This window comes from Streptomyces swartbergensis (assembly GCF_002148965.1).
Classification (GTDB): Bacteria; Actinomycetota; Actinomycetes; order Streptomycetales; family Streptomycetaceae; genus Streptomyces; species Streptomyces swartbergensis.
Genome location: NZ_NGFN01000008.1, coordinates 1 through 51862, shown reverse-complemented (window position 1 = coordinate 51862; position 51862 = coordinate 1). Strand labels below are relative to the sequence as shown.

The following is a 51862-nucleotide window of genomic DNA, read 5'->3' as shown; positions in this document are numbered from 1 at the left end:
CAAGCTGGACAGGGTGCTGACGATGAGGGCCTTCACGGATGTCCGCACCTGTTTCCTCCTCTGCTTGTGTGGAGTGGTGCTGGGCTGGGATCCTGGGGAGCGGGCCCCGGAGTTGGTGTAAGCATCTCCGGGGCCCTTCGTTTCACCCCTTGCGGTGTCGGCCCTTCGGCTTGCGCTTCCGGTCCTTCCACACGATGACCATCGACACGGTGTTGACCACGAAGGTCGCCGCTCCGATCACCAGGGTGATCTCCCCGATATTCAGTTGTTTCACCTCCCTTCTCTCTAGGAGGTGGCTACAGCCTAACACGGTTGTGTAGCGTTCGCAACACGTGTAGCGTAGAGGTCATGAAGAAGCTGCGTATCACCATCGGCGACCCCGACGGCAACACCGACACCGCCACCGGCCTCACCCCCGACCTCGGCAACGCCCTCCTCGACGGCATCCGCGGCGACCGCCACGTCCAGGCACCCCAGCAGGCGACCACCTTCAACGACCTCACCGAGACCCTCGCCCAGACCTCCCACCTCATCCAGCACCTGGAAAACTTCCGCAAGGAGACCATCGCCGCCGCCGACCGAGCCGGGGGTCCACACGCCGACCGCAAAGCCATCGGCATCGCCGCCGGTATGCCCCGCTCCCGCCTCTACCGCATCCTCGACGAATACGGCCGCCCCCGAGACCGCAAGCAGGCCAGCGAATAGACACGGCAGCGCCCGCCGAGACGGGGGATGCTCGGCGGGCGCTACGGCCAGTGTGGCACGGACGTCAGGCGGCGGGAGCCCCTTCCCACGGCCAGCGCGCGTCACGGCCCCGCTCCAACAGCGGGATCATGCGGAACGCCTGGTCCGTGAGACCGCCGAAGGTGTGCCGGTTTCGCCCGCCAGACGGCGCGTGCCCCGCCTGGTAGCCCGCGAGGTTCCAGGTGTACATCGGCACCTCGGCAGGAACCGCGCGAGTCACCTCCCCATAGTCGTGGCCGGCCTGCTCGTCGGTGACGATGACTACTCGGTCGTGGCCGTTGAACTCCTGCAGCAGCGCCAGCGCCGTGTCGGTGCCGCCGCCCAGGAACCAGCCGCCGTCCTTCCACCGGCTCACCGCGCGCAGCAGGGACTCGCCGCGCTGCAGCGGGAACGTCTTCGTGTTCGCACCCGGGTTGTCGCCCCAGTAGCGGCGGGTCGAGGAGAAGGAGACGACGTCCCCGCTCTGGCAGCGCTGCCCGAGCGCGATCCCGAAGAGGGCCGCAGCGTCCCACCGCATGAGCGTGCCATCCCGGGAGAAACCCTCGTTCATCGAGGAGGACGTGTCGACGAGGATCAGCGTCCGCCCCGACAGCGTGGGGATGTTGGCGAGGGACGCGGTGAGCGCCTTCTCAAGGGCGTGGCCCCAGCGCAGCGACGGCGCGGCACGGTAGGCGGAGTAGAAGCGCATGGGCAGCTGACGCGACCGGGCAACCTGCTGCGGGTCGGCAAGCTTCCTGACCAAGGTCTCGGCGACCTCGTCGGAGACGCCGGCCTCGTCGAAGTTCCGCAGGTTCCGTAGCAGAGCCATGTACCCCATGGACGGGATGATGGCCTCCCACGCCTCCTTGTCCATCGGCCCCTGCAGCCAGCCGGCGAGGGCCTCCCAGGTCATGCCGGCGTGCTGCAGGAAGTCCGCGGCGTCCGAACGCTGCAGCAGGTCGCGACGCTTCTGCACATCCCACTTGGAGATCGCGGCGCGGGTGTGGAGCAGTTGCAGCGACTCGGGGATCGGCTTGTCGCGCTTGTGGCGGCGGTCGATGGCGTGCTCGAACAGGTCGCCCTGCCAGAGTGCGGCCGGTGCGGGGTGGACCAGTTCGATGACGTCGCCGAACCGGTAGCCCTTGGAGTCGGTGTCGTACTTGAGCAGGGCCCGCTCGTTGTAGAGGTGGCCGACGGCGTCCTCGATGCCGCGCTTCATCGGCTTGGGGATGGCCCGCCCGTAGCGGGCCGTCCAGTAGGCGAGCAACTCGCCGGGCTCGTCGGCGCGCTGGAGGACGGAGGCGATGATCTGTCGGGAGTGGCCGGGCGCTTGGGCGTCGAGGCGGGCCCGTGTGAACTCGGCGGCGCCGACGATGGCTGCGGTGCGCATGTTGCCGTAGCCTCGCAGCCAGCCGAGCAGGCCGGCGGTCCACTCGGGGTCTTCGACGGCGAGTTGTCGGATGAGCGCGGTGTAGCGGTCGTCGCGCTGGCCGCCGGTCTCGTAGAAGGTGTCCTGGCCGACCATGTTGGTGACGGCGAGGAGGAACAGTTCGGAGCGCTCATCGCGGAGGTGCCCTGCGCCGCCTTCGTGGGTGCGGGTCTGCTCCCCGGTCGACTTCACGGGCGAGGAGACGGACGGGCGGGTGCTGCGGGTGTTGAAACGGCTCACAAAAAAGCCCCTCACATGGAGGGGAGGTCCAGCAGTGGGGTGCCCGAGATCGAGTCGGCTGGGGAAACGTAGCGCTCTGGGCCGCTGAGCTACCGACGCTGCTGCGCCGGACGGGATTCGAACCCGCGTCTCTCTCTTAGCAGGAGAAGTATCCCCGACCTGCGCACCGGGCACCCCCGATGCTGTGCCTCCCGAGATCAAGGACGGCCGCGGCGGCACTTTTCCAAAGAAGTAGCCGAGGCCTGCGCACCGGGAGGTGCATGAAGTTGTGTTGGTACGACTGTAGCCCACGTGGCTGACAACGCCCCATGAATACACGTACCGTGTCGAGGCGGCCTGCCTCGTTCGCAGCGACCCCTTCGGGGGCGTGGGGATTACCCCGCTGGCGGGCCGCACCTACTTGGGGAGGCGCCATGAGCGACGACACGGGCTGGGGCTAGACCCCGGACAGCACAACGCCCCCGCAACCGGATGGCTGCGGGGGCGTCATCGTGATTCGCGGCCGGGTCCCAAGGAGGCGCTGGCCGCGCTCTGGCGAGCATGGGCCGGAGCTCAGCGCTGAGCAAGGAGGCGTGCCGCGCGCTCGCGGCGCTGGAGTTCCTTGCGTTCGGCGCGGGCCTTGGCGGACTGCTGCCGCGCTTTCTCCCGGGCTTCCGGGGAGAGCAGCCGCTGCACGGTGGTCGGGTGCCACTTCCCGCCGCGCTTGGAGGGCATGTCGTCGCGGGAGTTGGCCCGGGCGCAGATGGCCCGGACGCTCAGGCCCTCCTCGTCGCGCCAGCGCTCCATCGTCTCGGCGATCTCGTTCTCGCGCTCGTCGTCGCTGAGTTCACTATCGACGACCCGCTGCCCGAACCGGGGAGCACCGTAGGCGTACCCGCCGCGCTCCCCCTTGGCCGCGCGGCCCTCTGTGAGCCGCTTGATGATGAGCCCGCGGTCGAGCTGGTGGAAGACACCGCGCATCTGCCGCATGGCCGTGCGCATCGGGTCGGACGCGTCGTCCTCCAGGTGCTCTCCGTGGTCGGCGGTGAACGCGCGCGCTCCGAGGGCCCAGACGTAGGACAGCACGGCCTCCTGCACGGTGAGCTCACGGGCGAGCCGGTCCAAGTTCGGCGCCAGGATCCCGTCCGCCTTGCCCTCAGCGATCCACTCCACGGCCTCCATGAGCCCGGGCCGTTCGTCGAGCAGGCTCGTACCAGACTTCCCGCCCTTACCGTCTCCGTCCGTGACCATGTGGACGATCCGGATGCGCGGGCCCGTCTGAGCCTTCGCCCACCTCCGGCAGTCCGCCTCCTGCGCATCGAGCCCGTACCCGTCGGCAGCCTGCCCGGCGGTGGACACACGGCGCACGAGCACCAGACGGAGAGCAGCGGTTCGAGGAGTCGTCGTCATGGCTTCACTGTACACATCTATGGACATAGATGTTACACAGCAGGTCAGGGCGCGATATGGCATGTTATCGAGAGCTGACGCCCCTGCCGGGACGTGACAACAGGGGGTCGAGCCATGGCGATGCCCTGCTAGCGTCCGGGCATGAGGATGACCTACTCCGGGCCGGTGCCGACAGAGCAGATCCGTGAACTCCCCACGCCTGAACTGGCCATGACCCTGCTCCGGTCATTCGGGGCAGGCAACACCATCAATGCCAACAACATGTTTCGAGGCGCTGAGCAGGCCTTCCAGAGCAACGGCGAGCGAGACGTCGACGTGCTGCTCTCACGGCTCTCCGACGCGTGGGCATGGCTAGTCGCCCGCGGGCTGATTGGCCCTCACCCCAAGCAGACCGACTCCAGCTGGAAGCGGGTCACCAGTCTCGGCAGAGAGATCGCTGAAGATCCGAACGGGCAGGCGAAGCTCTGGGCGGCCGACCGCCTCGCAGGCACACTCGATCCCGCGCTTGAGGAGAAGGTGCGCCCGATCTTCAACCTGGGTGACTACGAGACCGCTTGCTTCGCCGCGATGAAGGCCGTCGAAGTAGAGGTTCGTGCGGCAGCGGGCTTGGACTCGTCGGTGCTCGGCGTAGACCTCATGCGTCAGGCGTTGAAGCCGGGCGGCCCGTTGGCCGACCAGGGGGCGCACGGCGGCGAAGTCGTTGCCATCATGGAGCTGTTCGCCGGGGCTATCGGCGCCTTCAAGAACCCGTCCAGCCACCGCACTGTGCACTTCGATGACCCGGTTGAGGCGGCCGAGGTCGTGCAACTTGCGGATCTCCTGCTGCGCCTCCTCCGGCGAGCTCAGCAACGCAACACGCCGTAACTCACAACGCCGAAGCGCCCCCACTCCCCTGCCGCTCATGCGGCAGAGGTGCGGGGGCGTCTCCGTGTCACGACCCGGTGACGGACGGGTATCTGTAGCGCACATGTGGTCTACGGTGTTCCGACGTTCAACCTTGGGGGGATTCATGCGCGCACGCGCTACCGCAGCCACGGCTGCCCTGCTCCTGGCCGCACTCACCGCATGCGGCGGTGGGGGCGACGGCGGCGACAAGACTGCGGCGAGTAAGCCGCCGACCACGGCCACGCCCAGCGAGGAGCCCACGCCCGGGCAGGTGGAGAAGGGGATGAAGCTCGGCGAGTCGGCGCAGACTACCGGCGACGGTGGCACGGGCGTCCTACAGATCACCCCGGACACGGTCGTCTTCACGAAGGAAGGCGGCGGGGAGACGGCGGAGAACGGCATGTTCGTCGTCGTCACGATGAAGGACAAGGCGATGACCGCGGTCGCGGCGGACGAGCCGGCCCCGATCGGCGGCGGGGGCTGGAAGTGGATGGCTCCGGACGGGGAGATGCTCGACACCCAGGGTGGGAACGCGTTCAACGTCACGATGGGCAAGTACAACAACGCCGACCCCGTGCAGCCGGGTGCCTGGCAGTGGCGGTCGCAGGTGTTCGATCTGACGCCGGCGCAGGCGAAGGGCGGCACGCTCATCTATATCGACGGCGAGGAGAAGGCACACCGCTGGGAGATGCCGTCGGCTAACAGCGGCCCGAACGTGGCCGAGGTGAAGAAGCAGCTTGAGTTCTGAGCACGACGAAGCGCCCCGCTCCCCCGGCCGCGATGCGGCAGGGAGGGCGGGGCGCAGTGGTTCACACGGGTTCGTCAGGCGCGTACCCGTCGGGCAGATCAGGGTAGTCGGGTTCGAGGAACGGTTGCTGGGCTGGTGCGGGAACGGGTGGCGGCTCTTCCCGCCCGAGCTGCACCAGCGACCGCACGTCGGCCGCCGTGTCATCGCGGCGCGGCCGGAGGGGAATCGGATCAGGCACGGGGCCTCCTACGGGTATTGGCGGCGGTACGGATCCATGCCCGCGGCGAGCGGTCCGGGCAGGCCGGGGTCGTCGTCTCCGCCGGTCTGTCGGCAGGTGTAGTGGCTGGAGCCGTCGCTGTCGGGTGTGCACTCGTAGGTGGCGCCCCGGTAGGTGAACGTCCAGCCGGATGGTGCGGGACCGGCGGGCCCCTGTTCCCCTGGCTCGCCCTTCTCGCCGCGCTCGCCCTGCGGTCCGGGCTCGCCCTGTGGCCCTGCTGGTCCGGCCGGCCCGGCTGGTCCTGCGGCGCCGGCTTCTCCGTTGGTGCCGGGGCTGCCAGCGGGCCCGGGCTCGCCGGGTTCGCCTGGGGCGCCGGTTGCTGAGGCGCCGTCCTCCCCGTCGCTGCCCGGCTTGCCTGGTGATCCGCTGGGCCCGGGCGCGCCCGATGGGCCTGGACGTCCTGGTTCGCCGGACTCGCCGGGTTGCCCCGGCTGCCCGGGCGGTCCGGTCACCGATGCGCCCGGCTCCCCCCGTGAGCCGGGTGGGCCTGCGACGGGTGTGCCGCCGAGGCGTTCCACTTGGTTGGCGAGGGCGTCGCGGGCGTGGTTGGCGGTGCGCAGGTCGTTCGATAGCAGCACGACTTGGATGGCGAGCCAGCCGAGGAAGGCGACGACGAGGAGGGCGGTGAGGCCGATCAGCCATTCGGCGCGGGGCAGCCGCAGGGGGCGGCGCTTCTTGCGGAGGCCGGTCACTTCGCCACCACCGCCCAGATCGCGACAGCCGCTGCCAGCAACCCCATGAGAACGGGCACGAGCATCTGGTAGAGGCGGGCCTGCCGTTCACGTTCCCGCCGGTCCCGCTCATCACGTTGGTACTGCTCGAACGCGTTCTCGAGCGCTTCGTTGGCGTCTTTGGCCTTCTGAAGCTCCTGGCCGAGCTGGTTGATGCGCTGGTCGGTGTAGGCGGACTGGAGGGCGTACACCTCGGTGGAGACGACCTTGTCCAAGCGCTGGTTGATGCCTTGCCCCATGGCCTGGATCTCTTGGCGCAGGGCTGTGACCGCGCGCCCGAGTTCGCCGACGCTCAGCTCGTCGGGCACGTGTTACTCCGCTTCAGACGCCCCGCGGACCGGCGGGCGGGTTGGTCGGGGATACCTGGCCGCGGGTGAGCAGGCCGAGGCTGGCGAGGACGACGGCGTTCAGCGCGCCGATCTTCTCCGGGCCCAACTCCAGCCCGTAGGCGGCCAGCAGTGCGGCGACCGCGGCGACGAGGCCAGTGAACGCGGACGGCGCGATCGGCCGGGTGACGGCGGCGGTGGCCGCGGCGAACACGGCGGAGATGACGGCGACGATCGCGCCGGCCTGCTCGGCGGAGAGGCCGAACTGAAAGGTGACCAGCAGCGACAGGCCGGCCGAGACGGTTGCGATGATGAGAGCAGGCTCTCTGCCGAACAGCTTCATGGGCTTCTTCTCTCAGACGGGCTGCGCGAGTGAGCGGCAGCCGATGACGGTCCCGCTGGAGTTGCGGACCTCGCGGTAGGGGACGAGCAGGTCGCTGCGCCGGTCGGCGAGCGCGAGGGCGACGACGAGGGAGACGATGTACTGGTAGCCGTCGCGCTTCGGCGGAAGGTTCTGGGCGTGCCCGAACTCGACCAGTTCGAAGGCGATGCCGCCGCCGAGTTCGATCGTGGCCAGCCGCGCGGGTACGGGCTCGGGCTCGATGACCTCGCGCAGGTGCGGCTCCAGGTCGTCGATGCCGTCCTCGCGTTCGGCCCAGTACAGGCGGATCGGGTGCGGAGTGAGGTTGAGGATCACTCGGCGAGCCTTTCGGCGAGCTTGACGGCGACCTTCTCCGCGATCTGCTCGGCGAGCGCCGGGTTCGACGCGACCGCGGACGCGAGGGTGGCGATGTCCGCATCGGACAGGTCGACTGCGCCCACGGCACCTTCGAGGTTCCGGACGCGGGCGAGGGTCTCGCGGACGCCCTCAACGGTGGTCTGGACGGCGTACTTCGCCGTCCACGTGTCGTTATCGATGGTCTTCCCGTCGGCCGCGAAGTAGTCGGGATTGTTGTACGGCGGCCGGGCGGCCGGGATCTCGTCGGCCCACCAGATGCGCCGCAGGTCGCTGTTCTCCAGTACGCCGCCGCCCGCGATGAGCTTCGCCACCACGGCGTCGGCCACCTTGCGGACGTCGCTGTCGGTCAGGGCCATGTCGTCGTCGTTTCCTTCCCACTGTCCCGCCGGGAGTGCCAGGCATGCGGCCAGGTCGCGGCGGAAGTCGGTCATGTCGATGCCGCGGGGGTCGACCTTCCAGTCGGACCACTCCAGGTGGCCGATGCCGGACTTCTCGCCCCAGCCGTGGACGCGGCAGATCGCGGCGGTTGCCTTGACCATGGCCACGTACTGGACGCGGGGCCACGGGTCGCGCCCGTCGCCCTTGTTCTCGCACTCCCAGCCGTAGAAGCGGGCGTTACCGTCGACCGCACCGGGTGAGCCGTCGTGTTTCTGCGTGGCGGGCGGGCGGTCGCCGTAGGACTCGCCGATGACGGCGTCCAGGACGCGGCCGTCGCCCCCGCCGGCGTGGTTGGCCCGGCCGTTGCCGGTGAGGTGGACGACGCCGTCCTTGGTGATGCAGCCGGTGGAGAGCGGGCCGGGCAGGGCGCTGTGGCCGTCGTAGATGAGGTTGACGACATCCGTGCCCGGTCCGGTGACGGTGTGGTGGATCAGCACGCCGTGGACCGGGCCCCACGCACCCCGATGGTTGCGATTGTGGGTGCGCCAGCTGCGGACCTCGTGGACGGTCACGCCCTCGGCGCGGAGAGCCTCCACCAGTTTCGAAGCGGACATGGGTGTGGCCATGAGGCCTCCAGGCGTGAAAGGCCCCGGTCCGGGGCGCGGGCGGGTCTACAGGCTGACGGTGACGCCGTTGAAGCCGATCCACGGCGGCCTGACGGAGGAGGAAAAGCCGAAAACCTCGAGGTAGCCGTCGACCCTGACGTCGAGCTTGAGGGCGATGCGGTCGCTGCTCACGTCGGAGCAGGGAATGAGCACGGTGCGAAGCGTCGCGGGCCTCGCAGCGGACGGCAGGGCGGTGTTGTTGACGACGTAGCTGCCTGCGGGCGAGGTCGGGTACGAAGCGCGGGCGAGCGCCCCCCGGAACTGGAGGCTCTCCTCGCCGGAGATGTTGAGGATCCGGTACTGGAGGCTGCCGTTGTTGTTGCCGTTCTGCGTCCACGGCGACTCGGGCGTGATGGTCTTCCAGGTGGATTGGCCCACCGACACGGCGACCCAGGCGGAACCGTCCCACAGGTCGAGCCGGTTGACGTCCTGCAGCCACGTCAGCATGCCCTCCACTGGGCCCCCCGAGGCGCCGGCGAGGGTCGCGCCTCGTGTGAAGGCGGAGGCGAAGCGCAGGATGCTGCGCTGGGCGATCGCGTTGACGATGTCCTTGGCGAGCTTCTCCGCGTTGGGCGCGTCGGTCTTGGACGCGATCTGTACGCCCTGCCCGTAGTCGTCCTGTGTGGGCACGGGGCCTCCTAGATCGTGTAGCTGATGCCGTCGAGGCACACCCACGTCGGCAGGTTCGTGGACTGGAAGGTGCGCAGCGCCCCAGCCGCGGTGATCTCCAGGCGGCAGACAGACGGCATCGCCCCGGCGTCGCGGGCGACCGCCCATGCCACGGCAACGCCGGGCCGGATTGCTGAGGGGATGGTGGCGAGGGTGTCGCCGTCGGGGATCGTTCCCGACGTGGGCCCGATACGGCCCCGCATCCAAATGCGGCGTCCTGCCCTCAGGTAGCTCGCCGTGTAGCCATGACCGGGGTTGGTGTATCCGGCCGCGAGGGTGAGCGGGGTCCAGTCGGGGTCGGTCGTCGTGGTGCGGCCCCAGGCGAGCCAGTTGCCGCTGCTCGATTGGGTGATGGCGATGAGGTCACCAACGGCCGGCTGACTGTAGGTCTCCATGCAGCGGATGTCTGGGACGCCGTCAGCGTCGACGGTGCCGTCGCCGTTCTCGGCGGTGACCGTGGCGGTCCGCCAGTCCGCGCCGCGCACCGAGGGGGCCCGTTCGCCTGCGCGTTTGGCCTGCTGTTTGAGGGCCGAGGCGAGGTCGCGGTGCATGCTCGGGCCGGGCTTGGTCACGCGTCCTCCTTCGCGGAGATCGTTGAGATCGGAAAGTCGCCGTCCTGGCTGAGGGGCACGGTGAACGCGGCGGCCTGGTGGAGCTCGCGTGTGCCGTCCTCGTGCATCACCCGGAGTACGTCGCCAGATTCGAGCGCGGGGTTCGGCAGGCTGGAGATGTCGCCGGACGCGTTGGGGGCTTTGCTCTTGGCGAGTTCCGCGTTCGCGGCCTGGGCGCAGGCGTTGAGCGTGGTGTAGGCGCTGGAGGAGATGAACTTCGGGCGCCGGCCGTAGGGTCCGCCCCAGTACGTCGGCGAGGTGGGGTCATCGTCTACCGCCAGATAAGAGATGGGCAGCACATTCTCCGACGCGTTCTCACCGCGGGCGAGGACGCCGTTCTTGACGCCGTCGGAGGTCACGGCCCGGTTGCCGGAGATGTAGGCGCCGCCCTCGATGGCTTCGATCGCCCACACCGGTGGTGTGGTCAGCAGGTTGGGCAGTGAGGCGATGACGAACACACCGTCGGCGTTGCAGTACACCTCGGCGCCGGCTGCGGCTGCGATCTCCTGGGCGCCCACCCACGGATCGCCCTCGATGTCGAAGACCCTGCTGCCGATGGGGGTGTCGACGATAAGGCTGATGATGTCGGCGGTGGGGATGCTGCGTTGTATCAGCGCGGTGACCGCGCCGACGACCGTGCCGGACACCTTGAAGGGCGCGGTGAACAGGTCGTCAGCGACGATCGCCGACAGATCCTTGCCCTGCAAGCTGACGGGGCCCTCGTTCACGTCACCGTCGACGTTGTCGAGCCTGAACACGCCAAGCGGCACCAGCTCGGGCTGGCTGCCGTCGCCGTAGTCGATGCCGCGGGAGATGCGCAGCCTGGCCCCGTAGGTGGCGAGCTGGTCCGTAGGGCTGCGCGGGATCAGGGCCGGGTCGGCAACCGTGACGGTGCAGGTGCGGCGGATGGCCTGGCCGCGGTCGACTGTGACGCTGCCACCCGTGTGCTCCAGGTCGATGACGTCGCCGTTCGTGAGGAACAGCTGCACCCGGGTGGCCACCTGATGGGATTCGGCGAGGGTCTTCAGGAACCGGTCTGAGACGGGGTACATCGATCACCCCGTTCGGCGGTCGAGGAACACGTCTTCCCAGGTGGCGTAGGTGTCGAGGACGTCCTGCCAGGTGTCGAACTCGGTGAGCACGTCCTGCCAGGTGCGGCCCGTAGCGCCGTTGACGCCGGTCGTGGTCGGCATGTCCGCCTCGGTGAGCGGCAAAGTCCAGGTCCGCCACTGCTCCTGCGCGAGAGGGCTGACCCGGGCCTCGGTGATCTGGGCGACGTTGACGTACATGTCGGCCACGCCCATGCCGGGTGCGGCCTGCCACAGCAGCGTGGCGCCGGAGTCGAGCAGCAGGTGCAGCGCGGCGCGTTCCTCGTCGGAGCGGGTCCAGATGACGAGGTCCCCTTCGAGGCCCTGACGTCGACCGGAGAGCACCACTTTGTTGCGGCGTCCGCGGATGACAAATGCCGCTTGCTCGATGGGCCGCTGCCAGTCCGGCGCCTTACTGACCAGCACCTTCGTATTCCGCTGCGGGTTGCCAGGGTCCTTCAGCCACGCGATGTTGGCGTCGACGAGGGAGAGCATGACCGTCTCCGACGTCCGCGAGGAGGCCGTGGTGCCGTCGGCGTTGAGGATGGCGATCGAGTAATGGACCGGCACCCCGAAGGGCGCCTCGTGGTCCTCTACGACGAGCAGATCGGAGGTGATGCGCTGCATGTCGATGAGCCCGGATGGGCCGCGGACCAAGGTGCGGGCGCCGTCCGGGGTGACCCGATACAGCGATAGGTAGAAGTCGAGGGGCAGTTCCCGCAGGGTGATCAGGTTGTAGCCGTCGTCGGAGCGCGCGTCGACGTCGGTCTGCGGCAGCACCTCCCACAGGGTGACCAGGTCGACGTTGAGCACGCTGGCGGTGGCGGTCGCGGTGACGACCAGCTCGATCGCGGCCTGCGTCGCCCCGGCGGGGGCCTCGCCGTCCGCTGGCATGGCGTACCAGGATGTGCCTGGAACGACGTAGTTGATTCCCGTGCTGGCGCCGAGATCATTATTGGCTGCGTCGTACCAGCGGATGCGGACCAGCACGTGGGACCAGGTTCCCGCGTCAGGGTGGGCGACGATCTGCGCCCGCCAGTTCACGCCCTCGGTCACGGGGAAGCGCGCTGACCGGACGGTGGAAGCGGTGGCGGTGCTGCTGGCTATGGCCAGCGAGTAGGCGCCCTCGAAGAAGCTGTCGCCCCATGGGCTGGTGCGGGCGAGCGTCGCCACACCAGCAGCCACCGTCCATCCGGCGACGCCCTGCTCGAACGAGCCGTCCGCGTAGGGGATGACAGTGCCGGCCTGCAGCTCCGGCGCGGCGGCGATGACGATGGTCTCCAGCCGCAGCACCTGCCCGGCGCTTGCCCCGTCCAGGCCCGCGGCGAGCGAGCAGGTGGCTGCGTTAGCCGGAGCGATCGCGGAGACCCGCTGCCGGTACATGCCGGTCGCCGGTGTCGGTGGCGCCAGCGTGGACCGTGTGGCCTGGATCTGGTTGCCGTTGCTGTCGTAGTAGCGCAGCTCGATCCACGCCGTCGAGGCAACTGTGGGCGGCTGCATGTAGGCGTAGGCCAGGTACTCCTGGCCCGGGGTGACCGTCGGCCGGTCCACCGCCAGGATGGAGGCGTTGCCAGCGGCGACGGCGGTCATCGCCAGCGTCTGCCCGCCGGCCCAGTAGTTGGTGACGGACCAGTTCATCACCGGCACCTGGCGGGACACGGAGGCGTTGACGACCGGCGCCCAACCGGAGGCGTCGACCTCGCTGCTCTCCGTGTTGAAGGGGAGCAGGTTGCCGAGCACCCGGAGAGGCGCCCCGAGGTAGATGTTCTCCCAGAAGTGGGAGACGCCTGCGCCGGTCTCAGTGCTGCTCAGCAGCACTTGGGCCTGAGTAGCCCCTGCCGGGGCCAGGCCAGCGACGGACACACGATGCCAGCCGGCCGAGGCCGCCATCGTGGTCAGCGACCAGGTGATGGACAGTTCGGTCGCGCCGGCCATCCACCGGATGCCGATCCGCTCTGTCGACGCGCCCGCCGCGTCCGCGAACGCGTAGTACGTCGTCCCAGCGACGACGGGATAGCTGGAGACGGTGCGGGCCTGCATCTCCCCCGCCGCCACCGACCGGACCGACAGGCATCCGCCCCCGCCGGTCCGGCCGCCGATACCCATGAGAATCGAGCAGTTGAGCTTACTGATCCAGCCCGACGTGTTCGGGTCGATGGTCTCCGTCGTGGCCGAGAGGAGGTTCCCGGGGATAGGCAAGGGAGGGCCCCCTCTCAGCTCGCGTTGAGTACCTGGATGAGCTCGCCCTGTGCGGTGCGCACCTCGGCCCGGGCGATGTCGGTGATCTGCTCGTTGCCGACGAACACCGACACCTGCAGGTCGCCGAGCTGCTGCTGCGCCGACCTAGCGGCCAGGGAAGTGAGGGCGTTGGCCTGCGCCGTCGTGAAGACGGGCTCGGGCCGTCCGGTGCCGTTGTAGGCCAGGTTGAGCCCGGGCTGGAGGTATCCGCCGCTGTCGTACTTGCCGGGCATGAACCCGTACCAGCTGTTGAACAGGCGGTCGTTGTAGCCGCGGGCCCGCGAGCCCACGACCACGCCGTCGCCACCGCGGGATTCGACGTCGGTCTTGCCGACGGTGCCCGCGGTGTGGCCGACGCCGGCGTGCGTGATCCCGACCTTGAAGGCGGAGTTACCGTTCTTGACCCAGCCGGGCGGGGTGCCGCCCTTGAAGGCGTGCGTCGACCACCTGCGGTGCGGCTTCTGGCCTCGGATGACGGACTCAATGGCGCTCATGAAGCCGCTGCAGTCCCAGCTCGGGTTGCCGTCGCCGCCCCACTGGTAGGGCTTGCCGTTCTGTGTGCGCGCCCATTTCAACGCGGCGGCGATACGCGGCCCGCCGATGCCTCCGGCGCCCCGCTTGTCGGCTTCCTTGCTGTAGCCGAACAGGGCGTCGATGATCCTGGTCGGAACCCTTCGGATCATCTTGCCGAAGCCGGTGTCGGCGCCGGGGAAGTTCCGCAGCAGCGGATCGACGACGTTCTTCACGCCGGCCCGGGCGGACGCTTCAAGGCTGTCCTTCAGCCACGACGCACCCTCCTTGATCCGGTTCCAGGCTGCGGATCCGGCGCCGAACGCTGCCGACGCCTTGTCCTTGATCCAGCCGAAGATGCCGCCGTCCGCGAACGACTGCACCGGATACGTGCCGCCGGAGGCGTACCGCAGGGACGTGTCGGTCGGTGTGTTCGGGTTGCCGCCGAGTATCGGCGCCAGCGCGGCCTTCACGCCCTGCGCTCCCCTGGACTTCGCGACGCTGTTCATCGCGCCGACGAACCCGGAGCCGACCGCGCGGGTGAACTCCGGCCGCATGATGGCCTCGCCACCCGACAGCTCCAGCCGACCACCCGTCGGGGACACGAACCGGTGCACATCCTTGCCCGGCGTGTAGCCAGGCATGATGCCACCAGATGCGAAGGAATACTTCTCCAGCTTCGGGGCCCCGAACGCGGAGGCGACCTTGTTCCAGACGCCGACGATGCCGCGGTTGTAGACGGTGTCGACGACGAACTGGACGGGCTTCCGCGAAATGGACTTGATCTTGTCCCAGGCCGTTCTGATACCGCCGACCGCGGTATCGAAGGCACCCTTCAGACTCCGCACGATGTCCTTGAAACGGTCGAAGACCGGCTTAATGCCCTTCTCCCACGCGTACTTGCCCGCGGCGACGATGCCGTTCCAGGCAGGCTTGAGGGCGTTCTGCCACAGCCACTTGCCCCAGCGGCCGACCTCCTGCATGCCCTGCCAGATGAGGCGGAAGACCGGCCGGAGAACGTTCTCCCACATCCACTTCGCGCCGGTCTGGATTCCGTTCCACGCGGGCTTGATGGCGTTGTTCCACAGCCACTTCGCCTTGTCGCCGATCCACTGGAACGCGGGTCGGAAGGCGTTCGTCCACAGCCATATGGCGATCGCGCCGATCGCCTCGAACGCCGGCTTGATCGCGGTGGACCAGAGCCACATGGCGATGGCCCCGACCAGCTTGATCACGGCATAGATCGGCAGCAGCACGATCGTGACCAGCGCCGTCAGGAGAATCTTGCCCGCGAGGACGATTCCGTCGAATGCAGGCTTGATAGCGTTCGTCCACAGCCACATCGCCCACCGGCCGACCGTCTGCAGTCCGCCCCAGATCGCGGTGAACACCGGCTTCAGCGCGTTGTTCCACAGCCACATCGCGCCCGTCTGGATCGCCGACCACACAACCTGCACGGCAGTGCGGAACCACTCGAAGCGGCGGTACAGATAGACGACCGCCACCACGACACCGGCGATCGCGAGAGCGATCCAGCCCCACGGGCCCGCCATGCTGATCAGGTTGAACGCGGCCATCGCCTTGCCAGCCAGGAACATGGCTATGGTCCACAGGCGGGTGACGACGAGCAGCCCCCACAGGCCCACCACGACCTCAGGCAGGGTGGTGGCGATGTGGCTCAGGCCGGAAGCGAGAGCGCCGAGCAGTGCCAGCAGCGGCTTCGACACCGGCGCCAAGGCCTGCCCGATGTCCATCAGCGCGGTGCCGATCTTCCCGAAGGTGCCCGCGAGAACCGGGGCCATCTCCGAGCTGTACGACAGGAACCGCTCGAACGCCGGGGAGCCCTTCAGGCTGGTGCCCCAGTCCGCGAATCGCCTAGTGATCCGCTGCATGCGCTCCGAGATGGAGTCCATGTGCGGGAAGAAGGCCTGCATGACGCCGGCCATGCCCTTGAAGACGTTCGCGAAGGACACGCCAAGCCCGGTGATGGCGGGCTTGATGGAGTCCTGAAGGTCGGACTTGAACTCCTTCCACCAGGGCGACTTGAAGCCGCGCGAGGCGCGGTCCTGGAGTCCCTTGATGGCGTCCGCCGCCGCCAAAACGAACGGCGTCAGACCGGGCAGGGCACGACGCATCCCGTTCAGCGCCCGGGTGAAGATCGGCATGACGGCGGGCTGAAGCGACTTCGACCACGCCGAGAATGCGTCCTTCAAACCGACGAACGCACGAAGTGTCTGCCGCGCGCTGGGCGTGAGTTTCGCCAGCTCAGCTTGGTACTTGGCCTGTGCGATGGCAGCCTGATCCACGCCCCCGGCCGCTGAAAGCGACGCGGAGGCAATCTGCCGCTGAGCTGAAGCGATCGAATCCGCAGCCGACTGCTGAGCACTGGCGAGCTGCTCCTGAGCACGGGCCACAGAGCGAGCCCCGTCCTCCTGCGTTCGAGTCACGTTCCGCTGCGATTCAGCGACGCGCTCCTGCGCATCGGCGATGTCCCGCTGCGACTGCACCGCCTGCCGGGCCGCATCCTCACGGGCCTTCGCCAGCTGCTGCTGCCCCTTGGCGACGCCCTCATCCGCCTCACGCAGACGCTCCTGCGCATCCAAAACCAGGTCGGAGCCCTCGACGCCGGCCCTGTCGGCCTTCAACTTCTCCGCCGACAGGCGCTTCGTCTCCGCGCGCTGATCCTCAAGCCGCTGCACGGCCTGGTCGTAGGCGAGCTGGGCACGCTGCTGCTCCAGCAGCGACACCTGGGAGCCAGCCGCCTGCACTCTCTGGAGCCGGTTGCGGGCCTCCTCAACCCCCAGCACGGCGTCCCGCTCCGACAGTGAAGCGTTCGCCAGTCGGGACTCCAGATCCTCCAGCTGGCGGGCCGCGTCCGCCCGTGCCTGAGTGAGATCCTGCTGAGCCTGCCGGGCCGACCTCTGTGCGTCGGCGAGTGACTCCTCCGCGCTACGGATCTGCTCGGCCGCCGACCTCTGCCGGTCCGCGGCCTGCTGCACCGCATCCGCGAGTCCCCGCTTGGCCTGCTTGACCTGGTCGGCCGCACGCTCATTGGCCTCAGCGGCGTTCCGCGCGGCGTCGGCGACACCTTGCTCGGCCTGCCGGATCTGGCGTGCCGCGTTCCGGTGTGCCGTAGCGAGAGACTGCTGCGCCGACGCCATCTGCAGCGCCTTCTGCGCGCCCTGCCCAGACGCCTGCCCGCCGCGCAGCGTCGCGTTCGTCGCCGCATCCTGCGCAGCCTTCTGCGCCTGCAGCACCTTCCCGATCTGCATGAACGCAGGCACCGCCACCGCAGCGATCCCGCCGATACCCACCGCCGCAGCCGTCGCCTCCGCAGCCACCGCACCCAAACCGGCAGCCGCCACAGGCAGCACCGGCAGCAGCGCCGGCCCGAACGCCAACGCGGCCGTGACCAGCATCTGCATGCCGTTCACGCGGACGTTCACGCTCGCCGTCTGGCCGTCCAGCCGGTTCACCATCGCCTGCACTCCGGCAAGCTGAGCTGCTGCCGCGCCAGCGTCCACGCGGACAGCCACATCGGCATCCGACGCAGACAGCGCCTGGAGGCGTGCCTGGATAGCCTGGATCCGGGCCGTCGCCGTCGCGGTGTCCATGTCGACACCGATCCGCACGTCCCGCAGGGCCGTCAGCTGCGCCCGCAGCCGGGCAATCTCCACATCCGCTTGCGACGAGTCCGCCGTGAGGTTGATGTTCGGCAGCGACGCCTCAGCAGCTTGCACCTGCGCCCGCAGTCGCTGCCCGAACGTGCCGTCCGTCTCCACACGGATTCGGGCGGGGTCGCGCGTGACGTCGTCGATCTGCTGCTGCAGCAGCTGCAGTTGTGCGATCGCCGCCGCCGTGTCTGCACGCACCGCCACGTTGGGGTGGGCGGCGCCGATCCGACGCAACCGCTCCTCAATGTCCGCGGCCTCCGCCCGGGCGGTCGCCGCATCAATGTCGATGCCGACCGTCTTGCCGGCCAGGGTCTCCAGCCGGGCCCGCAGCCGGGCCAGGTCCGCGTTGATGCCCGTATCCGACAGCCGCACATCCAGCCGCGGCATGCTACGGAACGCCGCCTCAAGGCGGGCCCGCAGCGACCGGGCGAACGCCCCGCCAGCCTGCTCCCCGCCCCGAGTCGCAGCCGGCCGGGCCGCACGAGCACCGTTCTGGATGCCGTCCCGGACCGCGGGGGTGATGTGCGTGACGATCTGGCGGCCGATGATCCGGCCGACCTCGTCGCCCACCGTCGTCGCCACCGGCACCAGTGCCGCCCGCAGGCGAGACTGGATACCGGTCGCGTTCGGTACGACATCGACTTCGACGGAGCCGACGGAGATTGCAGGCACCGGGAGCCTCCTCCCAGCGCCCTATGCGGCGCCCCCTTGCAGCAGCTTCAGCAGCTTGTCCGCGGACTTCTCGGTGAGTTGCGCCTTCTTCTTGCGTGGGCCCGCCCCCGGGCGGCGCATCGGCTCAGGCGGATCCGGCCGCTTCGACTTCTTCTCGGTGTTGACGCAGATCAGCACCCACTCCAGGCGACGGATCGCATCCACCGCCGTCGCGATCAGCTGCTCCTGCTGCGACCAACGCCCCTTCTCCGGCTCGCCCCGGTCGGCCTGCTCGGCGAGCTGCATCGGGGTGAGCTCGTTCCGCAGCGCGGTCATCGTGTGCGACTCAGAAGGCAAATGCTCGATGAACACCCTCAGCCACCGCCACGACCGTTTGCCGGTCAGTACGTCGGCGATGTCGTAGTGCCGGTCGATGAGATCGGCCTCTACCGCCTCCGGGTGGGCCTGCCAGATCGCGACCGTGCTGCGGACTTTCCCAACGGCTCCCCCGACCGGCTGCTCGCATCCTCAACGAACGTCAGCCATTCCTCGAGCGTCGGGTCGACCTCAAGGAAGAAGTCGTAGTCGTCCGGGTGCAGGATCTTCTCCGCGAAGAAGTCGATCTGCCCCTGGTTAAGGGCGCGCTGCCAGGAAGCGCGCCACGCCGACGGCGGAATGACCTGCACCTCCTCACCGCACAGTTCGGCGGCGACGTAGTGGCCCTCGGCTTCGATCTCCTGCGCGTCGGCCGCCGACACCTCGGCTTCCTCGACCTCGACGTCCGGCTCGGCCGCACGTCGGGTGGTTGCCGGTCGGGATGCGGCGCGTGCCGCGGTGCGCGGCTTCCTGCTGGTGGTGTTCTTGCTCGTCGCTGCCATGGCGCGGGCTCCTCACTCGTCTCGGCGCGGGCAAAGGTGAAGGTGGACGGGCCGGGCCCGCGCCAACGGTGACACCCGCAGGTGCCTGCGGCCCGTCCACCCGTCTCAGGACCCGGTGTACGCCTCGGTCTCCGGCACCCGGTCGAAGTGGTACACGGTGAAGCCGGCGGTGTCCGGGTAGGCAGTGATCGTCCACTCGTAGCCCGCGACCTCGTCCTGCTTGTGGGACACGTCGGACCGCTCGGTGATCTCCCCCTGCGGCACGTAGAAGCCGCGCTGGAACGAATCGCCGTCGAGGACGACGAACCAGAACGCCCTGCGGTCCGGCGCCGGGCTGGCGGTCTCGGCGAACGACGTCAGCCCGGCGGTCGGGACGAGATCCGCCACGTCCAGCCGGTACTGCAGCGACTGCACCGTCGTCCGGCCCGTCTCCCACACCGTCAGCCCGAACGTCCGCAACGAGCTGGTGATGGTGGTGCGGATCGGCGCCGTGAACCCCCACGGCGTGAACGACTCCGAGTCCTCGTCGAAGCCCTGCACCAGACCGTCGTCCGAGATCGCGCCCAGCGGCGCCCACGGGGACAGAGGCTGAACCGCCGGATCGCCCGGCGACGTGGTGCCCAGCGGAGCCGTCCAGCCGGCCCCGTTTGCCCCCACCTCGAGGAGGTCCGCGGCGCGGGTGATGTTGACCATGATGTCTCCAGACATGCGTGTAGCCCGCGCACGGGCGGGTGAGGAAGGGGTCCGGCGCGGGCCCAAAAAGCCGGTCAGGAGACCGGGTGGCAGAAGATCTCGTAGGTGGCCCCGACACGGCGCAGGGCCGTGTTCTCGTAAGGGCGCACAGCGGGCAGTGTGAGGGCGCCCGTGCGGCCGATGACCAGGCTCGTGGTCGACGAGCCCCTCAGTTCGCCAGTAACCCAGCGGTGCACCTCGCGGGCCAGAGTGAATGCCTCAGCGCGTGTTCGGTGGTAGGTGTCGATGTCGACGAGCATCCGCGCGAGCTTGACGCCGTCGTCGTCACCGGCCGGGATCTGGTTGATCTGGATCGTCGGCAGCTCGTTGGCCAGGTTGTTGTCGAGTTCGTCCCGGGCCACAGCGTCCGGCCAGCGGGCCTGAGCGCGCGGAATCAGCTCGCCCTCGATGTCGACTAGCGCGGTCACTGGTTCCGCCCACCGATCTGCGCCGCCCTCAGCAGGACGTGATGGGCAGGCACCTTCTCGGTGCCGTACTCCACCCAGCGGGCGTAATAGCTGGTGTTGCGGACGTAGCCGACCGCGCGGTCACGGCGACGGCCGCCACGACTGGTGCTGTCCGTCTCCCACGACGCCTTGTAGTGGCCCGGGTGAGGACTGTTGGGGTCGACCGGGGACAGGCCGATCGCGACGCCCTTGATGACCTCGGCGCGGCGCAGCATCTCCGCCTGCATGCCCGGCATCCGCAGCATCTGCCCAATGCCCTTACGTTTGACCTTGAACCTGGCAGCCACAGGCCCTCCTCTCGGTCAGCCGGTGACGCGATCAGCGGCGAACTGGACCAGGCCGCGGGTGCCGGTGAACGGGGAGCGGCCCCAATCGCCCGGCTCGCCCGTGATCTCGCAGGTCACTCCACGGATCACGGCCTTGTCCGTCGTCCGCAGCGGCATGCGGGGGTGATCCGGAGGGGCGTACACGGTCCAGCCGACGATCACCGTGTCCCGGTCCTGCTGCTGAGAGCCGCCCACCTGCGGCGACTCCTGCCGCAGTGTCACCACACAGCCAGGCAGATCAAACGACTCATCCGGGCCCGGGAGCGGCTGACCTCGCGGATCCCGACCCGGCGACGGGCCAGTGCGCTTGATCCGCACCGTCTCCCCAAACGGAAACGACGCCGGCATCAGCTATACCCCCAGCCGGGTTCGAAGTCGTCGGTGAACCCGGCATCGTCGATCGGCCACGTCGGCGACGGATCCGCAGTGGCCGGTGTCGGATCCACCGTGAACGCCCCACCACGGCCCGCCAACGACTTGAGGGCGCTCTTGTCGGACTTCGTCAGGTACAAGCCGCCAGAGCCCTGCGGACGCTGCACCGACATGGGGCCGATCGTCTCGTAAGACACCTGCTGCGGATTCACGTAGGCCCGGCCCGCGACCGAGAGGACGACCGCTTCCGCGCCTTCCGGGAGCGGCTTGACGACCGTCTGACACAGGCTCGTCGCCGTCGTGATCAGCAGATCCGCACGGTCCCCGTCGATCGCCTCAAGCCCCAGGTACAGGCCGAGTTGCTCAGCCGTCGGAGGAACGAACGCCATGCTCGCCTCCTCAGGCCACAGACTCCACAGCACTGCACCACGCCGCCAGATCAGCCGCCGGATCCAGCTCGGCAGACCGAGCCTTCGCCCGCTTCGACGCCAGCCGATACTCGGCGGCGGTGAGCAGCTTCCGCAGCACCGCCTCATAGCCCGCGACGTCGTTGCGGTCGACGAAGATCCCGGCTTCGCCGAGCGACTCGCACAACCCTGGGGTGGGGTGCGCAACGACCGGAATGCCGCTGGCGAGCGCCTCGCAGCCGGCCCGGCCCCACGACTCGTAGGAGGACGGCATCAGGAGCACCCGCGTGCGGGCGTACACCTGCTCCCGCATGTCCTCGCCGCGGACGTGGTCGACCACCTCGACGTTCGGCAGGTCGGGGAGGATCTGTTCCCCGTAGGCGCCCTTCACTGCGAGGAACAGCTGGTCCGGCATGCGCTCGGCGAGGGCCTTGAGGACCTTGCCGCCCTTCTCCGGATTGCAGTTGATCAGCGTGATCACCTTGCCGGGCTTCGTCGCGTACTCGTCGGCGAACACCGGAGGTCGCACGATCAGCGATGCTGCGGGGCGGATGGCCTTCGGGTACTCGGCGAAGAACAACTCCGCCTCCCGCTCCATCCACTGGCTGTTGTAGACCGCCAGCGCAGTGCCCCCGGCCGCAGCATCCCTGAAGGTGGGCCGGTGCGTGTTGTGGCAGACCACCACCAGCGGCTTGCCGTAACCACGGGCCAGCGACGCCGTCGACGGCACCGTCTCCAGATGCGCCAGCAGCACATCCGCCCGACGTACCGCCGTCGGGAAGTCGAGACGGGAGGCCAGCGGCACGACCTTGATGCCGCGGTACGCGTACTCCCGGCTCGCCTTCCCATACCGGGATAGCCACACCGACACGTCGTGACCGCGTTCCACCAGCGGCCGGAGCATGCTGATCAGCATGTGCTCCGCGCCTGCATTGTGCTCCGGAGGAGCTGCATGAACGCGGGCCACAATCCGTAGGGGCTTGGCTGCCCCGCCCGGCGCGGAAGCCGGGACAGCCCTCGCCATCAGGAACCGCTCGGGGTGCCGGTGTACCGGACGAACGCATTCTCGTCACCCATGACGAAGCCGTAGTACGCCTCCGCGAGCAGGAGCACGAGGTTCTCCTGGAACGCGGAGTGCACGCCGCCGTCCTCGTCGATGTACGTGGCTTCCTTGGAGATCCGCACGGTGATGTCCATGCCGATTCCATACGCCGCCTGCGACCAGTCGCCACCGATCGCCCGCAGGCCGGAGTCCACCGACGCCGACTGTCGGCGCTGCTTGCCCGAGACACTGCGCGAGTAGGCGAGCGGCTCGCCGATCAGCGTGCCTCCCGAGGCCATGTTCGTGCCCGGAGTTTGCGTGTCGACGAGGATCGGCTGCCCGTTCGCGTCCGTTGCGCGCAGCAGTTTGGGCTTCAGCCGGTGGTCGGCGACGGTGCCGGTGAAGTCCCAGTCCTTGTCGACGACGAGTTCCATACCGTCGACGAAGTCGGCCCAGATGCCGCCCTCGTTCCGCGGTGCCGTACCCAGCACGATCGCGTTGTCCGTGGCCGCCAGGTAGTCGGGAAACGGCCCGGTCGCGCCCTTCATCGTCTTGCCGTGGATCGCCGCGTGGTCGAAGGCCCGCGCGAACGCCGTCGGCAGGTCACGCTGGAGCTGTGTCCACAGGCCGCCCGCGTTGGTCATGACGACCTCTTCGGCGACCGGGATCAGCACGGCGACCTTCTTCGCCTGCATCTGCTTCACGGCGACGCCGCCGCTGGACAGCGGCTTCTTCGCCGCCTGCCCGACCCAGTCTGCGGTCGGCACGTCCATCGGGATCGGAACCGACGTCGTGGCGTCCAGGGCCAGCGGCGCAGGCCGGGCCAGCTGCATGACGGCGCTGGACTCCACCGACTTCTCGAAGATCGGCCCCGCGAGAGTGCGGGGCAGTAGTGCGTCGTTGACGTCGGACAGTTTGAGAGCGGCCGTGGCCATGGTCTACCTCTTTCAGCGGCGCAAGAGCCGCGAGTTCATGAACCCCTCGAACTCGTCCGAGGGGTTGAGGGTCCGTTGCTTGTTGGCGCCGGACGCTTGCGTGCGGTCCGGTGCGGGGCGCCGCGGGCCCTCCTGGGGCTGGGTCTTCGCCCAGTGCGGCTTGCGCTCCAACAGCGCCTGGAGATCCGCCTCAATGGCGGACTCGTCGATATCGCCCGAGTCGTCGATGTACGCGGAGAGGTCGAGCGAGCCGATCGCGTCCTCCGGGTCGGTGAATGCCGCCCGCTCCCCCGCCGGCGAGCCGGCCAGTGCCTGCACCCGAGCCTCCACGAGACGCTTGCGGGTCGTGGCGATCTGCTCCTGCGCGGCGGCGAGCTGGTCGTTGAGGCGCTCCTGCTCGGACTTCTGCGCGTCCTCGAACTCCTTGGCCTTCTTCGCCAGCGGTTCGAGTTCCTTCAGACGCTTGCGGAGGTTCGCGGCCTCGCTGTTCTTCTTGCGAAGCTCGGCCTCGAACTTCTTCCGGTCGAACGGCTGGTCCTCGCGGTCGGGCTCCGCCTCCCGGGCGTCGTCCTGCTGCTCGGTGCCGCCCTGGCCGTCAGTGGCCGTCTCCTCGACGGTCTCCTCCGTGCCGGACTCCTGCTGCTCGACGGTCTCGTTCTCTTCGGGCATGACGAATCGGCCCTCCAGGGGCTGTCGAAATGAAGAAGGCCGCCACCAGGGCGACCAGGGTCAGAAAGAACCCGGGAGCGGGTTCGAGTCGTGCTCCGCCAGCGCCCGCCGGAACCGGCGAAGCTGGCTACCGGAGTGGCCGGCGGCATACTCCTCGTACAGCCGCGCCCACTCACGAGCCTGCGGGGACGGCTCGAACGTCTGCCCCGCAAAGACTGGGATCACGCCGCAGTGGCAGCCGTCATGGGCGCGGAAGTCGACCGTGTCTTGGGCGTACACACTTCCTCTGCTGGCGAGCATCTTGCAGAAGGCGCACGCGCCGAGCGCTGCCGAGCGTGCCCACGCTCGCGCCTGCGGGTCCTGCCGCACCGCCTCCAGGACAGTGCTCCGGCCCGTATCGGCGACCAGCTTCTGAGCGACCAGCTCGGCCTTCTTCTCCGCCTGCACCAACCGGATATCGAGAGGCTCCCGCTGCGCTGCCGTGGCCAGCTCAGGATCGCGTTCCCACACGTCCTTCGCCGCCCAGCGCAACGAGGCCTCCGTCTTCTCAGGCGGAGGAGGTTCCGAGACCGGCACCGTGAAGGCGCCGGGCACCGCGGCCGCATCCCGCTGCACGTCATAGAACTCGGCACCGAGAGCAGCCGACGCCTGCGCGTACTGGTCCACGACCGCCTGCACAGCGGCGAACCAGTCGGGCATCGACTGCCGCAACCGCGACGGAATGATCAGACGACGGAGGCCGCGCACATCCCGCACCAGCAGCCGCGTCAACCCGCGTTGTGCCGACCGGTACCGGTCCGGGCCACGACCACCGTCAGAGACCGTCGTCGCCATCATCGGCCTCCACCACGTCCGGCAGAGATCCGCCCGGCCGGTCGCTCAAAGCGGCCAGCCGCTCCATCAGCGCACCACCAGCCGCAGAAGCAGCCGACCGGCGGCGATCCACAGCGATCCGCTGCCGCTGCGCCTCCGTGAACCCCGCCATCTCCAACGTGACGTCAGAATCGGCCGGCAGAACACCCGCCTGAACCAGCTTCACCGTGGCATCCACCTGAGCCGCCACCGTCGGAGTCGCAGGGTTCCGCCACACCGTCTCGATCCGGCGGGTCTTCTCCGGCGGCTCACCATCCCGCACCCACAGCGCGAGCCGCATCGCCTGCTGCCACGCCGCCCCGAAGCGGCGAATCCGCCGCTCCGAGCGCTTCACCAGCTTCGCCTCGGTGGAGCGGATCGCATCCGCGGAGGCCGGGTTGTCCGTGGTGTAGCCGAGCATGTGCGGCGGCAGACCAAACTGGCTGGACATGATCCGCGCGTACAGGTCGATGATCTTCGTCATGCCCGTCGGGTCATGCGCCGCGAACTGTCCGACGTCCGGGACGTTGCCGTCCTCATCCCGCTCCAAAGCGAGCACACGGCCGATGTACGTCTCCCACGCCGACTTCGCCGTACCGTCCGCGTCCTGAAACGCCGACTCGCTGGCGCCGAGGATGTAACGCTGCGGGGCACCGAAGAACTCAGCCGCCACCTCCATGCCCATCAGGCGCCGACACGCCGCATCCGTGATCGACATGACCTCCGGGGTGATCTCAGACTTACCCACCCGGTCCGCGGTCCGCTGCCTATTCGCCATCCTGACGACCGGCACAACACCGAGGTTGTGGATGTCGCGGTCGATGACCTCCCACCCGCCGCTCTCCGACGGCAGGCACATCACCGTTTGATCCGGCAGATACAGGACCAGCATCCGCTCCTCAGGCCCCGACTCGATGTACGAGTCCGCGGCACACTCCCGCAGAGCCGCCGTGCCCATCCGCAGCCGGGCATCCCACATGAGGGTCATGTCCAGCGGCGACTCGACCGAGATCAGCGGCGGGCACTCGCCGTCACAGTCCCCCGAACCAACGGCGAGGTACTCCCGGCCGTACACCAGGGCATCCAGGTGGGCCAACGACGACTCGTCGAACAGATCGTTCGCCTCGGCGATCTCCGTCAGCTCGCCGGAGTCCGCACCGTCCGCCCAGCGGAACGCCTCCAAATCGAGACGCTCCTCCAACGACTCCACACCCACCCGCGGCCAACCGATCACCGTGTGCAGGCCCTTGAGTTGCGGCGGGATCGAGATGCCGAGGTCGCGCACCAGCTGCTCGCCGTTGAAGTACGCGTCCCGCAGCGTCAGCGCCCACCGGTCACGCAGCATGTCCGCCCGCAGCATGTTCACCAGGGCCAGCTCGTCATCCGACAGATACACCAGCGGCAGCTCGGGGATGGAAACGGTCACTTCAACACCACCACCCGTCCCGACTTGCCGGCCTTCTTACGACCGAGCCCCTTGGCCATCGCATCCACACGGCACTGCCAGGCGAGGACGGCAGCGATCGCCGCGTCGATCTTGTTCGGGCTGTCCGGGTGTTCCTTCATGATCTGGATGCCCGTCCGCGATGAGCGGCGCCGGGCGTTGAGAACGTGCCGCATCAGCACACTCGATGCGTCATGCGACAGCTCCCCGTCGACGACGCTCGACCTGAACTTCTCCAGCGCCCGCACGATCTGAAATGACCGACCGCCCGTCATCCACCACTCGATCGGGTGCTGCGTTGACGCCTTGAGCTTCAGCCGTCGACCGTGGTCCGCTTCCCACTTCGCCACATGGGACTCCCATCTGGCCGGGTCCGCGTACATGCCGACGACCTTGTAGTCCCGGAAGGCATCCTCGACGGTCGCCAGCACCTCGACGATGGGCACTTGCCAGTCCTGGCCGAACGGACCGTCCGGCTGCTCCCAACAGCCCAGCAGGAACAGGTGGCCATCCGAGACACGGCAGCCAACCAAAGCAGTCGCGTCCGTGACACCGCGATTGCGGCGCCGTGATCCGTCGAAGCCAAGGACGATCTCCTCGCCCCTGCCGACCACCTTGTCCGCCGCGGCCACCCCGGCCCACTCTGGCTGCGAGATCCACGAGTCGGAGGCGTGCGTGATCTGATTCAGGAAGTCCGCGCGCGACGTCTGCGGATCCGTGCCCGGGTCCCAGATCGTTGCCACGATCGTGTCCAGGTCGACATGCCCGCCGTTCCGGTCAGCCGAGTCGCCATAGGTGAAAGACAGGCCGGCCAGCAGCGAATCCCGGTCGGTCATGTCCGTCTCTGGAGGCGCCTCACGGTGGTCGTAGTACAGGCCGTCGTCCCGCGCGCGCCCTTCACGGATCTTCGCCCAGAACGCGGCCGACTCCTCTGCTACCGACCCCTCGCCCGGGATGTAGGCGTTCGGAGACTCGATGGTCGTGCCGCCGACCTTGGCCGCGTTGATCCGCATCGTCTCCGCCAGGCGCAGCCCGTTGTTCGAGCGGACCCACTCCTCCGTCTGGTCCAGCACGGCGAACACCGGCTTGTTGCCCTTCACCGTGCGAGCCGACGACGTGATCGGCTCAATACGACCCCGCGGCAGGTTCACGAAGCTGTCCAGCGGCTCCAGGCCCGGATACTCATCCAGCACCGGGCCCTGCAGCATCTCTAGCAGCGGTGCCCACGTGTTCTTCGTCTGCGTCTCCGACACGGCGGCGATCTGCACCAGCGGCGTCCGCACTTCTGACCAGGGCTTCCCGACCGGCTGCCCGTCGGCATCCCAGCCGTCCGGAACAACCGGCCCGAGCGCCTCAACGATGGCCAGGGCAGCTAGGAAGGGGGACTTGCCTCAACCCCAGCCGCGAGGCCGGGAGATCACCCCCCGGCGGAAGCGACGCTTCCCAGTGTGCGGGTTGATCTCGTAGTAGCGGAGGACGAAATCCTCCTGCTCCGGATACAGCACGAACGGCTCGTACTCGCCGCGGTCCGGTGCCGCCAGCATCTCCGAGATCCAATCGATGACCTCGAACCCCAAGGTCGGAACGGCCCCAGGCTCTGGCGGCTTCCACGACATGTCAGCCTCCCGACGCCTCCTCAGGTGGCGGCAGCGCCCGCAGGACGCCTCGCCGCTCCCTCGCCGACCGACCGCCCTCTGGCCGCTTACTATCCGCCTCGTCGGCCTGGGCGAACTGCATGCGCAGACGAGCCCGGTCCTCCGGGGTGGCACCGAACTTCGCCACCCTCAGCCGCAGTTCGGCAGCTGCCGACATTTCCCCTGACCACAACCGCGCATGCACCACGGCCGTGTCGAGGAGGAAGTCCCAGTCCGTCGACGAGAAGTGCTCTGCCTGCGGGGATGCCTTCCACATCTCCCACCAGTCCAGCGTCCGGGCCGGCCATGCGTACTCGACGAGCTCGCCGTCCTTCATCACCGACAGAGTCGGCAGCTCCGGCGGCTCCGCATGCTCGAAGCGCAGGACCGTCTGCGCGATCGGATCCTTGTTGCCCCTGGCTCGACGCGAGGGGTCTTTGGGCTGCGGTCCGCGACCTGCCACCGAGCCCACCTCCTCGACGATCCAAAGTCCCCAGACCCGTCCTCGGTCTTAGCGTGTAGACGGCCCCGATCCGGAAAGATCACGGGAAGGGGATCTTCCCCCGGGTGATCTTGGTGGTGGCGATCACGATGCTTGATCCACTCAGCTCGCATCCAGCCAGACGCCCAGCCGGCCGTCGGCCCACCCAGAACCGCGATCAACTCTCGCCCTGATCGCGTTCGATCGCCGTTCGACTCGATGTCGCTGCGACGCGATGACCATGACCGCATCGGCCTGCCTCGCCCTGGCGTGCCGTGCCATGCCCTACCGCCGCGTGGTGGGTAGGGCGGCACGTAGGGGGCGGCCGGCGCCCGCCCTACCCTGTCGGCCTGCTCCCTGCCGTCGAGGGAGTGGTGTACGAGCAGCCAGCCGATCGACCCATCCTCGTGGGCGGCTGGCTTGACCTCTGGTCCGCACACGCAGTCGGCCTCGGCCGTGCTGGTGTCGTGCTCGACCAGGTCGCCGATCGGGGTGACATGCAGCGTGTGAGTCACCTGCGCCAACCTCTCGGGAATGCAGAGACCCCGACGCGCGAAGCGTCGAGGTCTCCACCTGCCGAGGTCAAGCAGGACGTCTCGCTGGCTGCCGCTTCTCGGTAGGGCGACGAAGCCGCAGTTCCTCGTAGAGAACCCAGTCCTCGGGCCGCACTCGGTCACGCTTGCCGCTGTTGCAAGCGCGGTGTGCGGCGGCCACGTTCTCCCAGACGTGTCCGGGTGAACCCGGCGTGGCAATCGGGATGATGTGGTCGATCGTCGGCTTCCCTGTGATGGGTAGGTAGCACAGATGGCAGAGCATCCCATCGCGGTCGAAGATCTCAGCCCGCGAGATGCGCTCCATCGGGAGGCCGCGACGTCGCATGCGCCGCACGTCCTGGTTATGCATCACCTGGCAGCTGGTGGTGCAGAACCGCTTACAGATCCGCTCGCCGTCGTCGATCGCTGCCCCGCAGCGCTCGCACGTTCGCCCGAACCTCTCAAGGAAGCGGTCAGGGGCGACGTAGTAACGGGTGCCGCACTTCTTCGAGCAGTACTTCTTTCCTGGGCGCGGGGCCGGAATCGGCTCACTGCATGCAACGCAATTCGTGTGCTTCGGTGGCTTCGCCTCCACGCCTCGTCGTTCTCGGCGCAGCCGGTTGAAGGGTTCCCGCTGGCACTCCGTGGAGCAGTATTTGACGCCGGCTCGACTTCCCTCGGCGGGCGCCCCACAGACGACGCACGGTATGACCGTGATCCTCGGCTCGCCCGGGTGGTTTCTCGACCACATCCTGCACGCGATCGAGCAGGTGACCTGTCGCGTGTCGGTGGCCGTGAAGGCGACACCGCAGGCGGCGCACGTCCTGTACATTTTCATTGCCAGCTGCCTCGCTCGGGCTGCGAGACCACTACAGCGCAGGGTGCAGTACTTCTCACGGCCGGTCTTAGCCGTGTAAGTCTGTCCACAGTGCGGGCACGTTGCGCTGCGCGCCCGGTTGGCCTGGTGCTCCTGCTCTCGCGCCCTGTAGCAGTCCTGACAGTATCGGGCGTTGCCGTGGCGCTGAGAGAGGTCCGCAGTGCAGCCACGGCACGTTCGCGGCGTCGGCTGGCTGGCGCCCATGCTGCGCGCCTTACGGAGGCGATACCAGCACTTCCTCGAGCACACGGTGGCATCGGATCGGACGCTGGTGAACGTGTCGCCGCAGGCAGAACACGCTCGCGTATGGTTGGTCATGTCGGTCCTGTCCAGTCAGGGTCGTCCATGACCCCGGGACTGTTGGCGCAGTCGCCGGGGTTCCTTCATTCCATTATCGCAGTTCAACTTCCGGTTTGTGTAAGGACGTTGGTGTTATCCGCGTCGCCCCTTGGTGCCGCGGTTGGCCTTCGAGCCGGGCCAGTGACCGGTCGCTTCCTTGAACCTGAGAGCGCAGTACCCGCGCGCCCGGGGGCCCATGAAGCGCTGCACGCGGGATACGCAGCGGGTGAACGATCCGGAGCGGAGGGCGTAGCCGACGCCGGCTGCCTTGCCTCCGCTGGTGGGGCGGTCGCTCCAGTACCGTCGGCCTTCGCGGACGATGCGCCGGTTGGACTTGCCTCGGCTTGCCACAGGTCTCACTCCTTCTGCGGCGCGGGCTCCGGTTGGTCGGGGGCTTGTGGTTCGTCTACCCGTTCTACGCGCCGGACTTGCGTGGCTGGGACTGCGATGGCGACCGGGTTTTCTGCGAGGGTGTCGCGGTCTTTGAAGAGGATCCATCCGTCTACGAACTCGACGGTGAGGTTGGGGTCTTCGATGAGGGTGTCGTCGCCGTGTCGTTCGGCGTGGATGACGAGGTATGCAGGCACGGCGTCACCTCAGTCCGGGGTGTGGTTCTTCGGGGCGTCGCCGCCCGGGCCGGGGGTTGGCGCGCTGCGCCTCGTTGCCTTCGCGGCTGGACTTGAGGCCGTGGCAGGTGGCGCATACGCCTTGGAGTCGGTCTTCTGCGTGGGCGTCGGTCTTGGCTTCGATGTGGTCGCAGTGGGTTGCTGGCCGGACGTTGCAGATCTGGCAGACCACGTCGCGGGCGAGCACCTTGGCGCGGATCTTCGCCCAGTTGGATGGCAGCCGGCTCTTGCGGTCACTGCCCTGCCAGCCGCCGCTCACGGCTGCGTCTCGGCGTTGGGGTCGTCTTTCTGGCCTGGTCGCCAGTCCTTGATGAGCTCGAGGGTGAGCGTGCAGTTGGCGGGGTCGTAGCCGGTGATGCGGTAGACGACCTGGTCGGCGATGACGATGTCACCGCGTTCGACGCGGAGGTAGAGGCCTGGCTGGGCGAGGAGGTCGACGTCCATCTTGGCCCGCTGCGGGGCCTCGTCGACGGTGACTCCGATGCCGAAATGTCGGGTGAGCTGGATGTCTCCGTACTCGGGGTCGCTCACTGCTCACTCCTCGGGGCTGCGTTCGGTGTCGCTGTTGAGCGCCCATCCGCTGAAGCCGGCCCGCCGGTCGGTTGGGGTTTCGCTGGCGACGCCGTAGAGCCGGACGGCGGCCTCTTCGGCGCGCGCGAGGGGATCGTCGCTACTGCCGTTGATATCGACGGTGATTTCTCGGACGCCGTCGGACAGCTTCACCGTCACGTCAGGCATCGGTCGGCTTGCTGGTGGGCTCGTTGTGCGGGCGGAGATCGGACTTGGCCGCGAGGACTCCGCACTCGTAGCCGTGCATCCAGACGGTCGGGTTCTCCTGCTGGGCGTTCATGATCTCGGGCTTTGTCGGCGTCCGGCGGACGCGTTCGATGGCCGCCGCATGCGTGTCGCGTTCCCGCTTCAGCCCGGCGGCGGCGTTGCGGATGTCGTCCCAGTCGCGGAGCCGGTCGATGCCGAGTGCGTCGGTGATCGCCGCCTTGTGGTTGGCGAGCCGGTCCATGTCGCGGGCGATCTCGGTCCGCTCGCGGGCGAGCCGGGGACCGTCCTTCACCTTCCGTATCGCGGCGTCGATGGCGCCGTCGATGTCCCGTCCAGCCAGCTCGACCACCAACTCCGGTCGGCTGTCACCGGCGTTGAGGTAGGCGGTTGTGTCGTTGGCGGGGATGTCGATGGTGTCTTCGAAGACGAGTACGGCGCGGGCACCGATCTGCTCGGCGATGCCCTCGAACTGGTCGACGGGCTCGGGCTGATCTGCGCCGAGTATGTAGCGCTGCGGCTCGTACTGGTCGACGACGAGGACGAACGGCGGCCGGTCGTCTCCGCTGCCTTCGGGGAGTTCGAGGATTTGCAGGCGGGCCATCAGCCGGTCACCGCCTCGTAGGTGGCGGCGAAGACGTCGTCGCGGCAGGGGTAGTACTCGCCCTGGACGCCCTTGATGATCCAGGCCCCGTACTCGAACTTGACCCACGTGTCGTGGAGTCGGTCGTAGACGTGGAAGTCGCGGTCGACGTCGTTGAGCTTGACGAGCCCGTTCGTGAAGTCGATGAGCTCGCGCATGGACGTGTTTTCGGTCCACTGCACGGCTTCGATCTCGACGGGGCGCTTGCGGTAGCGGGCCATTAGTCGGTCACCGCCTTGGGTGCGTTTTCGTCGGCGAGGCGGACGACGCTGAGGACGTTGGCGATGGGGATGTAGGCGCAGGCGGATCCGTCTTCGGCCCAGCCGATGTACTGGCTGCCGGAGGGTTCGATGCACTTCGCCTCGACGGTCTCGTCGTGGCCGTTGTCGTAGGTGATGAGGTAGCGGGCCATGGCGCGGGCTCCTGTGGTGTGGGGTTACGGCTTCCAGCGGGGTCCGCGTAGTGCGGCGGGCACGTCGCTGGTGGTGATGGGCGGGGTGGCGAGGATGTCGCCGAGCCCGAGACGGCGGCTGGCGCGCGGCTTCGGCTCGGGTGGCTGTGGCCGGTCGAGTCCGGCGAGGATGTCGTTCGTCAGCCCGTGTGCGTGGGCAAGGTCGAGCAGCTCGGGGCAGTCGTTGAGGTTGTCGACCTCGGACATGCCCATGTCGCCGTAGGTGCCGCAGCCTTCGCAGGCGGGCTCGTAGGTGACGTTCGGGTCGAGCCGGTGCCGGGCGAGGATCCGCCGGTCCGCCTCGCAGCGACGCAGGACGGCGGATACCAGATCCACCGGTGCAGGCCGGGGGTCGACTGGTTCGACCCCGTAACGAGCGACTGTGAATCGAAGGCCGTCGCTCGCGTCCCCAACTTCGGTGATCGTTCCTGTGATGACGTCACCGCTGCCGCTCACTGCGAGGTTGACGGGGCGGCCGACGAGCCTCGCACGAGCAGCCGCTTCGACGTGGTCGACTTGCTGGGTGATCCAGGCGTGGAGATCCATGACGCGGGCTCCGGGTCAGACTGCGGTGGTGTGGTGGGCGATACGCCGGAGTGCTCCCCAGCGGGTGAACGTGTAGCCGAACCCGCAGCCGGGACGGTGCTGGGCGCCGTTACGGCCGTCGTAGACGCCGGGGTGCTGGGTGACACGGGGTTCGTAGGTGGTGACGTCCCACCGCCAGCGCAGAAGCCTGTGAAGACGGCGACTGGTAGGGGCGCGGTGGACTCGGATGAGTCGCACCTCGTGAACGAGTTCGGGATAGCGGTCGCTGGCCATCGGCGCGGGCTCCAGGGTGGGTTAGTGCTGTTCGATGAGGTGCCAGACGAGTTGCCCGCCGGGTGCGATGGTGGTGCCCCGGTAGTGGGTGCCGTCGGGGATGAGCTGGCCGGTGCCGAAGACGCGAAGCCGTCGGGCGGGAAGGTCTTCGCGCTGCCACGCCCAGAACTCGACGATCCACGGGTTGCGGCAGTCGACGTGCAGCGGGGTCCCGCATCCGGCGATCTCATGCCACTGGTCATCGACCGGGACCTCATAGCGGAAGATCTGCCCCGTCACGTCAGATCCCCTTCGGCTGCGATGGTGACGCGGCGGGCGAAGAGGGTGAGGGTGACGGTGAGGACTTCGTCCGGGTCGGTCTTGATCTCGTGGACGATGACCGGGGAGTCACGCGGGACGAGGAGGGATTGCCCGTTGATGCGGACGTCGTTGGGGATGATGACGCTGCCGCTCGCGGTTTCGGTGGTGGCCCGGCCGCGCTCGACGATCTCGATGACGGCGGCCTGCGGCTGGTCGGTCTTGATCGGGGTGGGCTTGCGGTTGGCACGCTGCCAGCGACGCTTGCCATCCCAGTAGAGATAGAGGGCGACGGCAGCTGCAGCCCAGGCCAGGACGACAGGGAGGATGTCATTCACGTCCGCGTCCACCACCAGCACCCGAGCGTGGAGCCACGGAACGTCTCGGCCTTCCCACCGAGCCCGGCGAGGACGCCGTCCATGTCGTCGGGGTCCCACTGGTGGAGGTGGGCTTCGTGCGGGTTGCCGTCCACCTCGCCCTGCACGCTCTCGACGATGGGCACGGACACGAGGATGTTCCACGCCCCGGCTTCGACGATCCGCTCCAGCAGGGCGACGGCGTCCTCGCGCGGCATGTGCTCGGCGACGTCCCCCAGAATCACGAGGTCCCGGTGGAAGAGGTGGGCAGCGGACTCACGGACGTCTTCGACGTGGATCTCGTCGTACATGGTCCGCGTCTTCGTCGACTTCAGCCCGTACTTCCGCACGTAGGGCTTGTGGATCTCCACCGCCGTCCACCACACGCCCTCGTGCACGGGCCGGAACAGCTTGGCGTAAGTGCCCTCACCGGGCCCGACGTCGGTGACCGTGTTCGGCAGGTGGTAGCGGAACCGTTCGAGGGACCAGTCCTTGCCCTCGGCATCGCTGGTGGGCATGGCGGTCTCCTCAGAAGCGTCTGATCAGGCGAAGGCTGGTGGCGTAGGTGCCGGTGCCGTCGAGGCGGGAAGCACCACCGAGGTCACCGAACGTGGGCCCGTTCGGGGTTTTCCGCGAGTTGATGAACCGGGGCTGGCCGAGGCTGTCGAGCCCGAGGTAGATGCCGTTGTGGTCGAGCTGCCCGGCCACGGGGTCGCCACTGTCGGCGTCGAAGTGCGGCACGTCCCCGATCTGCAGGTTCGTCAGCGGCGGGGCGGCACCGGTGGCCTGGGCGATGATCACGCCCGGGCCGGACGGTCCGATGTCTTTGGTCATGCGTGGCAAGTTGTTCCCGTCGATGTTCTCGACTCGGACCATGGGGATGCCCATGTGGTAGCCGTAGACCATGCGCACGTAGCCGGAGCAGTCCATGCACCCGGCCTCGCCAGCGCCTGCGGTCTGCGTTTCACCGTTGGGGAAAGTCCAGTCGCGACCCATGTAGTCATGGAAGTCGGCGCCCTCGATCGGCACCCCGCTCGGGTCGAGCGGCCCATAGTTGGACTGGCCGGCGACTTGCGCTCCGGCGAGGGCGGGGCTGGTTACGGCGGGTGCGCCGGTGACGTACATCATCGCGTAGGCGAGCACGTCGGGCGTGGTGTCGACGGCCCAGGCGCGGATCTGATCGGCGAGCGCGGGCGTCCACGTCCCGGTGAACGGCTGACTGAGCACCCTGACCCACGTGTTGTGGGTGACGGTCGGGACGGTTTCCCAGCTGCCGGAGATGACTTGCAGGTCGTCGACCTGGACGAGGCGGGGCAGGCCTGTGGAGCCGGTGGAGGCGAGCGCCCGGAAGCCGACACGGCCGGCCGGGTTGGCGGGGTCGGTGACCGAGTGGAGCCACGTGGACGGTTCGGTGGTGCCGTCGAGCCATGCGCGGCAGCGGATCGTGGTGCCGGTGCGCTGGGCGCGGATCCGCCACCACTGCCCGGCGGTGAAGCCGGTGCCGACCTGGGTGGCGGTGCCGAGTGTGGTGGTGGTGCCGGCGACTTCTTTCTCCAGGGCGAGCTGGACGGTGCCGCTCGTGTTGACGATCAAGCGCGCCCGGTTGGCGTTGTTGGTGTCGGTGTACCCGAACGACAGGCCGATCGAGGTGGCGGCGCCGGCGGGGACGGTGGTGACGGTGACCTTGGCGGTGACGTCGACGTCGGTGAGGGTGTCCACGATGGTGGCGTGGCGGCTGCTGCCCGCGACGTCGCAGGAGATTTGCCCGACGCTGCCGTTCACGGTGTAGAGGGTGGCGGTGCCGGACTGGGACCAGGTGCCACCGCCCGGGCTCGTGCCGAAGCCGCTGCTGGACGTGCGGGTGAAGGCATCGGTGAAGGGTCGCTTGTTCTCGGTGAACGTCCGCTGCGGGCCGCGCATGGCCACCGTGCGGGCGCCGACTGTGAGCGTCGCCAGCACGCCCGTGGAGTCGGAGACTTGCAGCCGGTCCGGCCCGGTGAGGGCCTGCGTGGTCAGCGTCGCGGGCGGCGGCTGGTACAGCATGACGCCCTCGTCGACAGTGAGGACCGCCATCGCTCACACCCCTTGCAGGTCGACCTGGATCGTGATGGCTGTGGGTGTGCCGGAGAGGGAGCGGATCGCGACGGTGAGGCTGTCGCCGGCGGCGAAGGTCGCGTGCTGCACCGATGGGCCGGACAGCCACGTCTCGGCCGTCGACAGCGACAGGTTCGTGGCGAGCAGATCCGAGGTGTTCTTCTGTGCGTTGATCGTCGCCCCGGTGCTGCCGACCCTGTACCCGCGTACCGCCACGACGGTGCACGCCTTGGGTGCGCGCCACACCACATAGGAGGCGGCACCGGTCGGGGCGGTGATGACGAGCGACTTGCTGACCGTGGTCGCCGTGGCCGGCAGGGTGAGGCTGGGTGCGGTGACCCCGCCGTCGGAGCCGACCGCGAACGTGCCGGGACCGTTGATCGGGCCGGTGAGAGTGCCGCCCGCCTTCGCCAGGAACTTCCCGTCGGCGTAGGCACGATCGCCGTGCGGATCGGTGGCCGCGGTGTGTGCGGCGACCTTCGCTGTGGCGTCCGCAGCCGCAGCAGCCCGGTCGCCGTGCGGGTCGATGGCTTCGACGTGGGCGGTGACCGCATCCGCCGCCGCCTCATCGGCGACGGGGCCCGCTACGGCTGCGGCGATCGTGGACACCTCCGCCGTCGCCGCGAGGCCGGTCACATCGCCGGTCTGCCCGTTGACGGAGGAGACGAGCCCTGCGGACACCATGACGGTGCGCGCCTGCTGCCCGGTGGACACTTCGATCTCGTCGGTGAGCGCTTCGCCGGTGACTTGGATCCTCACCGCGTCACCTCCAGGGAGACGACGGCCCGGCCTTGCAGGAGGCGGACGACCGTGCCCCCGGACACCATTTCCAGGTCCCAGAGTCCGTTGCGGGTGAGGGTTTCGGTGACTGTGGCGGGGATGGCGAGCCGGATTGTGTCGCCGATGATCGTCAGGTAGTCGCCAAGGTCGAGGAGCAGTTCGCCGTTGTCGGAGGCTGCCGCGGACCGAATCTGCGAGCGCGCGACCCAGCCATCCCACGTGAAGCCGGGCACGTCCTTGACGGTGAACGATTGCACGTAGGTGGCGCCCTGCTCGATGTGCAGGTCGAAGATGCCCGCGGCCAACCCTGCCACCTCCGGGATTTCACTGGCCGCCGCATCGGCGGTGAGGGTCGCATCGGCGGACAGCACCGCGGTGGCGTGCGCGGATAGCACGGGCGCTGCTGTGAGACTGCCGTCGGCGCTCAGCGCGGCCGTGGCGCGGGCAGCGACGAGGGCGGTCGCGCCGAGCGTTGTCTGACCGGACAGATTCGACGACGCAGTCCACACAGCCCCGTTGGATAGCGTGTTGACGAGGTCGAACTCGGCATAGTCGGCGGGGCCGGCGTCGCGGTGGGCGCTCATGTCGAGCGCGCACGCTTCGGCGTCGGCGGTGATCCACGCGGGGGTGGTGAGCGTCCTGCGGTTGGTCCACGCCGATCCGTCAGGCGACGTGTCCCAGTACAGGTTGGTGCCGTCCTCACGCAGCCGGAGGAACAAGTGGGCGACCGGATCGTAGGCGAGCTCGACCGCGTTGTCGTCCCAGTAGTCGACCTCTGACACGCATCGCAGTAGGCCGGTGACGGCGTTCATGCCGAACCCGACGCGGGTGCCTGCGGTGGCGCCTTGGACGGTGACCGCGAAGTAGGCCTCGGCGGTGGCCCCGGTCGCCGACGGCACGGTGGGCACCTGCACGAAGAAGCTGGCCCCGGCCAGGGTCCAGGCGTAGGCGGTCTGGCAGCCCGCATAGTCGGTGGTGCACGGCACGCGGGCCCGGCCGCCGACGACCGCGGTGCCGCCGTAGCTGTTGCCCCACTCGGGGCCGAGCGCGCCTGAGTTGAAGTTGTCGACGAGGCTGCTGAGGGACGGCACGAGCGCCTCCCTACGCGAGCGACAGCTGCAAGGACCCTGCGGTGAGCCGGAGTTCGTCCCCGGCAGCCACGGTGCGGGAGGCGGACAGCGGCCCGTACCAAAGCCGCACTGGGGTGCCCGACGAGTCCCAGATCTCCACGCCGACGACCGTGGCGGCCGGCATGCCGGTCCACACGAGGTCGGCCGAGTTGCTGGTGGCCCCGGCGACCGCGGCACCGACGCTGAGGTTCTGCCGCGCGTAGGACCCGCCGGTGACCTCGGTGCCCGCTGTGGTGTCGTCGCCGAGCGCGGTGACGAGCGCCACCTTCAGCGGCGTGGTGGGAGCCGTGGCGGGCAGGCCCAGGATGAAGTCCAGGCACCGGTTTTCGGCAGTGTTGCTCAGGTTGTCGGCCACGCGGCCTCCTCGGTTGGGCGCCGCGTGGCGCGTCAGGCTGTGGTCTGGTCGTCGATGAGGCCGAGGGCGTCGAGCGCGGCCAGTAGGGACGCGAGGGCACTGCCGTCGGCGCGGGATCCGGTTACGGCCTGTCGGGAGACGGGCGTGTTGCCGTGGAAGCCGAGCTGGTTGCCGTCTGGGTCGATGGTGTGGACGACGGCACCGTAGAGGGCGGCGACGAATTCGCGTTTCCCGGCGTGCTGCACGTTCAGCGCGTCGGCCGAATACCGGTCGTAGGCCCTTTGTGTTCCGTTGAAGCCGGTGCCGGACCAGTTCGACAGGATCAGGTCGGCGCCTGTGGCTTCAAGGTCGAGTGCGGATCCGCCGCGCCGGAAGCGGTAGCCCTTGGTGACGTCGGAGATGGTGAGGTCTCCGTTGGAGATTGTCGCGTTGCCTGCGACGTTGAGTGCGGCAAGCCAGGCGCTGCCGTTTTCGACGGCGGCGATGCGGGCTGCGGTGTCGTCGACGTACCCGTTGAGCGCGGTCACGGTGACTTTGGTTGCGAAGGTGGTGTCGCTGTAGGCGCGGTCGCCGTGCGGGTCGGTGCCGGTGGCGTGGGCGGTGACTTTGCTGGTGGCGTCTGTGGCCGCCGTGGCGGTGGCGATGGCTTGTGCGTCGTTGGCTTTCGCTTGGGCGCCGCTCACCGTCTCTAGCAGGGCAGTGTTCGGGATGCCGTGCACATCGGTCGTGTCGGCCGCGTGTGCGGCTACAGCGGATGCGGCGGTCCCGGCCGGCTCGGCGCCGATCGCTGTGGGAGTGACCGGGTCGCTTCCGCCGGTGCCGTGGCTTGCCGCGTGCGCAGTGGGTGTGCGCGCGTTGCTGGTGCTGGGATCGTCGCTCCGCAGCGCGATCGTCGGCCCGGCGCCGGCCGCGCCGAGTGGAGGCTGCGGCCCGGTCTCGCCCTGCTGCCCCTGCTCGCCTTCCCTGCCGACGAGTGAGGCCAGCCATTCGGTGACCGTTCCGGTGAAGCCTTCGTCGACGGCAATCTCGTAGGCCGACTTGCCGGGGGTTCCTACGGTGCCGCCGCCGGGGGCTTGGGTGGGGACCAGGCCGTCGAGGTGGATCGTGGCCCCGTTCGCGCCGTGGATGTCGGCCCAGAAGCTGAGGCGCTGCCCACGCGAGGGCTGAAGGTCGACGTACCAGCGCCACCCGTCGGGGCCGATACCTGCGGCATCGTTGGGGATCAGCTGGGTGCTGAACGTGCCGTTGACGATGTCGGCCTTGCCGCCGCCGGGGTAGACGGCGTGCCGAGACGTGTCCGTCAGCACGGCAGACGGGGTGAGCACCACCTGGCCGCCGTAGCCGGTGCCTGCGACGGCGGAGGGGAGGGTGCCGGTGAGGGTGACGACGGGGGTGCCGCTCGGGAATGGCATGGCCACCTCCCGTCTGCGTCGTGTGTCCCGCCRCCCGATCGCTGCTAGCACACCGGGGTCTCAGCCCGGGGAGGCGTCTCCTGCCCCATCGCCGGGCGGCGGGGTGTCTCGTGTCTTGCGGCTTTCCTCGGGCGCTACCCGAGGGTGTCCGGGTCCCGAGACGGAGGCCCGGCCTGTGGTGTCCCGCCGTCCGGACGGGGGGATGTTCGGACGGCGGGACTCGGGGCGGGGACCGCCGCCCCGGCTGGGGGTTTGTTGTCCGCCCGGTCCCCCACYAGGACCGGGCGGACGTGGGGCCGAGCGCGTGGCGCTTCAAGGCCCAGCCTGCGCGCCACCCCGGGCGCAGGAGATCAGGCGGCGTGGGCGGCCTGAGGCTTCGTCTTGACCTTGGGTGGCGGGGTCGGGGTGATGACCTCTTGGGTCTCCTTGTCCCGCACAGCGGGGTCGATCTCCATGAGGTCGTACCGGGCGTTCCTGCCCTTGCCGTAAACGGAGATGCGTCCCTCTGATGCCCATCGCCAGATGGTGCCGACTGGGCGCCCGGTCCAGTACGCGACGTCTGCGGCGGTAGCGAGTGCGACGGAGGGCATGGTCACCTCCGGAAACGACGGAGGCCACCCGGTTCCGGGCGGCCTCAGCGCGAAGTTCTGCTATCTGAGCAGATGATCGCTTCGGTGATCGCCGTTTGTCAACCCCTGCTGTGTCAACAGGCCCTCACGCCACATTGCGACGGCCTTCCGCCAACGACTTCAGATCTGACAGCAGGTAGAGCTGGATGCCGCCATCGTCCACGACGAAAGGCTTCAGCTTGCCTCGATGCTGCCAAACCTGCGCGGTGTTGTAGCGGATGCCGAACAGGCGGGTTGCCGCTTTGAGGGTGGCCAGCTCGGGCTGAAGGGGCGGCCCGGGCAGAACGGCGGCGGTGAACGGCTTGGCTTCGAGCCCTTCGAGCGTGGGCCAGGTCGGGTCGGGCGGCCCGAACTGCTCAGCGATGGCGGTGATGTGTGCGTTGAGCGAGTCGTCGCGCCGGAAGTACTCGCCCTTGCTGGTCAGTCGCAGGTGGCGGAACTGCTGGTGCCGCGCGGCTTCGCCTTGGCGCCCACCGGGCTCCCAGGCCAGCACTTCGTCTGGGAGGAGGGCAGCGAATCTGCGGTGCGGGGCTTTCGTCGTTCCGATCTTCACGAGATCCGCGCGGCGCGCGTAGTAGACGATGGACGCGGGGATGCGTCCTGGCGCGCTCGCCGCTACGTGTGCTTCGTGTTCCGTGAACCGCCTGCGTCCTGCGTCGACGGCCTCGCGGACGCCTTCCATGGTTAGCGTCCCTTGCTCCTCGCGCGCTCGCTGCAGTTCGGCACTGATGAACATGAACGCCGGGTCGGCTGGGTCTATCAGATCCATGAGGGTCTGGACGCTGCGGCGGACGCCAGTCGGTCCGCCTCCGTCCCACTTCTTCTCCCGCCAGTCCGAGGAGAGAGAAGGGCGTCTAAGCTGTGGCATGTCGATCTCCATCACAGGTCGGCCATGCCCCGGGAGATCTAGCCACCTCGCCGGGGTCTCAACTACCCCAATTCTACCGGGAATCGCACACGCTCGACGGGATATGCGCAGGTCAGCGGGAACCCGAGCCTTGCTCGCGATAGATCCGTTCAGCTTGGTCGTCGAGCCAGTCGGTGTCGTGGTCGAGGCACTCCCCGTACTCCGCGCACGCTTCGCAGGCCTCTGCGTCAACGGCGAGTTCCTCGCGGATCTCGGCCAGCGTCTTCCGCTCGCTCATGGTGTCTCCGTGGTGTGTCCGATGGCGCGGGCTTCGAGTGCGTCGGCTTCGACATCGATGGCGGCTCCAGCGGTGCGGAGGTCGCAGTCGGGGTCGTCGGCGAGGGTCCGACAAGAGTCGGCGATGGCGCGGAGCAGGGCGAGGACCGCGTCGCAGGGCATGAACGGCTGCCCGTTGCTGGCCGTCACGATGGGGATCTTGTCGGCCGCGTGGGGCAGGGGCGCAGAGGTCACGTTGCCCTCACCTGCGGTGGATGGGTACGCCGTGGCGGCGGATGTCGCGAATGGCCTCGGCGACGTGCGGCGGATCGGGGAGGACCATCATGGAGTCGAACTTCCAGACGCGTCGTTCCTCGATCCACGCCCAGGCCACCGGTTCGAGGTCGTCATCGTCGTCGGCGTTGTCGAACCAGGCATCCAGGCAGGACTGGCAGAGCAGGAACGTGTAGCCGTTGCGGACAGTCCAGCGGGCCACGGCCGGACCGCAGCTGGCGAGACGGCCGGTGCAGGTCACGCTGTCGCCTCGCTGCTCGGGATGCACGCCTCTGCCCAGGTGTAGTCGCAGCGTGCGCAGACGCGGTCGAGTCGCTCGGGAGGGCCGCCACCGAACGCGATCTCGCCGGGGATCGGCTCCCCCTGCTTGCGGTAGTTCGTGTAAGCGCCGACGTTGCCGCATTTCACGCACTCAGTGTCGTCGCCGGAGAACGGCGGTAGGGGCTGCTTGTTCATGCTGCGACTCCTTCGGCTTCTTGCCGCGTGGCGAGTACGGCTTCCTGCGCGGCCCGCAACCCCCGCCACTCCCCGAGCGTCTCCCACCGGGCTCCGCAGCCGCCGCAGTGGATGCGGTGGCTGCCGGTGGATGCGGTGAGCTGCGTCCCGCACCAGCCGTCGTCGACGGGCATGGGGCAGACGCCTATCTGCACCCGCCCGGGCCGCTTCTCCCCCGACACGAGCACCGCGCATTCGGCGTGCAACCTGCGCAGGTCGTCGATGTCCTGCCCCACCTCCTCATAGCTGGAGCACGCCCAGAGGAGGTTGTTGGTCAGGAAGCTGACCAGGCGCGGCATYGCCTGCCCGGGATTGCCGCGCCACGGGGCGATGGTCCAGCCAAGCGCGGCCCGCCACGCATCCTCAATCGCCGACAGCCTGGCTGCTGCACCGCCCGGGCCGACGAGGGCGAGGACTTCCAGGCGGGGCGGGATCGGCGGGGTCTTGCTGCCGGACGTTGCCCCGCCGGGGCGTCGAGAGCCGCGCATCAAGGACGCGGTGGTGTCCAGCTGCCGGAAGAGGCCGGGCAGTTCACGGATCCGCTGAGCGGTGGTCTCCTCACACGGCCGGCACGCGTACCGGCCGGCCTCCGCGACCCACATCTGCCTTCCGCAGCGGGGGGTGACGCAGACGGGCCACTCGTACTGGTCGACATCGGCGGGGTTGTGGTGCACGGCGGGCTCCTCGTGTGGTGCGGGAAGCGGGGGGCGCGTTAGGCCAATGGTGCACCACAGGCTTGACAACGCCGGACCAATGGCCCTGTCGACGCGCGTGAGAGCCGCCACCGGATAGCGAAGAGCCCGAATTGTGGGGCACTCCCCCGATTCCCGCCCCGACCACCACCCGGGCGGGGCACACTGCCGTCATGGCGTTGCGGTTCACGGTGCAGGGCGATGACGAACGCGAGTGCGCGGAGGGCCTGGCCCTGCTGCAATCCCTCGGACTCCGGCCGGCGATGCTGCCCCGGCTCCTCACCGACAACCGCTGGATGGCCCGCGCCGTACCCACAACGAAGGCCCCGACCGTCACCGATGACGGCCGGGGCCCTGTCGTTGCCGGCTAGCTACTTACTGCCGCACATCCCAAGCAAGCTGGCTTGCCGTCGACGATGCAACCCGGATCAGAGGCGGCCTCGCAAACGCCCTGCTGGCTGGGATGGTTGACCCAGCAGTGGCAGGTGCACGTGTCGGTGACGGCCTCCAACTCGCCGATCTCGGGCTCGCTCGCCTGGAATTCGATGCCGCCGCCAGTGCGGGCGCTGTGGCAGTTGCGGCACATCCTCACGAAGGTGCGCCCCACGGTGGGCGAGTCGAATGTCATCCCGAGGCCCGGTTCTGCCTCCCCAGTGCACACGCCGGGCTGCTCCGGGTGGCCGCCGCACAAGCAGTGGCAGTGTTCGACCTGACGCCCCAGTTGCTGGAACAGCTCGGGCCGCTGCTGGTGCAATTCGATGAGCGGCTGCAGAGCGGTGCGCATCGTCTGGAGCTGCTCCGCCATCCGCTGRAAGGCGGGGACCATCGCGGTCTTGAACTGCTCGGCGAACTGGTTGAGCTGCTCAATGCTCGGCTGTCCGGGCTTCGTCATGGGGTCATTCTCCTACGGTCGGCAGCCGGTCGGCGACCTCGATCGGCATGGCCCATCCGAGGTGGGCGAGGGCTCCTTCGAGTGCGTCTTCGGCCCGGCTGTCGTGCCACGCCACGGCAAGCGCCGGGTCGGCGAACGTCAGCCGCAGCGTGCCTCGCTCGACGGTGGGGGTGGCGTGGGCGAGGAGCAGGCCGGTGACGTGGCGGCGTCGATCCGCCGCCTTCACCACCTCCGGCCACCACACGGGCTGGGTCATCGGTTCCCTCTCAGGTCAGGCGGTAGTGGTGATTGCGAGGGCGGCTACTGTCAGGGCGGCAATGTGGGCGGTCTGATCGACGTGGGCGGCGCCACCGTGCTTCAGGAATTCGGGCTGCCCGGTGTTCTTCATCCACCACTGGACACCGCGGCGGCGGTCGATCAGGGAGTGGCTAGCGCCGATCCAGAGAAGCCCGGCCGCCGCCGGGACCGGGGCGACACTGAGGTTGAGGAGGAGGGCGCCGAGGCCGAGCAGGAGTGCGGAAACGGCGACGTGGATCGCTGCGTGCGCCAGGTTGGCCCGCCAGCCGGCCGCACTCTGCTCGGCCTTGTGGTCGGCTTGATGGTCGGTCTGCAGCGGGTAGTCGGCGAGGAGATGTGCGACGTAGAGGAGAATGAACACCGGCGCGAAGATCACTTCTTGCCCTTCTTCCCGTTCTTGTTGCCGGGGATGTAGTCGCCGCTGATGACGACGTTGTTGACGTGCTGGCCGCCGTGGAGAACGCCGGTGTTGATGTTGACGGGGGTGCGATCCTTCTTGGGCTTCTCCTCGGCGACGGCCTTCGCGACCTGGTCGACGATGGCCTGGATGTCCTTGAGCTCCTGGGCGCGCTTGTTCTTCATGCTGGCTCCTTCTGCTGGTGTGGTTTCTACTGTCGTGGGCGGGCTGGTTGGCGTTGGTGCCGGAGGCACGGGAAACGTGTGACGGCGGTCACTGGAGAGCTACTGCTGGTTGTTGGTCTTGGCCCACACGCCGCGGGTGCTGCTGTGCGCGGTGCACTGGCCCTGGCGGACGGGCGTGGTCACCGATCGAGGCGGCGGGTCATGACGAAGCCACCGCCGATAGCGATCGCGAGGTAGATGGCCAGCCCGATGAGCATGCGCCCAGTGCTCGGCTCGCCGGGCAGAAGGATCAGCACGAGAGCGATCAGGCCCAGAATGAGCGGGGCGAGGATCGTGTACATCCAGTACAGCGAGTGGTAGCGCTCCATCGGGTCCTCCTACTGCTGGTTGGTGTTCTTGACGAAGGCGCCGATGTTCTTGTTCTGGACATTGCGCTGGTCCTGATAAATGTCGCCGGTGTAGGTCTGGTGGATCTCGGTGGGGGCGGCCTGGCCGGCGCGGTGCAGGAGCCGGGCGACCGCGAGGGCCAGGACGGCGAGGCCGCCGAAGAACGTGCCGATAGCAGTCGGGTCGGCAACCTCGGATGTGACCATCACCAGGGCGACTCCGCCGCAGGTGAGGAACGTTGTCCCGCCGAAGGCGATGATGCGGACGGTGTCGTCGACGGCTTTCCCGGACATCGCTGCCCGGCCCGGCTGCTCGACGGGCGGCGTGTTGCCAATGACGGCCTTCGGGCTGGTGCCTTGGCGCTTGGCTTTCTCGATCGCGTTGTCGACAGCCGCGGCGATGACGGAGTCGGTGAGCGGGTTGGTGGCCTGCCCGGCCGCGGTGGCGGTGGGCGTCGGCTCGGGCAGGGTGGGCATGGCGGGTGGTCTCCTTCAGGTGAGGGTGATGTGGGTGGCGGTCCAGGTGCGCTTCTTGCGGGCTCCGTCTTCACGGACCCAGTCGGCGATCAGGCGCCGGGCTTCGGCTTCGCTGCTGGCGCGGACCGTCCCGGCGGATTCGCCGTCGCGATGCTTGCCGTCGCTGACGGTCGCGGTCCAGCTGTAGGTGCGGCTCATTCGGCGTCCTCCACGCAGTGGCCGAGGATCCGCATCACCGTCTCCTGCTGGCGGTCGCCGGAGTGGGCGGTGAGGTCGTAGGCGGCGTGGTGGCTGCCGGCATTGAGCCGGGCAGCGGCGTCAGCGACTTCGCGATCGGTGGGCCGGTAGCCCTGGGGCTTGGGGGTGCGGCGGAAGAGGGGCATGCGGGTCTCCTAGTCGATTTCGCCGGTGCCGTGGCAGACGGCGCAGTGGACGCGGGTGGTGTCGTGCAGGCGGGACTGGATCTTGTGGCCGCCCTTGCCCTCGCAGGCGGGGCACGGGTTGACCGGCTCGGGCGTGTAGTCGGGGTCGGGCTCGTAGCCGCCGGCCTGCGCGGTCCACGCGGCTTCAAGAGCACCGGCCTGAGCCGCGGCGACGGTGTTGCGGGCGGCCCGCGTGATCGGCCGGGTGATGGCGCGCTTGGCCTTGTTCTTCTGCTTGCGGATGGCGGGCTTGAGCAGGCGGCCCCAGTAGACGCGCTTCCACGCCTGCTTGAGGTCGTCGAGCGTGACGTCGGGGTGGAGCACGCCAGCGAGGACCGCTCCCCCGATGACGATCTCGAACGTGTCGTCGTCCTCGGCGCGCTCCCGGCCGGTGCGCACCTCGTTGATCCGCTTCAGGGCGCCGAGGGTGATGAGAGGCTCTTCCCAGCTGTGGGACTGCCAGCAGTTGCCTCGGACGGGGAGAGCGTCGATGAAGCCGGTGCCGTCGAGGGTGAACGCCTCCGACAGGCACTCCGGGCACGTGTAGGGGTGCCCGTCGATCGTCATCTGCTGGATCTTCAGGGTGAGCATCTCGCCTCCTTTCGGTCTGTCAGAGGTGTGCCATCGGCGGTAAACATGCAGGTGGGCGGTCTGTCAGCGGTCTGCCGCCCGGCGCGACGAGGCTCGCTGGGTGGCAGACCGCGGTAGACCTGAGTCAGACCGGCGACCTGCGGCTATGCGGGTGCTGGCAGACCTGTGGCAGATCTCATTTGCGGACGTTTCGGGCGGCGAGGATGTCGTCCAGGGCGTAGCCGGGGGTGCGCTCGCCGTCCGGGCCGGCCACCCGCTTCACCTCCAGGGCGACGCCGAGCTGCTCCAGCTCGTCCTTGATCGCCTTGCCGAGCCGGGAGGACCAGGCGCGCCCTGCTTCGCCGTCTCGCTGCCCCCACTTGGCCGGGTCGGCCGCGGCGAGCGCGGAGAACACCTCGGTGTTGGTGGCACAGTCGCGGCCCGTCGCCTTGGCGACCGTCTCCAGCTGGTCTAGGAGGCTGACGCGCAGGATGCGGCCGTTGCCCTTCGGCCCGCCGGCCGCGGACGAAACACCCGTCCACGCGGTGAGCCGGGTCTCGATCGGGTCGCGCCACTGGCCGGGCAGCCGCTTCGCGGCCTTCCGCAGCTCCAGCCCCTCGGCGATGATCGGCGGCCGGTCGTCGTCCTCCACTAGCCCCGAACGGGCCGGAACGGTGCCCGTGTCCGGGGTGTCGAGCCAGCAGCGGCCCCGCTGACTGAGCGGGATCAGGGAAGCATCGAAGCCCTGGCCGGCCATGCCGTCACCCAGGATCGTGTTCGAGGCCTGCGGGGACTCGGTGTTCATCGCCGCCCGGGCCACGAGGTTCTGCCGCAGCCGGCCGCGCACCACATCGACCTCCGGGACCTGCGTGGCGAGCACCAACAGGACGCCGAGGCCAGCGCCGACGGCGGCAATCTGGCACAGGTTCTCGACGATCTCCTCGACGAACGGGCTGGTGCCCTTGGCCGTATAGGTGGCGAGCTCGTCGATCTCGATGACCTCGATGCCGCCGATCTCGTCGATGAGGTCCTCAGTGAGCTTGGACTTGCCGCGCTCGTCGAGGAAGTCGGCCCGCCGGTCCAGTTCTTCAAGGACGGCGCGCGTGAACAGGGCCAGCCGCTCCGGGTTCTTCTTCACGAACGTGGCCAGAAGCGGGGCGAGCGCGTTGTGCTCGCCGGACGCCTTGCCGTCGAAGAGCCGGATGTTGATGCGGACGTCCTTGGCCATGGCCAGGTTGAGGTTGGCTAGCAGCATGCCCTTGCCGCTGCGAGTCCGGCCACCGATCAGCATCATCAGGTCGCGCAGCGTCATGCGGACGATGTTGCTGCGCTTCCCGAAGAGGATCGGCGCGCCGTCGTTCCACAGGTCGAGCGCGCCCTTGTGGCCGACGAGCGGTGAGCGGCGTACCACGCCGAACGGGTCCTCGCTGGCCACCCAGATCTGCAGCAGCGTCTCGACGCTGCCGACGGACAGGTCGAGCCAGTCGGAGTGCACGCCCAGCGCCGCCGCGACCTGCTGCTTCTTGGCAACGGCGACCGAGGCCGGGATCCCGGATGGCGTGTGGACGGCGTAGGCGATTCCGGGGCCCTCGGTGTGCGGAATGCCGACGCCGCGGATTTCCTCGCCGCGCTTCTCCGGAACCGCGCCAGCCTCGACGAGGACGCGCTGCATGGTCTCCTCCCCCAGGTGGGAAGTGCGGGTCGGCGCCTGCACGGGCGCAGCGACGGGCTGCTCCGGCCGGCCGAACCAGGCCCCGGTGAGAATGACGGCGAGTGCCATGAGGATCTGCACCCACAGCCCACCGGCCAGCACACCCGCCGTTCCAGCGCCCGCGAGGATCAGGCCGCTGATGCCGGTGCGGATCCAGTGCCGCTTCTTGTGAGCCTTGAACTCGGCACGCCGTACCTCCAGCAGGGCCCGCGCCTTCGACTCGTCGGCGGCCCGGGCGGCACCGCGCGGCTGCTCCTTCGCCTGGCGCAGCATCAGCTTCGCCGTGGCGATCTGCTGCCGGTAGTCGTCGTGCCGCGCCTCCCACCAGCGAAGGCACAGGCGCCGGTAGCCGCGCACTGACCAACCCAGGTAGTAGGGCGAGTGGGTGGCGTGGAAGCGGACCGCGTCGACCGTGTTGTCCTTCGCGTACACGGCCCACTGACGCAGCTGCTCGCCGGACATCATCCACGCCGGGCGGGGACGCTTTTCGAACTCGAAGACGCGGGCCGCCTCGGGGTCCTTGACGAGGGTGGCGGTGAGCTGTTCCCACTCCGGGTCCGGGGCGCTACTGGGGGTCGTCTCGATGCTCACTGCGAGTCCTTCTCGGTGGTCTGCTCGCGGCGTGCCTGGGCGCGGGCGATGGGGTGGATGGGGGCGCTCTGGCCGGGCCGGCGGACGGGCGGATTGCCGCCGTTGTTGCGGCGCCCGTCGGTCGCGTCCGGGTCCTTCTTGGCGCGGGGACCCTTTTGGGATTCGACCTGCGTGAAGTCACCGATTATCGGAACGTCGGTGGCGACCTTCATGCGGGCCTGCGCGGCACGCGACTGCGCTTCAATCTCCGGAGTGATACCGACCGTCTTGCAGCCCGTCACGCGGTACCAAGCCTCGGCCCAGATCTGCTCGGTCACGTACTGGGAGCCGCGCGCTGAACGCATCGAGTCGGCAACCTTCCACACCTCGTCATGGCTGACCCTGCGGTCCTCATCGCGGCGGCGCTGCTCCTCCTCCGCACGGGCCTGCGCGGCAGCCTTCTCGGCAGCGGCCCGAGCGTCAGCAGCCTGCTTCTCGACTCGCGCCTTCTCCCGCGCGGCCTCCGCCTCACGCCTCGCACGTTCGGCTGCGCGACGCTCCCGGAATGACGGGATACCGTCGGCCTTCTGTGCGATGCCGTGCTCGTAGGCCATGAGCACGATCGGCCCGCCGAGGGAGGCGATGGCGCCGATGATGCCGGCGTTGAAGCCGATCTCCGGCTTGGTCACACCGCCGTGCAGGTTGATCGCGGCGGCGATGGCGGCGGAGATCATGATGCCGATCCGGTACGGGGCAACGTCGCGGCGGTGAGCCACTGCCCACGCGGCGCCGAACGCGAGCACGAGGGCGAGGCCTTCCAGCAGCGCGGGTGCGGCGATGAGGAACGGCCGCTCGCGGTCCCAGAAGTGCATGAACTGCACCGGCGCGGCGATGATCAGGCCGACGGCGTAGATGCCGCGCGCGCCCCACTTCCACCAGCGCTCCGACCGCTCCTGCTCCGCGGCCCGCTGTGCCTCGGCAGCCTCCTCGTCTGCCGCTGCCTGTTCGGCCTTCTCCTTCTCGGCGCGGTGCTTGGCGGCCTCGGCTTCCTTCTTGGCGACGTAGGCCTTGTGGTCGACCTGGTCCTTCTCCAGCCGGATGCGCTTGCGCTCGTTGGCGAGGCGCAGTTCCTCGGCCTGCTCGGCGGCGAGGGTCTCGGCGGCCTTCGCCTCGCCCTCGGCTTTGATGCGGGCGGCGTCGGCCTTGGCGGCGGCTTCGGTCCGGATCGCCTCCGCCTTGGCCAGCGCGACCGGGTCGAAGCCCGGCGCGTGGCCGTTGACCTGCTCGATCGACGTGGCGGTCACGGGTATCAGTCCCTTCAGTTCAGGCGGTAGCGGTGGGGGCGGGAGCGGGCCGGTGCTTCAGCCACGCGACGACGGCGGCCAGGGCGAGGACGGGGCCCGGGATCGCGCCGAGGATCACGGCCGCGCCGGTGGCGGCCAGCCCGATCGGAGCAGCAGCCGACGGCCACACGCCGACGACGATCAGGAAGGCCGCGAGCAGCAGCCAGCGGACGTAACGGGACATGACGACCTCACACAGGGTCGGGATGGACGATGGGGATGGTGCTGGCCAGATCTCCGCCCGCCAGGCGCACGGTCCTGGCGGACAGACAGCCGGTCAGCGGCCGAGGCGCTTGGAGTACTCGGCCTGGCGCAGGGCCTCGGCGGCGAAGCCCTCACGCTCCGATGCCCTCTCGTGGTCTCCGGCGCGGCGCGCCTTCTTCGCCTCCTTCGCGGCGTTCTTGGCGGCGCGACGGTTGCCCGCCTCGGTGGAGAAGTTGGGCGCCTTGCGGCTGAACCGGCCCACGGTGGGCTCCTCTCGGTTGGGGTGGTGGAACGCTCAGCGGTTCCCCTCGACCCCGCCCGTGCGGGACGGGCGAGGCGGGCAGCCGTTCAGCGGCGACCGCGGGCCCAGCTCCAGGCGGACAGGATCGTGTCGGTCTGGTCGGTGACCCGCCCCGACTCCAGTTCGTCGGCCCGGTCCTCCAGGCGCTGCGCGGCGTCGTCCTTGCCGCGGTTCCGCAGCCCCTTCGCGGCCTCACGGTTCTTCTTGGCCTGGTTCTTCATGCGGTCAGACATGGGATTCCTCTCGGATCGGTGAATGGAGTGGTGGTGCGCGCCCCGGCTTGCGGTTGAGGCGGGCGGCCCGGGATCGGCCTTGCCGGGGCTGGATGCCAGGCGCGGCTAGGGGATGGGCCGCGCCCGGCGGCTAGGGGGTCAGTCACCACCAGCTGGACTTCTTCTTTCGCCTGTCGGGACAGCCATTGCGGGCGTGGTCCTCGCACGGCAGACACGGCTTGTTCTGGTCGCCGAGCCCCAGCCAGTTGCCCTTGTGGAGCTCCGCGTGCTCCTCGCACTGCGGGCAGCGGTCCTTCGACATGAGGGCTCCTCTCGGGTTTGGGTGCCAGGCGCGGCAGGGGGGTTCCGCGCCCGGCGGCTAGGGGGTCAGGCGGCGGGAGCGGTCGCCTGGGTGAGGGCCTCGTGGAGAGCGCGAACCTGGCTCTCCAGCTCGGCGCTGTCGGTACGCAGCTGCGTGTTGGATTCGGCGAGGCGCTCGGCGTGATCGGCGACCGTGCGGAGCATCTCCGTCAGTCGGGTCGTCAGGCGCACAACCGTCGCGCGGGGCAGGTCCGGATTGGTGATGGCGGCGAACTCAACTTCGTCGATCACTCGTCGACTGTCGGCCACGTAGCGGGCAGTGAGATCCATGAGAGTTCCTCTCGGGTCGGGCGGACTGTGGGTCAGGCGGCGGCCGGGTAGTCGAGGTGCAGCTCGGCGCAACCGGTCACCCAGTCCAGGTGGATCGGGCAGGTCTGACGCTGGTCGAGCGGCACCGCGTAGGCGGACTCCCGGTGCAGCGCCCGGTCCAGCTCGTCACCAAACAAGTCGGCGATCGTCGTCGTGGAACGGACACGGACGCCCATGTCGGTGGAGGCGAGGTCGGCGTCGGAGATGAACGGAGACATGGCGGGATAGCCCTCTCAGGTCAGTGGGGTGGGGGGTGGAGAGCCGCGGTGGCGGGAC

The 51862-nt window shown here is 68.9% G+C and carries 76 protein-coding genes and 1 tRNA gene (1 of these 77 cut by a window edge); 4 read left to right on the top strand and 73 right to left on the bottom strand.

All coding sequences use genetic code 11. The features are described 5' to 3' along the window. On the bottom strand, nt 1-48 hold the start of the coding sequence (locus CA983_RS46105; RefSeq protein WP_158101822.1) for a hypothetical protein. 120 nt of this gene lie to the left of the window's left edge; 48 of the gene's 168 nt are visible here — the first part of the coding sequence; the start codon lies at nt 46-48; its stop codon lies beyond the left edge, outside the window. Between the two features lie 94 nt (nt 49-142). Then, nucleotides 143-274, bottom strand: a complete 132-nt coding sequence (locus CA983_RS48830) for a hypothetical protein (protein ID WP_279628407.1) — start codon at nt 272-274, stop codon at nt 143-145. A 74-nt stretch (nt 275-348) separates the two neighbouring features. Here CA983_RS48830 and CA983_RS02910 point away from each other — a divergent pair, with 74 nt between their 5' ends. Further along, nucleotides 349-705: a hypothetical protein gene (locus tag CA983_RS02910; protein WP_086599286.1), complete on the top strand. Its 357-nt coding sequence runs from the start codon at nt 349-351 to the stop codon at nt 703-705. A gap of 64 nt (nt 706-769) precedes the next feature. Here CA983_RS02910 and CA983_RS02905 read toward each other — a convergent pair whose 3' ends face one another. The 3 genes from CA983_RS02905 to CA983_RS02900 all read right to left on the bottom strand — a co-directional run bounded on the left by CA983_RS02905 (nt 770) and on the right by CA983_RS02900 (nt 3781). Further along, a complete protein-coding gene (locus tag CA983_RS02905; protein ID WP_086599285.1) occupies nt 770-2392 on the bottom strand; it encodes a TROVE domain-containing protein in 1623 nt (540 codons plus the stop codon). 102 nt (nt 2393-2494) lie between these two features. Next, a tRNA-Ser gene (locus CA983_RS46100) sits at nt 2495-2557 on the bottom strand. A 387-nt stretch (nt 2558-2944) separates the two neighbouring features. Beyond that, the gene (locus CA983_RS02900) at nt 2945-3781 is read right to left on the bottom strand and encodes a recombinase family protein (RefSeq protein ID WP_244206599.1); all 837 of its coding nucleotides are present in this window, start codon (nt 3779-3781) and stop codon (nt 2945-2947) included. Between the two features lie 141 nt (nt 3782-3922). Here CA983_RS02900 and CA983_RS02895 point away from each other — a divergent pair, with 141 nt between their 5' ends. Together CA983_RS02895 and CA983_RS02890 are read left to right on the top strand one after the other, a co-directional pair. Further along, on the top strand, nt 3923-4645 hold the full coding sequence (locus CA983_RS02895; RefSeq protein ID WP_086599284.1) for a TIGR02391 family protein: 723 nt from the start codon (nt 3923-3925) through the stop codon (nt 4643-4645). Between the two features lie 145 nt (nt 4646-4790). Then, on the top strand, nt 4791-5414 hold the full coding sequence (locus CA983_RS02890) for a hypothetical protein (protein WP_143645438.1): 624 nt from the start codon (nt 4791-4793) through the stop codon (nt 5412-5414). A 246-nt stretch (nt 5415-5660) separates the two neighbouring features. On the opposite strand, the gene CA983_RS02885 is transcribed toward CA983_RS02890, so the two are convergent. The 51 genes from CA983_RS02885 to CA983_RS02640 form a co-directional block, all read right to left on the bottom strand. Next, the gene (locus CA983_RS02885; RefSeq protein WP_086599282.1) at nt 5661-6383 is read right to left on the bottom strand and encodes a collagen-like domain-containing protein; all 723 of its coding nucleotides are present in this window, start codon (nt 6381-6383) and stop codon (nt 5661-5663) included. After that, nucleotides 6380-6730: a hypothetical protein gene (locus tag CA983_RS02880; protein WP_086599281.1), complete on the bottom strand. Its 351-nt coding sequence runs from the start codon at nt 6728-6730 to the stop codon at nt 6380-6382. The genes CA983_RS02885 and CA983_RS02880 overlap by 4 nt, the downstream gene beginning before the upstream one ends. Before the next feature lie 13 nt (nt 6731-6743). After that, entirely contained in the window at nt 6744-7091 is a 348-nt protein-coding gene (locus CA983_RS02875; RefSeq protein ID WP_086599280.1) for a hypothetical protein, read from the bottom strand. Between the two features lie 12 nt (nt 7092-7103). Beyond that, complete coding sequence (locus tag CA983_RS02870) at nt 7104-7445, bottom strand: hypothetical protein (protein ID WP_086599279.1); 342 nt, start codon at nt 7443-7445, stop codon at nt 7104-7106. Beyond that, nucleotides 7442-8491, bottom strand: coding sequence for an N-acetylmuramoyl-L-alanine amidase (locus CA983_RS47550; protein ID WP_244206597.1), 1050 nt, complete (start codon nt 8489-8491; stop codon nt 7442-7444). The genes CA983_RS02870 and CA983_RS47550 overlap by 4 nt, the downstream gene beginning before the upstream one ends. Before the next feature lie 45 nt (nt 8492-8536). Then, the gene (locus tag CA983_RS02860; protein WP_086599278.1) at nt 8537-9160 is read right to left on the bottom strand and encodes a hypothetical protein; all 624 of its coding nucleotides are present in this window, start codon (nt 9158-9160) and stop codon (nt 8537-8539) included. Nucleotides 9161-9168: 8 nt separating this feature from the next. Further along, nucleotides 9169-9771, bottom strand: coding sequence for a hypothetical protein (locus tag CA983_RS02855; protein ID WP_086599277.1), 603 nt, complete (start codon nt 9769-9771; stop codon nt 9169-9171). Further along, nucleotides 9768-10862, bottom strand: coding sequence for a DUF5047 domain-containing protein (locus tag CA983_RS02850; RefSeq protein WP_086599276.1), 1095 nt, complete (start codon nt 10860-10862; stop codon nt 9768-9770). The genes CA983_RS02855 and CA983_RS02850 overlap by 4 nt, the downstream gene beginning before the upstream one ends. 3 nt (nt 10863-10865) lie before the next feature. Next, nucleotides 10866-13097 carry a hypothetical protein gene (locus tag CA983_RS02845; protein ID WP_086599275.1) on the bottom strand — a complete coding sequence of 744 codons (2232 nt, stop codon included), beginning with the start codon at nt 13095-13097 and terminating at the stop codon, nt 10866-10868. Nucleotides 13098-13111: 14 nt separating this feature from the next. Then, nucleotides 13112-17992 (bottom strand): hypothetical protein, encoded by a 4881-nt coding sequence (locus CA983_RS02840; RefSeq protein WP_086599274.1) that lies wholly within the window; start codon nt 17990-17992, stop codon nt 13112-13114. A gap of 21 nt (nt 17993-18013) precedes the next feature. Next, the gene (locus CA983_RS02835; protein ID WP_086599273.1) at nt 18014-18307 is read right to left on the bottom strand and encodes a hypothetical protein; all 294 of its coding nucleotides are present in this window, start codon (nt 18305-18307) and stop codon (nt 18014-18016) included. Nucleotides 18308-18417: 110 nt separating this feature from the next. After that, nucleotides 18418-18849, bottom strand: a complete 432-nt coding sequence (locus tag CA983_RS02830; RefSeq protein ID WP_086599272.1) for a hypothetical protein — start codon at nt 18847-18849, stop codon at nt 18418-18420. Between the two features lie 105 nt (nt 18850-18954). Next, entirely contained in the window at nt 18955-19557 is a 603-nt protein-coding gene (locus tag CA983_RS02825) for a phage tail tube protein (protein ID WP_244206596.1), read from the bottom strand. A 59-nt stretch (nt 19558-19616) separates the two neighbouring features. Further along, on the bottom strand, nt 19617-20009 hold the full coding sequence (locus tag CA983_RS02820) for a hypothetical protein (RefSeq protein ID WP_086599270.1): 393 nt from the start codon (nt 20007-20009) through the stop codon (nt 19617-19619). Next, nucleotides 20006-20335 carry an HK97 gp10 family phage protein gene (locus CA983_RS02815; protein WP_086599269.1) on the bottom strand — a complete coding sequence of 110 codons (330 nt, stop codon included), beginning with the start codon at nt 20333-20335 and terminating at the stop codon, nt 20006-20008. The genes CA983_RS02820 and CA983_RS02815 overlap by 4 nt, the downstream gene beginning before the upstream one ends. Before the next feature lie 15 nt (nt 20336-20350). After that, entirely contained in the window at nt 20351-20569 is a 219-nt protein-coding gene (locus CA983_RS47545) for a hypothetical protein (protein ID WP_244206595.1), read from the bottom strand. 152 nt (nt 20570-20721) lie between these two features. Continuing rightward, the gene (locus CA983_RS02805; protein ID WP_086599267.1) at nt 20722-21135 is read right to left on the bottom strand and encodes a hypothetical protein; all 414 of its coding nucleotides are present in this window, start codon (nt 21133-21135) and stop codon (nt 20722-20724) included. 10 nt (nt 21136-21145) lie between these two features. Further along, complete coding sequence (locus CA983_RS02800; protein ID WP_341866633.1) at nt 21146-22069, bottom strand: glycosyltransferase family 4 protein; 924 nt, start codon at nt 22067-22069, stop codon at nt 21146-21148. 107 nt (nt 22070-22176) lie between these two features. Next, on the bottom strand, nt 22177-23130 hold the full coding sequence (locus tag CA983_RS02795; protein ID WP_086599265.1) for a phage major capsid protein: 954 nt from the start codon (nt 23128-23130) through the stop codon (nt 22177-22179). 12 nt (nt 23131-23142) lie between these two features. Next, entirely contained in the window at nt 23143-23799 is a 657-nt protein-coding gene (locus CA983_RS02790) for a hypothetical protein (protein WP_086599264.1), read from the bottom strand. A 60-nt stretch (nt 23800-23859) separates the two neighbouring features. Then, nucleotides 23860-24636 (bottom strand): VG15 protein, encoded by a 777-nt coding sequence (locus tag CA983_RS02785; protein ID WP_244206594.1) that lies wholly within the window; start codon nt 24634-24636, stop codon nt 23860-23862. Continuing rightward, a complete protein-coding gene (locus CA983_RS02780; protein ID WP_279628410.1) occupies nt 24614-26011 on the bottom strand; it encodes a phage portal protein in 1398 nt (465 codons plus the stop codon). The genes CA983_RS02785 and CA983_RS02780 overlap by 23 nt, the downstream gene beginning before the upstream one ends. Before the next feature lie 62 nt (nt 26012-26073). Then, nucleotides 26074-27363 carry a terminase gene (locus CA983_RS02775; RefSeq protein WP_244206591.1) on the bottom strand — a complete coding sequence of 430 codons (1290 nt, stop codon included), beginning with the start codon at nt 27361-27363 and terminating at the stop codon, nt 26074-26076. A 123-nt stretch (nt 27364-27486) separates the two neighbouring features. After that, the gene (locus CA983_RS47540; protein WP_244206589.1) at nt 27487-27639 is read right to left on the bottom strand and encodes a hypothetical protein; all 153 of its coding nucleotides are present in this window, start codon (nt 27637-27639) and stop codon (nt 27487-27489) included. Between the two features lie 73 nt (nt 27640-27712). After that, the gene (locus CA983_RS02770; RefSeq protein ID WP_086599261.1) at nt 27713-28192 is read right to left on the bottom strand and encodes a phage terminase small subunit; all 480 of its coding nucleotides are present in this window, start codon (nt 28190-28192) and stop codon (nt 27713-27715) included. A gap of 600 nt (nt 28193-28792) precedes the next feature. Continuing rightward, a complete protein-coding gene (locus tag CA983_RS47060) occupies nt 28793-29338 on the bottom strand; it encodes an HNH endonuclease (RefSeq protein WP_208636867.1) in 546 nt (181 codons plus the stop codon). 714 nt (nt 29339-30052) lie between these two features. Beyond that, a complete protein-coding gene (locus tag CA983_RS02755) occupies nt 30053-30310 on the bottom strand; it encodes a hypothetical protein (protein ID WP_086599259.1) in 258 nt (85 codons plus the stop codon). Nucleotides 30311-30315: 5 nt separating this feature from the next. Further along, the gene (locus CA983_RS02750) at nt 30316-30546 is read right to left on the bottom strand and encodes a hypothetical protein (RefSeq protein WP_086599258.1); all 231 of its coding nucleotides are present in this window, start codon (nt 30544-30546) and stop codon (nt 30316-30318) included. Nucleotides 30547-30550: 4 nt separating this feature from the next. Continuing rightward, nucleotides 30551-30844 (bottom strand): HNH endonuclease, encoded by a 294-nt coding sequence (locus tag CA983_RS02745; protein ID WP_086599257.1) that lies wholly within the window; start codon nt 30842-30844, stop codon nt 30551-30553. Beyond that, complete coding sequence (locus tag CA983_RS02740) at nt 30841-31116, bottom strand: hypothetical protein (protein WP_086599256.1); 276 nt, start codon at nt 31114-31116, stop codon at nt 30841-30843. Before CA983_RS02740 ends, CA983_RS02745 begins: the two co-directional genes overlap by 4 nt. Before the next feature lie 3 nt (nt 31117-31119). Further along, complete coding sequence (locus tag CA983_RS02735) at nt 31120-31314, bottom strand: hypothetical protein (protein WP_086599255.1); 195 nt, start codon at nt 31312-31314, stop codon at nt 31120-31122. 1 nt (nt 31315) lies between these two features. Further along, the gene (locus CA983_RS02730) at nt 31316-31963 is read right to left on the bottom strand and encodes a hypothetical protein (protein WP_086599254.1); all 648 of its coding nucleotides are present in this window, start codon (nt 31961-31963) and stop codon (nt 31316-31318) included. Next, nucleotides 31963-32223, bottom strand: coding sequence for a penta-EF hand family protein (locus tag CA983_RS02725; RefSeq protein WP_086599253.1), 261 nt, complete (start codon nt 32221-32223; stop codon nt 31963-31965). The genes CA983_RS02730 and CA983_RS02725 overlap by 1 nt, the downstream gene beginning before the upstream one ends. Next, the gene (locus CA983_RS02720) at nt 32223-32414 is read right to left on the bottom strand and encodes a hypothetical protein (protein ID WP_086599252.1); all 192 of its coding nucleotides are present in this window, start codon (nt 32412-32414) and stop codon (nt 32223-32225) included. The genes CA983_RS02725 and CA983_RS02720 overlap by 1 nt, the downstream gene beginning before the upstream one ends. Nucleotides 32415-32438: 24 nt before the next feature. Continuing rightward, nucleotides 32439-32789: a hypothetical protein gene (locus CA983_RS02715; protein WP_086599251.1), complete on the bottom strand. Its 351-nt coding sequence runs from the start codon at nt 32787-32789 to the stop codon at nt 32439-32441. A gap of 225 nt (nt 32790-33014) precedes the next feature. After that, nucleotides 33015-33272 (bottom strand): hypothetical protein, encoded by a 258-nt coding sequence (locus tag CA983_RS02710; protein ID WP_086599250.1) that lies wholly within the window; start codon nt 33270-33272, stop codon nt 33015-33017. A gap of 21 nt (nt 33273-33293) precedes the next feature. Then, nucleotides 33294-33551, bottom strand: coding sequence for a DUF7352 domain-containing protein (locus CA983_RS02705; protein ID WP_086599249.1), 258 nt, complete (start codon nt 33549-33551; stop codon nt 33294-33296). Next, nucleotides 33548-33907: a hypothetical protein gene (locus tag CA983_RS02700; protein WP_143645437.1), complete on the bottom strand. Its 360-nt coding sequence runs from the start codon at nt 33905-33907 to the stop codon at nt 33548-33550. Before CA983_RS02700 ends, CA983_RS02705 begins: the two co-directional genes overlap by 4 nt. Next, nucleotides 33904-34443, bottom strand: coding sequence for a class I SAM-dependent methyltransferase (locus CA983_RS02695; protein ID WP_086599247.1), 540 nt, complete (start codon nt 34441-34443; stop codon nt 33904-33906). The genes CA983_RS02700 and CA983_RS02695 overlap by 4 nt, the downstream gene beginning before the upstream one ends. Before the next feature lie 10 nt (nt 34444-34453). Continuing rightward, complete coding sequence (locus tag CA983_RS02690; RefSeq protein ID WP_244206588.1) at nt 34454-35998, bottom strand: NlpC/P60 family protein; 1545 nt, start codon at nt 35996-35998, stop codon at nt 34454-34456. 3 nt (nt 35999-36001) lie between these two features. Next, entirely contained in the window at nt 36002-36778 is a 777-nt protein-coding gene (locus tag CA983_RS02685; RefSeq protein WP_086599246.1) for a hypothetical protein, read from the bottom strand. Then, entirely contained in the window at nt 36775-37890 is a 1116-nt protein-coding gene (locus tag CA983_RS02680; RefSeq protein ID WP_086599245.1) for a hypothetical protein, read from the bottom strand. Before CA983_RS02680 ends, CA983_RS02685 begins: the two co-directional genes overlap by 4 nt. Before the next feature lie 10 nt (nt 37891-37900). Further along, nucleotides 37901-38284, bottom strand: coding sequence for a phage tail fiber protein (locus CA983_RS02675; RefSeq protein WP_086599244.1), 384 nt, complete (start codon nt 38282-38284; stop codon nt 37901-37903). A 32-nt stretch (nt 38285-38316) separates the two neighbouring features. Next, nucleotides 38317-39591, bottom strand: a complete 1275-nt coding sequence (locus tag CA983_RS02670; protein ID WP_143645436.1) for a hypothetical protein — start codon at nt 39589-39591, stop codon at nt 38317-38319. A 455-nt stretch (nt 39592-40046) separates the two neighbouring features. Next, the gene (locus CA983_RS02665; protein ID WP_086599242.1) at nt 40047-40286 is read right to left on the bottom strand and encodes a MerR family transcriptional regulator; all 240 of its coding nucleotides are present in this window, start codon (nt 40284-40286) and stop codon (nt 40047-40049) included. Nucleotides 40287-40410: 124 nt separating this feature from the next. Further along, on the bottom strand, nt 40411-41094 hold the full coding sequence (locus CA983_RS02660) for a GIY-YIG nuclease family protein (RefSeq protein ID WP_143645435.1): 684 nt from the start codon (nt 41092-41094) through the stop codon (nt 40411-40413). A gap of 211 nt (nt 41095-41305) precedes the next feature. Further along, the gene (locus CA983_RS46095) at nt 41306-41470 is read right to left on the bottom strand and encodes a hypothetical protein (protein ID WP_158101821.1); all 165 of its coding nucleotides are present in this window, start codon (nt 41468-41470) and stop codon (nt 41306-41308) included. Continuing rightward, the gene (locus CA983_RS02655; RefSeq protein WP_086599240.1) at nt 41467-41703 is read right to left on the bottom strand and encodes a hypothetical protein; all 237 of its coding nucleotides are present in this window, start codon (nt 41701-41703) and stop codon (nt 41467-41469) included. Before CA983_RS02655 ends, CA983_RS46095 begins: the two co-directional genes overlap by 4 nt. A gap of 7 nt (nt 41704-41710) precedes the next feature. Further along, the gene (locus CA983_RS02650; RefSeq protein WP_143645434.1) at nt 41711-41944 is read right to left on the bottom strand and encodes a hypothetical protein; all 234 of its coding nucleotides are present in this window, start codon (nt 41942-41944) and stop codon (nt 41711-41713) included. A gap of 35 nt (nt 41945-41979) precedes the next feature. Further along, nucleotides 41980-42198: a hypothetical protein gene (locus tag CA983_RS02645; protein WP_086599238.1), complete on the bottom strand. Its 219-nt coding sequence runs from the start codon at nt 42196-42198 to the stop codon at nt 41980-41982. Beyond that, nucleotides 42195-42911, bottom strand: a complete 717-nt coding sequence (locus CA983_RS02640; protein ID WP_086599237.1) for a hypothetical protein — start codon at nt 42909-42911, stop codon at nt 42195-42197. The genes CA983_RS02645 and CA983_RS02640 overlap by 4 nt, the downstream gene beginning before the upstream one ends. A 191-nt stretch (nt 42912-43102) precedes the next feature. On the opposite strand from CA983_RS02640, the gene CA983_RS02635 reads away from it, so the two are divergent. Beyond that, nucleotides 43103-43300 (top strand): hypothetical protein, encoded by a 198-nt coding sequence (locus tag CA983_RS02635; RefSeq protein ID WP_086599236.1) that lies wholly within the window; start codon nt 43103-43105, stop codon nt 43298-43300. Here the strand turns inward: CA983_RS02635 and CA983_RS02630 are convergent. The 17 genes from CA983_RS02630 to CA983_RS02555 form a co-directional block, all read right to left on the bottom strand. After that, nucleotides 43297-43821, bottom strand: coding sequence for a DUF6372 family protein (locus CA983_RS02630; protein WP_086599235.1), 525 nt, complete (start codon nt 43819-43821; stop codon nt 43297-43299). The two genes, CA983_RS02635 and CA983_RS02630, sit on opposite strands and share 4 nt — an antisense overlap. A gap of 4 nt (nt 43822-43825) precedes the next feature. After that, nucleotides 43826-44077 carry a hypothetical protein gene (locus CA983_RS02625; protein WP_086599234.1) on the bottom strand — a complete coding sequence of 84 codons (252 nt, stop codon included), beginning with the start codon at nt 44075-44077 and terminating at the stop codon, nt 43826-43828. Between the two features lie 15 nt (nt 44078-44092). Then, nucleotides 44093-44494 (bottom strand): DUF3307 domain-containing protein, encoded by a 402-nt coding sequence (locus CA983_RS02620; protein WP_341866632.1) that lies wholly within the window; start codon nt 44492-44494, stop codon nt 44093-44095. After that, complete coding sequence (locus CA983_RS02615; protein WP_086599233.1) at nt 44491-44700, bottom strand: hypothetical protein; 210 nt, start codon at nt 44698-44700, stop codon at nt 44491-44493. Before CA983_RS02615 ends, CA983_RS02620 begins: the two co-directional genes overlap by 4 nt. 179 nt (nt 44701-44879) lie before the next feature. Further along, complete coding sequence (locus CA983_RS02610; RefSeq protein WP_086599232.1) at nt 44880-45068, bottom strand: hypothetical protein; 189 nt, start codon at nt 45066-45068, stop codon at nt 44880-44882. 9 nt (nt 45069-45077) lie between these two features. Continuing rightward, on the bottom strand, nt 45078-45563 hold the full coding sequence (locus CA983_RS02605) for a hypothetical protein (protein ID WP_086599231.1): 486 nt from the start codon (nt 45561-45563) through the stop codon (nt 45078-45080). Nucleotides 45564-45578: 15 nt separating this feature from the next. Then, entirely contained in the window at nt 45579-45761 is a 183-nt protein-coding gene (locus CA983_RS02600) for a hypothetical protein (RefSeq protein ID WP_086599230.1), read from the bottom strand. Continuing rightward, nucleotides 45758-45946, bottom strand: a complete 189-nt coding sequence (locus CA983_RS02595; RefSeq protein WP_086599229.1) for a hypothetical protein — start codon at nt 45944-45946, stop codon at nt 45758-45760. Before CA983_RS02595 ends, CA983_RS02600 begins: the two co-directional genes overlap by 4 nt. Before the next feature lie 9 nt (nt 45947-45955). Next, on the bottom strand, nt 45956-46576 hold the full coding sequence (locus tag CA983_RS02590; protein ID WP_086599228.1) for a hypothetical protein: 621 nt from the start codon (nt 46574-46576) through the stop codon (nt 45956-45958). A 175-nt stretch (nt 46577-46751) separates the two neighbouring features. Further along, nucleotides 46752-48857 carry an FtsK/SpoIIIE domain-containing protein gene (locus CA983_RS02585; protein WP_086599227.1) on the bottom strand — a complete coding sequence of 702 codons (2106 nt, stop codon included), beginning with the start codon at nt 48855-48857 and terminating at the stop codon, nt 46752-46754. Next, entirely contained in the window at nt 48854-50140 is a 1287-nt protein-coding gene (locus CA983_RS02580) for a hypothetical protein (RefSeq protein ID WP_086599226.1), read from the bottom strand. Before CA983_RS02580 ends, CA983_RS02585 begins: the two co-directional genes overlap by 4 nt. A gap of 19 nt (nt 50141-50159) precedes the next feature. After that, on the bottom strand, nt 50160-50363 hold the full coding sequence (locus CA983_RS02575; RefSeq protein ID WP_086599225.1) for a hypothetical protein: 204 nt from the start codon (nt 50361-50363) through the stop codon (nt 50160-50162). Between the two features lie 93 nt (nt 50364-50456). Continuing rightward, nucleotides 50457-50645 (bottom strand): hypothetical protein, encoded by a 189-nt coding sequence (locus CA983_RS02570; RefSeq protein ID WP_086599224.1) that lies wholly within the window; start codon nt 50643-50645, stop codon nt 50457-50459. Between the two features lie 86 nt (nt 50646-50731). Beyond that, a complete protein-coding gene (locus CA983_RS02565) occupies nt 50732-50917 on the bottom strand; it encodes a hypothetical protein (protein ID WP_086599223.1) in 186 nt (61 codons plus the stop codon). A gap of 142 nt (nt 50918-51059) precedes the next feature. Beyond that, the gene (locus CA983_RS46090; protein WP_158101820.1) at nt 51060-51218 is read right to left on the bottom strand and encodes a hypothetical protein; all 159 of its coding nucleotides are present in this window, start codon (nt 51216-51218) and stop codon (nt 51060-51062) included. A gap of 65 nt (nt 51219-51283) precedes the next feature. Beyond that, nucleotides 51284-51547 carry a hypothetical protein gene (locus tag CA983_RS02560; protein WP_086599222.1) on the bottom strand — a complete coding sequence of 88 codons (264 nt, stop codon included), beginning with the start codon at nt 51545-51547 and terminating at the stop codon, nt 51284-51286. 32 nt (nt 51548-51579) lie between these two features. Next, on the bottom strand, nt 51580-51804 hold the full coding sequence (locus CA983_RS02555; RefSeq protein WP_086599221.1) for a hypothetical protein: 225 nt from the start codon (nt 51802-51804) through the stop codon (nt 51580-51582). Nucleotides 51805-51862: the final 58 nt, after the last annotated feature.

Bases quoted from the DNA above. Each gene is read 5' to 3' on its own strand.
- CA983_RS02910 (WP_086599286.1), top strand. From the start codon at position 349: ATGAAGAAGCTGCGTATCACCATCGGCGACCCCGACGGCAACACCGAC.
- CA983_RS02900 (WP_244206599.1), bottom strand. From the start codon at position 3,781: ATGACGACGACTCCTCGAACCGCTGCTCTCCGTCTGGTGCTCGTGCGC.
- CA983_RS02895 (WP_086599284.1), top strand. From the start codon at position 3,923: ATGAGGATGACCTACTCCGGGCCGGTGCCGACAGAGCAGATCCGTGAA.
- CA983_RS02890 (WP_143645438.1), top strand. From the start codon at position 4,791: ATGCGCGCACGCGCTACCGCAGCCACGGCTGCCCTGCTCCTGGCCGCA.
- CA983_RS02875 (WP_086599280.1), bottom strand. From the start codon at position 7,091: ATGAAGCTGTTCGGCAGAGAGCCTGCTCTCATCATCGCAACCGTCTCG.
- CA983_RS47550 (WP_244206597.1), bottom strand. From the start codon at position 8,491: ATGGCCACACCCATGTCCGCTTCGAAACTGGTGGAGGCTCTCCGCGCC.
- CA983_RS02850 (WP_086599276.1), bottom strand. From the start codon at position 10,862: ATGTACCCCGTCTCAGACCGGTTCCTGAAGACCCTCGCCGAATCCCAT.
- CA983_RS02835 (WP_086599273.1), bottom strand. From the start codon at position 18,307: ATGACCGCGCTGCGGAACGAGCTCACCCCGATGCAGCTCGCCGAGCAG.
- CA983_RS02830 (WP_086599272.1), bottom strand. From the start codon at position 18,849: ATGGCAGCGACGAGCAAGAACACCACCAGCAGGAAGCCGCGCACCGCG.
- CA983_RS02825 (WP_244206596.1), bottom strand. From the start codon at position 19,557: ATGTCTGGAGACATCATGGTCAACATCACCCGCGCCGCGGACCTCCTC.
- CA983_RS02805 (WP_086599267.1), bottom strand. From the start codon at position 21,135: ATGGCGTTCGTTCCTCCGACGGCTGAGCAACTCGGCCTGTACCTGGGG.
- CA983_RS02800 (WP_341866633.1), bottom strand. From the start codon at position 22,069: ATGCTGATCAGCATGCTCCGGCCGCTGGTGGAACGCGGTCACGACGTG.
- CA983_RS02795 (WP_086599265.1), bottom strand. From the start codon at position 23,130: ATGGCCACGGCCGCTCTCAAACTGTCCGACGTCAACGACGCACTACTG.
- CA983_RS02790 (WP_086599264.1), bottom strand. From the start codon at position 23,799: ATGCCCGAAGAGAACGAGACCGTCGAGCAGCAGGAGTCCGGCACGGAG.
- CA983_RS02785 (WP_244206594.1), bottom strand. From the start codon at position 24,636: ATGATGGCGACGACGGTCTCTGACGGTGGTCGTGGCCCGGACCGGTAC.
- CA983_RS02780 (WP_279628410.1), bottom strand. From the start codon at position 26,011: ATGCTGCGGGCGGACATGCTGCGTGACCGGTGGGCGCTGACGCTGCGG.
- CA983_RS47540 (WP_244206589.1), bottom strand. From the start codon at position 27,639: ATGCTGGCGGCACCGGACCGCGGCGAGTACGAGCCGTTCGTGCTGTAT.
- CA983_RS02730 (WP_086599254.1), bottom strand. From the start codon at position 31,963: ATGGCCCGCCTGCAAATCCTCGAACTCCCCGAAGGCAGCGGAGACGAC.
- CA983_RS02725 (WP_086599253.1), bottom strand. From the start codon at position 32,223: ATGGCCCGCTACCGCAAGCGCCCCGTCGAGATCGAAGCCGTGCAGTGG.
- CA983_RS02720 (WP_086599252.1), bottom strand. From the start codon at position 32,414: ATGGCCCGCTACCTCATCACCTACGACAACGGCCACGACGAGACCGTC.
- CA983_RS02710 (WP_086599250.1), bottom strand. From the start codon at position 33,272: ATGGCCAGCGACCGCTATCCCGAACTCGTTCACGAGGTGCGACTCATC.
- CA983_RS02695 (WP_086599247.1), bottom strand. From the start codon at position 34,443: ATGCCCACCAGCGATGCCGAGGGCAAGGACTGGTCCCTCGAACGGTTC.
- CA983_RS02690 (WP_244206588.1), bottom strand. From the start codon at position 35,998: ATGGCGGTCCTCACTGTCGACGAGGGCGTCATGCTGTACCAGCCGCCG.
- CA983_RS02665 (WP_086599242.1), bottom strand. From the start codon at position 40,286: ATGCCCTCCGTCGCACTCGCTACCGCCGCAGACGTCGCGTACTGGACC.
- CA983_RS02660 (WP_143645435.1), bottom strand. From the start codon at position 41,094: ATGGATCTGATAGACCCAGCCGACCCGGCGTTCATGTTCATCAGTGCC.
- CA983_RS46095 (WP_158101821.1), bottom strand. From the start codon at position 41,470: ATGAGCGAGCGGAAGACGCTGGCCGAGATCCGCGAGGAACTCGCCGTT.
- CA983_RS02645 (WP_086599238.1), bottom strand. From the start codon at position 42,198: ATGAACAAGCAGCCCCTACCGCCGTTCTCCGGCGACGACACTGAGTGC.
- CA983_RS02635 (WP_086599236.1), top strand. From the start codon at position 43,103: ATGGCGTTGCGGTTCACGGTGCAGGGCGATGACGAACGCGAGTGCGCG.
- CA983_RS02625 (WP_086599234.1), bottom strand. From the start codon at position 44,077: ATGACCCAGCCCGTGTGGTGGCCGGAGGTGGTGAAGGCGGCGGATCGA.
- CA983_RS02615 (WP_086599233.1), bottom strand. From the start codon at position 44,700: ATGAAGAACAAGCGCGCCCAGGAGCTCAAGGACATCCAGGCCATCGTC.
- CA983_RS02610 (WP_086599232.1), bottom strand. From the start codon at position 45,068: ATGGAGCGCTACCACTCGCTGTACTGGATGTACACGATCCTCGCCCCG.
- CA983_RS02605 (WP_086599231.1), bottom strand. From the start codon at position 45,563: ATGCCCACCCTGCCCGAGCCGACGCCCACCGCCACCGCGGCCGGGCAG.
- CA983_RS02600 (WP_086599230.1), bottom strand. From the start codon at position 45,761: ATGAGCCGCACCTACAGCTGGACCGCGACCGTCAGCGACGGCAAGCAT.
- CA983_RS02595 (WP_086599229.1), bottom strand. From the start codon at position 45,946: ATGCCCCTCTTCCGCCGCACCCCCAAGCCCCAGGGCTACCGGCCCACC.
- CA983_RS02590 (WP_086599228.1), bottom strand. From the start codon at position 46,576: ATGCTCACCCTGAAGATCCAGCAGATGACGATCGACGGGCACCCCTAC.
- CA983_RS02575 (WP_086599225.1), bottom strand. From the start codon at position 50,363: ATGTCCCGTTACGTCCGCTGGCTGCTGCTCGCGGCCTTCCTGATCGTC.
- CA983_RS02565 (WP_086599223.1), bottom strand. From the start codon at position 50,917: ATGTCTGACCGCATGAAGAACCAGGCCAAGAAGAACCGTGAGGCCGCG.
- CA983_RS46090 (WP_158101820.1), bottom strand. From the start codon at position 51,218: ATGTCGAAGGACCGCTGCCCGCAGTGCGAGGAGCACGCGGAGCTCCAC.
- CA983_RS02560 (WP_086599222.1), bottom strand. From the start codon at position 51,547: ATGGATCTCACTGCCCGCTACGTGGCCGACAGTCGACGAGTGATCGAC.
- CA983_RS02555 (WP_086599221.1), bottom strand. From the start codon at position 51,804: ATGTCTCCGTTCATCTCCGACGCCGACCTCGCCTCCACCGACATGGGC.